The sequence below is a fragment of the Streptomyces sp. CRN 30 genome (genome assembly GCF_034105845.1).
This window is the reverse complement of record NZ_JAVRHI010000521.1, coordinates 1-51,455: the sequence shown is the minus strand read 5'-3', so window position 1 is coordinate 51,455 and position 51,455 is coordinate 1. Positions and strand designations below refer to the sequence as shown.

The 51,455-nt window shown below is 71.9% G+C and carries 78 protein-coding genes, 1 tRNA gene and 1 pseudogene (1 of these 80 running past the window's edge); 7 read left to right on the top strand and 73 right to left on the bottom strand.

The genetic code is table 11. The annotated features are described in order from the left end of the window. The 43 genes from UW392_RS61345 to UW392_RS61135 all read right to left on the bottom strand — a co-directional run. Positions 1–509 carry the 5' portion of an N-acetylmuramoyl-L-alanine amidase gene (locus UW392_RS61345; protein ID WP_320784208.1) on the bottom strand. 265 nt of this gene lie to the left of the window's left edge, so only the first 509 of its 774 coding nucleotides appear in the window; the start codon lies at positions 507–509; its stop codon lies off the left edge, out of view. A gap of 68 nt (positions 510–577) precedes the next feature. Further along, positions 578–829: a hypothetical protein gene (locus tag UW392_RS61340; protein ID WP_320784207.1), complete on the bottom strand. Its 252-nt coding sequence runs from the start codon at positions 827–829 to the stop codon at positions 578–580. 23 nt (positions 830–852) lie between these two features. Then, entirely contained in the window at positions 853–3,417 is a 2,565-nt protein-coding gene (locus tag UW392_RS61335) for an SGNH/GDSL hydrolase family protein (RefSeq protein ID WP_320784206.1), read from the bottom strand. Next, positions 3,407–4,348, bottom strand: a complete 942-nt coding sequence (locus UW392_RS61330; RefSeq protein ID WP_320784205.1) for a hypothetical protein — start codon at positions 4,346–4,348, stop codon at positions 3,407–3,409. The genes UW392_RS61335 and UW392_RS61330 overlap by 11 nt, the downstream gene beginning before the upstream one ends. A gap of 106 nt (positions 4,349–4,454) precedes the next feature. After that, the gene (locus tag UW392_RS61325; RefSeq protein ID WP_320784204.1) at positions 4,455–5,630 is read right to left on the bottom strand and encodes a siphovirus ReqiPepy6 Gp37-like family protein; all 1,176 of its coding nucleotides are present in this window, start codon (positions 5,628–5,630) and stop codon (positions 4,455–4,457) included. Beyond that, a complete protein-coding gene (locus UW392_RS61320; RefSeq protein ID WP_320784203.1) occupies positions 5,627–6,583 on the bottom strand; it encodes a phage tail domain-containing protein in 957 nt (318 codons plus the stop codon). The genes UW392_RS61325 and UW392_RS61320 overlap by 4 nt, the downstream gene beginning before the upstream one ends. Further along, positions 6,584–10,579, bottom strand: coding sequence for a hypothetical protein (locus UW392_RS61315; RefSeq protein ID WP_320784202.1), 3,996 nt, complete (start codon positions 10,577–10,579; stop codon positions 6,584–6,586). Positions 10,580–10,728: 149 nt separating this feature from the next. Continuing rightward, positions 10,729–11,169: a hypothetical protein gene (locus UW392_RS61310; protein ID WP_320784201.1), complete on the bottom strand. Its 441-nt coding sequence runs from the start codon at positions 11,167–11,169 to the stop codon at positions 10,729–10,731. Between the two features lie 10 nt (positions 11,170–11,179). After that, a complete protein-coding gene (locus UW392_RS61305; RefSeq protein WP_320784200.1) occupies positions 11,180–11,686 on the bottom strand; it encodes a hypothetical protein in 507 nt (168 codons plus the stop codon). A gap of 3 nt (positions 11,687–11,689) precedes the next feature. Further along, entirely contained in the window at positions 11,690–12,181 is a 492-nt protein-coding gene (locus tag UW392_RS61300) for a hypothetical protein (RefSeq protein ID WP_320784199.1), read from the bottom strand. A 1-nt stretch (position 12,182) separates the two neighbouring features. Beyond that, complete coding sequence (locus tag UW392_RS61295; RefSeq protein WP_320784198.1) at positions 12,183–12,329, bottom strand: hypothetical protein; 147 nt, start codon at positions 12,327–12,329, stop codon at positions 12,183–12,185. Then, complete coding sequence (locus tag UW392_RS61290) at positions 12,310–12,534, bottom strand: hypothetical protein (protein ID WP_320784197.1); 225 nt, start codon at positions 12,532–12,534, stop codon at positions 12,310–12,312. The genes UW392_RS61295 and UW392_RS61290 overlap by 20 nt, the downstream gene beginning before the upstream one ends. A 13-nt stretch (positions 12,535–12,547) precedes the next feature. After that, positions 12,548–13,000 (bottom strand): hypothetical protein, encoded by a 453-nt coding sequence (locus UW392_RS61285; RefSeq protein WP_320784196.1) that lies wholly within the window; start codon positions 12,998–13,000, stop codon positions 12,548–12,550. Then, a complete protein-coding gene (locus UW392_RS61280; RefSeq protein ID WP_320784195.1) occupies positions 13,001–13,819 on the bottom strand; it encodes a hypothetical protein in 819 nt (272 codons plus the stop codon). It abuts the gene before it with no gap. Positions 13,820–13,828: 9 nt separating this feature from the next. Continuing rightward, a complete protein-coding gene (locus UW392_RS61275) occupies positions 13,829–14,479 on the bottom strand; it encodes a hypothetical protein (RefSeq protein ID WP_320784194.1) in 651 nt (216 codons plus the stop codon). Further along, a complete protein-coding gene (locus UW392_RS61270) occupies positions 14,479–14,883 on the bottom strand; it encodes a hypothetical protein (protein WP_320784193.1) in 405 nt (134 codons plus the stop codon). Before UW392_RS61270 ends, UW392_RS61275 begins: the two co-directional genes overlap by 1 nt. Positions 14,884–14,949: 66 nt before the next feature. Continuing rightward, a complete protein-coding gene (locus UW392_RS61265) occupies positions 14,950–16,197 on the bottom strand; it encodes a phage major capsid protein (RefSeq protein WP_320784192.1) in 1,248 nt (415 codons plus the stop codon). A 68-nt stretch (positions 16,198–16,265) separates the two neighbouring features. Then, positions 16,266–17,531, bottom strand: coding sequence for an HK97 family phage prohead protease (locus UW392_RS61260; RefSeq protein WP_320784191.1), 1,266 nt, complete (start codon positions 17,529–17,531; stop codon positions 16,266–16,268). After that, a complete protein-coding gene (locus tag UW392_RS61255; protein WP_320784190.1) occupies positions 17,531–18,856 on the bottom strand; it encodes a phage portal protein in 1,326 nt (441 codons plus the stop codon). The genes UW392_RS61260 and UW392_RS61255 overlap by 1 nt, the downstream gene beginning before the upstream one ends. Beyond that, positions 18,853–19,068 (bottom strand): hypothetical protein, encoded by a 216-nt coding sequence (locus tag UW392_RS61250; RefSeq protein ID WP_320784189.1) that lies wholly within the window; start codon positions 19,066–19,068, stop codon positions 18,853–18,855. Before UW392_RS61250 ends, UW392_RS61255 begins: the two co-directional genes overlap by 4 nt. Next, positions 19,062–20,648: a terminase gene (locus tag UW392_RS61245; protein WP_320784188.1), complete on the bottom strand. Its 1,587-nt coding sequence runs from the start codon at positions 20,646–20,648 to the stop codon at positions 19,062–19,064. Before UW392_RS61245 ends, UW392_RS61250 begins: the two co-directional genes overlap by 7 nt. Next, entirely contained in the window at positions 20,611–20,895 is a 285-nt protein-coding gene (locus UW392_RS61240; protein WP_320784187.1) for a hypothetical protein, read from the bottom strand. Before UW392_RS61240 ends, UW392_RS61245 begins: the two co-directional genes overlap by 38 nt. Positions 20,896–21,195: 300 nt before the next feature. Continuing rightward, the gene (locus UW392_RS61235; protein WP_320784186.1) at positions 21,196–21,636 is read right to left on the bottom strand and encodes a hypothetical protein; all 441 of its coding nucleotides are present in this window, start codon (positions 21,634–21,636) and stop codon (positions 21,196–21,198) included. 6 nt (positions 21,637–21,642) lie between these two features. Beyond that, positions 21,643–22,380, bottom strand: coding sequence for a hypothetical protein (locus tag UW392_RS61230; RefSeq protein ID WP_320784185.1), 738 nt, complete (start codon positions 22,378–22,380; stop codon positions 21,643–21,645). 1 nt (position 22,381) lies between these two features. Beyond that, positions 22,382–22,576, bottom strand: coding sequence for a hypothetical protein (locus UW392_RS61225; RefSeq protein ID WP_320784184.1), 195 nt, complete (start codon positions 22,574–22,576; stop codon positions 22,382–22,384). After that, on the bottom strand, positions 22,570–22,788 hold the full coding sequence (locus tag UW392_RS61220) for a hypothetical protein (RefSeq protein WP_320784183.1): 219 nt from the start codon (positions 22,786–22,788) through the stop codon (positions 22,570–22,572). Before UW392_RS61220 ends, UW392_RS61225 begins: the two co-directional genes overlap by 7 nt. A 2-nt stretch (positions 22,789–22,790) precedes the next feature. Next, positions 22,791–23,045, bottom strand: a complete 255-nt coding sequence (locus tag UW392_RS61215; protein WP_320784182.1) for a hypothetical protein — start codon at positions 23,043–23,045, stop codon at positions 22,791–22,793. Positions 23,046–23,047: 2 nt separating this feature from the next. After that, positions 23,048–23,338: an HNH endonuclease gene (locus UW392_RS61210; RefSeq protein ID WP_320784181.1), complete on the bottom strand. Its 291-nt coding sequence runs from the start codon at positions 23,336–23,338 to the stop codon at positions 23,048–23,050. Between the two features lie 3 nt (positions 23,339–23,341). Further along, positions 23,342–23,743: a hypothetical protein gene (locus UW392_RS61205; protein WP_320784180.1), complete on the bottom strand. Its 402-nt coding sequence runs from the start codon at positions 23,741–23,743 to the stop codon at positions 23,342–23,344. 17 nt (positions 23,744–23,760) lie between these two features. Continuing rightward, positions 23,761–24,015, bottom strand: a complete 255-nt coding sequence (locus UW392_RS61200; protein WP_320784179.1) for a MerR family DNA-binding transcriptional regulator — start codon at positions 24,013–24,015, stop codon at positions 23,761–23,763. A 191-nt stretch (positions 24,016–24,206) separates the two neighbouring features. After that, on the bottom strand, positions 24,207–24,776 hold the full coding sequence (locus tag UW392_RS61195; RefSeq protein ID WP_320784178.1) for a hypothetical protein: 570 nt from the start codon (positions 24,774–24,776) through the stop codon (positions 24,207–24,209). A gap of 39 nt (positions 24,777–24,815) precedes the next feature. Beyond that, complete coding sequence (locus UW392_RS61190; protein WP_320784177.1) at positions 24,816–25,544, bottom strand: DUF4352 domain-containing protein; 729 nt, start codon at positions 25,542–25,544, stop codon at positions 24,816–24,818. A 106-nt stretch (positions 25,545–25,650) separates the two neighbouring features. Next, entirely contained in the window at positions 25,651–25,830 is a 180-nt protein-coding gene (locus UW392_RS61185) for a hypothetical protein (protein WP_320784176.1), read from the bottom strand. A gap of 1 nt (position 25,831) precedes the next feature. Further along, positions 25,832–26,080, bottom strand: coding sequence for a hypothetical protein (locus UW392_RS61180; protein WP_320784175.1), 249 nt, complete (start codon positions 26,078–26,080; stop codon positions 25,832–25,834). Between the two features lie 100 nt (positions 26,081–26,180). After that, on the bottom strand, positions 26,181–26,888 hold the full coding sequence (locus UW392_RS61175; RefSeq protein WP_320784174.1) for a hypothetical protein: 708 nt from the start codon (positions 26,886–26,888) through the stop codon (positions 26,181–26,183). Next, positions 26,888–27,289 carry a hypothetical protein gene (locus tag UW392_RS61170; RefSeq protein WP_320784173.1) on the bottom strand — a complete coding sequence of 134 codons (402 nt, stop codon included), beginning with the start codon at positions 27,287–27,289 and terminating at the stop codon, positions 26,888–26,890. Before UW392_RS61170 ends, UW392_RS61175 begins: the two co-directional genes overlap by 1 nt. After that, on the bottom strand, positions 27,286–27,975 hold the full coding sequence (locus UW392_RS61165; protein ID WP_320784172.1) for a hypothetical protein: 690 nt from the start codon (positions 27,973–27,975) through the stop codon (positions 27,286–27,288). Before UW392_RS61165 ends, UW392_RS61170 begins: the two co-directional genes overlap by 4 nt. Then, complete coding sequence (locus UW392_RS61160; protein WP_320784171.1) at positions 27,972–28,112, bottom strand: hypothetical protein; 141 nt, start codon at positions 28,110–28,112, stop codon at positions 27,972–27,974. The genes UW392_RS61165 and UW392_RS61160 overlap by 4 nt, the downstream gene beginning before the upstream one ends. Continuing rightward, positions 28,109–28,828 carry a nuclease-related domain-containing protein gene (locus tag UW392_RS61155; protein WP_320784170.1) on the bottom strand — a complete coding sequence of 240 codons (720 nt, stop codon included), beginning with the start codon at positions 28,826–28,828 and terminating at the stop codon, positions 28,109–28,111. Before UW392_RS61155 ends, UW392_RS61160 begins: the two co-directional genes overlap by 4 nt. Before the next feature lies 1 nt (position 28,829). Then, positions 28,830–30,452, bottom strand: coding sequence for a hypothetical protein (locus tag UW392_RS61150; protein WP_320784169.1), 1,623 nt, complete (start codon positions 30,450–30,452; stop codon positions 28,830–28,832). Positions 30,453–30,526: 74 nt separating this feature from the next. Beyond that, positions 30,527–30,727: a hypothetical protein gene (locus tag UW392_RS61145; protein ID WP_320784168.1), complete on the bottom strand. Its 201-nt coding sequence runs from the start codon at positions 30,725–30,727 to the stop codon at positions 30,527–30,529. After that, the gene (locus UW392_RS61140; protein WP_320784167.1) at positions 30,727–30,948 is read right to left on the bottom strand and encodes a hypothetical protein; all 222 of its coding nucleotides are present in this window, start codon (positions 30,946–30,948) and stop codon (positions 30,727–30,729) included. The genes UW392_RS61145 and UW392_RS61140 overlap by 1 nt, the downstream gene beginning before the upstream one ends. Then, entirely contained in the window at positions 30,945–31,235 is a 291-nt protein-coding gene (locus UW392_RS61135) for a hypothetical protein (protein ID WP_320784166.1), read from the bottom strand. The genes UW392_RS61140 and UW392_RS61135 overlap by 4 nt, the downstream gene beginning before the upstream one ends. Before the next feature lie 184 nt (positions 31,236–31,419). On the opposite strand from UW392_RS61135, the gene UW392_RS61130 reads away from it, so the two are divergent. From UW392_RS61130 to UW392_RS61115, 4 genes are all read left to right on the top strand, one after another. Next, entirely contained in the window at positions 31,420–31,719 is a 300-nt protein-coding gene (locus UW392_RS61130; protein ID WP_320784165.1) for a helix-turn-helix domain-containing protein, read from the top strand. Next, positions 31,712–32,164 (top strand): DUF6221 family protein, encoded by a 453-nt coding sequence (locus UW392_RS61125; protein WP_320784164.1) that lies wholly within the window; start codon positions 31,712–31,714, stop codon positions 32,162–32,164. Before UW392_RS61130 ends, UW392_RS61125 begins: the two co-directional genes overlap by 8 nt. Before the next feature lie 99 nt (positions 32,165–32,263). Then, positions 32,264–32,446: a hypothetical protein gene (locus UW392_RS61120; protein WP_320784163.1), complete on the top strand. Its 183-nt coding sequence runs from the start codon at positions 32,264–32,266 to the stop codon at positions 32,444–32,446. Between the two features lie 77 nt (positions 32,447–32,523). Next, positions 32,524–32,760 (top strand): hypothetical protein, encoded by a 237-nt coding sequence (locus tag UW392_RS61115; protein ID WP_320784162.1) that lies wholly within the window; start codon positions 32,524–32,526, stop codon positions 32,758–32,760. 2 nt (positions 32,761–32,762) lie between these two features. Here UW392_RS61115 and UW392_RS61110 read toward each other — a convergent pair whose 3' ends face one another. The 27 genes and pseudogenes from UW392_RS61110 to UW392_RS67225 all read right to left on the bottom strand — a co-directional run. After that, positions 32,763–32,918: a hypothetical protein gene (locus UW392_RS61110; protein WP_320784161.1), complete on the bottom strand. Its 156-nt coding sequence runs from the start codon at positions 32,916–32,918 to the stop codon at positions 32,763–32,765. Then, entirely contained in the window at positions 32,915–33,754 is an 840-nt protein-coding gene (locus UW392_RS61105) for a hypothetical protein (protein WP_320784160.1), read from the bottom strand. The genes UW392_RS61110 and UW392_RS61105 overlap by 4 nt, the downstream gene beginning before the upstream one ends. Continuing rightward, positions 33,751–33,993, bottom strand: coding sequence for a hypothetical protein (locus UW392_RS61100; protein WP_320784159.1), 243 nt, complete (start codon positions 33,991–33,993; stop codon positions 33,751–33,753). Before UW392_RS61100 ends, UW392_RS61105 begins: the two co-directional genes overlap by 4 nt. Then, positions 33,990–34,529, bottom strand: a complete 540-nt coding sequence (locus UW392_RS61095) for a hypothetical protein (protein ID WP_320784158.1) — start codon at positions 34,527–34,529, stop codon at positions 33,990–33,992. Before UW392_RS61095 ends, UW392_RS61100 begins: the two co-directional genes overlap by 4 nt. After that, positions 34,516–34,890: a hypothetical protein gene (locus UW392_RS61090; RefSeq protein WP_320784157.1), complete on the bottom strand. Its 375-nt coding sequence runs from the start codon at positions 34,888–34,890 to the stop codon at positions 34,516–34,518. The genes UW392_RS61095 and UW392_RS61090 overlap by 14 nt, the downstream gene beginning before the upstream one ends. Further along, positions 34,887–35,246 carry a hypothetical protein gene (locus UW392_RS61085; RefSeq protein WP_320784156.1) on the bottom strand — a complete coding sequence of 120 codons (360 nt, stop codon included), beginning with the start codon at positions 35,244–35,246 and terminating at the stop codon, positions 34,887–34,889. The genes UW392_RS61090 and UW392_RS61085 overlap by 4 nt, the downstream gene beginning before the upstream one ends. Before the next feature lie 2 nt (positions 35,247–35,248). Further along, entirely contained in the window at positions 35,249–35,485 is a 237-nt protein-coding gene (locus tag UW392_RS61080; protein ID WP_320784155.1) for a hypothetical protein, read from the bottom strand. Then, positions 35,482–35,892: a hypothetical protein gene (locus tag UW392_RS61075; RefSeq protein ID WP_320784154.1), complete on the bottom strand. Its 411-nt coding sequence runs from the start codon at positions 35,890–35,892 to the stop codon at positions 35,482–35,484. Before UW392_RS61075 ends, UW392_RS61080 begins: the two co-directional genes overlap by 4 nt. Beyond that, positions 35,889–36,101: a DUF6011 domain-containing protein gene (locus UW392_RS61070; RefSeq protein ID WP_320784153.1), complete on the bottom strand. Its 213-nt coding sequence runs from the start codon at positions 36,099–36,101 to the stop codon at positions 35,889–35,891. Before UW392_RS61070 ends, UW392_RS61075 begins: the two co-directional genes overlap by 4 nt. Continuing rightward, the gene (locus tag UW392_RS61065) at positions 36,098–36,889 is read right to left on the bottom strand and encodes a WhiB family transcriptional regulator (RefSeq protein ID WP_320784152.1); all 792 of its coding nucleotides are present in this window, start codon (positions 36,887–36,889) and stop codon (positions 36,098–36,100) included. The genes UW392_RS61070 and UW392_RS61065 overlap by 4 nt, the downstream gene beginning before the upstream one ends. Next, complete coding sequence (locus UW392_RS61060) at positions 36,886–37,110, bottom strand: hypothetical protein (RefSeq protein ID WP_320784151.1); 225 nt, start codon at positions 37,108–37,110, stop codon at positions 36,886–36,888. The genes UW392_RS61065 and UW392_RS61060 overlap by 4 nt, the downstream gene beginning before the upstream one ends. After that, positions 37,107–37,424: a hypothetical protein gene (locus tag UW392_RS61055; protein ID WP_320784150.1), complete on the bottom strand. Its 318-nt coding sequence runs from the start codon at positions 37,422–37,424 to the stop codon at positions 37,107–37,109. Before UW392_RS61055 ends, UW392_RS61060 begins: the two co-directional genes overlap by 4 nt. Then, positions 37,414–39,201, bottom strand: coding sequence for a hypothetical protein (locus tag UW392_RS61050; protein ID WP_320784149.1), 1,788 nt, complete (start codon positions 39,199–39,201; stop codon positions 37,414–37,416). Before UW392_RS61050 ends, UW392_RS61055 begins: the two co-directional genes overlap by 11 nt. A 38-nt stretch (positions 39,202–39,239) precedes the next feature. Further along, positions 39,240–39,392 carry a hypothetical protein gene (locus tag UW392_RS61045; RefSeq protein ID WP_320784148.1) on the bottom strand — a complete coding sequence of 51 codons (153 nt, stop codon included), beginning with the start codon at positions 39,390–39,392 and terminating at the stop codon, positions 39,240–39,242. A gap of 23 nt (positions 39,393–39,415) precedes the next feature. After that, on the bottom strand, positions 39,416–39,709 hold the full coding sequence (locus UW392_RS61040; protein ID WP_320784147.1) for a hypothetical protein: 294 nt from the start codon (positions 39,707–39,709) through the stop codon (positions 39,416–39,418). After that, positions 39,706–40,410, bottom strand: a complete 705-nt coding sequence (locus tag UW392_RS61035; RefSeq protein ID WP_320784146.1) for a VWA domain-containing protein — start codon at positions 40,408–40,410, stop codon at positions 39,706–39,708. The genes UW392_RS61040 and UW392_RS61035 overlap by 4 nt, the downstream gene beginning before the upstream one ends. 82 nt (positions 40,411–40,492) lie before the next feature. Next, a complete protein-coding gene (locus UW392_RS61030) occupies positions 40,493–41,014 on the bottom strand; it encodes a hypothetical protein (RefSeq protein ID WP_320784145.1) in 522 nt (173 codons plus the stop codon). A 238-nt stretch (positions 41,015–41,252) separates the two neighbouring features. After that, on the bottom strand, positions 41,253–41,894 hold the full coding sequence (locus UW392_RS61025; protein WP_320784144.1) for a hypothetical protein: 642 nt from the start codon (positions 41,892–41,894) through the stop codon (positions 41,253–41,255). Continuing rightward, complete coding sequence (locus UW392_RS61020) at positions 41,891–42,418, bottom strand: hypothetical protein (RefSeq protein ID WP_320784143.1); 528 nt, start codon at positions 42,416–42,418, stop codon at positions 41,891–41,893. Before UW392_RS61020 ends, UW392_RS61025 begins: the two co-directional genes overlap by 4 nt. Continuing rightward, the gene (locus tag UW392_RS61015) at positions 42,418–43,329 is read right to left on the bottom strand and encodes a hypothetical protein (RefSeq protein WP_320784142.1); all 912 of its coding nucleotides are present in this window, start codon (positions 43,327–43,329) and stop codon (positions 42,418–42,420) included. Before UW392_RS61015 ends, UW392_RS61020 begins: the two co-directional genes overlap by 1 nt. Continuing rightward, entirely contained in the window at positions 43,329–43,682 is a 354-nt protein-coding gene (locus UW392_RS61010; protein WP_320784141.1) for a hypothetical protein, read from the bottom strand. Before UW392_RS61010 ends, UW392_RS61015 begins: the two co-directional genes overlap by 1 nt. Beyond that, positions 43,682–44,290 (bottom strand): hypothetical protein, encoded by a 609-nt coding sequence (locus UW392_RS61005; protein ID WP_320784140.1) that lies wholly within the window; start codon positions 44,288–44,290, stop codon positions 43,682–43,684. The genes UW392_RS61010 and UW392_RS61005 overlap by 1 nt, the downstream gene beginning before the upstream one ends. Further along, positions 44,290–44,571 (bottom strand): hypothetical protein, encoded by a 282-nt coding sequence (locus UW392_RS61000; RefSeq protein WP_320784139.1) that lies wholly within the window; start codon positions 44,569–44,571, stop codon positions 44,290–44,292. Before UW392_RS61000 ends, UW392_RS61005 begins: the two co-directional genes overlap by 1 nt. Continuing rightward, entirely contained in the window at positions 44,568–45,167 is a 600-nt protein-coding gene (locus UW392_RS60995; protein WP_320784138.1) for a hypothetical protein, read from the bottom strand. The genes UW392_RS61000 and UW392_RS60995 overlap by 4 nt, the downstream gene beginning before the upstream one ends. Next, on the bottom strand, positions 45,164–45,682 hold the full coding sequence (locus UW392_RS60990; protein WP_320784137.1) for a hypothetical protein: 519 nt from the start codon (positions 45,680–45,682) through the stop codon (positions 45,164–45,166). The genes UW392_RS60995 and UW392_RS60990 overlap by 4 nt, the downstream gene beginning before the upstream one ends. 91 nt (positions 45,683–45,773) lie before the next feature. After that, complete coding sequence (locus UW392_RS60985) at positions 45,774–46,043, bottom strand: hypothetical protein (protein WP_320784136.1); 270 nt, start codon at positions 46,041–46,043, stop codon at positions 45,774–45,776. A 30-nt stretch (positions 46,044–46,073) separates the two neighbouring features. Further along, positions 46,074–46,253 (bottom strand): annotated as a pseudogene (locus UW392_RS67225) (helix-turn-helix domain-containing protein); the annotation flags it as partial. Between the two features lie 192 nt (positions 46,254–46,445). Between UW392_RS67225 and UW392_RS60980 the strand changes: the two are divergent. Beyond that, entirely contained in the window at positions 46,446–46,934 is a 489-nt protein-coding gene (locus UW392_RS60980) for a helix-turn-helix transcriptional regulator (protein ID WP_320784135.1), read from the top strand. A gap of 321 nt (positions 46,935–47,255) precedes the next feature. Then, positions 47,256–48,839: a LacI family DNA-binding transcriptional regulator gene (locus UW392_RS60975; protein WP_320784134.1), complete on the top strand. Its 1,584-nt coding sequence runs from the start codon at positions 47,256–47,258 to the stop codon at positions 48,837–48,839. 76 nt (positions 48,840–48,915) lie between these two features. Here the strand turns inward: UW392_RS60975 and UW392_RS60970 are convergent. The 3 genes from UW392_RS60970 to UW392_RS60960 form a co-directional block, all read right to left on the bottom strand. Beyond that, positions 48,916–48,989, bottom strand: a tRNA-Pro gene (locus UW392_RS60970). A 67-nt stretch (positions 48,990–49,056) separates the two neighbouring features. Next, a complete protein-coding gene (locus tag UW392_RS60965) occupies positions 49,057–49,803 on the bottom strand; it encodes a Pr6Pr family membrane protein (protein WP_320784133.1) in 747 nt (248 codons plus the stop codon). 54 nt (positions 49,804–49,857) lie between these two features. Then, a complete protein-coding gene (locus UW392_RS60960; RefSeq protein WP_320784132.1) occupies positions 49,858–50,784 on the bottom strand; it encodes a metallophosphoesterase in 927 nt (308 codons plus the stop codon). A 140-nt stretch (positions 50,785–50,924) separates the two neighbouring features. On the opposite strand from UW392_RS60960, the gene UW392_RS60955 reads away from it, so the two are divergent. After that, on the top strand, positions 50,925–51,392 hold the full coding sequence (locus UW392_RS60955; protein WP_320784131.1) for a GatB/YqeY domain-containing protein: 468 nt from the start codon (positions 50,925–50,927) through the stop codon (positions 51,390–51,392). Positions 51,393–51,455: the final 63 nt, after the last annotated feature.

Below are 51,455 nucleotides of genomic sequence, written 5' to 3'. Positions count from 1 at the left end.
TTGTGGCCGATCACGCTGCGCTCGTTCCACCCGTGGTGCCGGCACAGCGCGGCCGCCGCCCGCACCATCGCCTCAACCTGGACATCGGGCCAGGGGTCCTCGCCGTCGCCGAGGTTCTCGCACTCGAAGCCGTAGAACCGGGCGTTGCCGTCGGTGTTCGTCTCGTTCGGGGCGGGGAGCGCGCGCTCGGCGACGACTGCGGCCAGGACGTCGTTGTCGCCGCTGCCGGCGTGGTTGGTGCGGCCGTAGCCGACGAGGTGGACTCTGCCGTCCTTGGTGATGACGCCGTGGCACAGCGGCCCGGGCAGCCCCTCGTAGCCGGTCCGGCAGATCTTGACCGTGTTGGCGCTGCCCTTGGTGACGGTGTGGTGGATCATCACGCCGTTGACGGGGCCCCAGGCGCCCTTGCTGTTGCGGTTGTGGGTACGCCAGCCGTCGGTCTCGACGACGGTGAGGCCCTCGGCCTTCAACGCCTTGAGGAAGGTGGCGGCGGACGGGGGTGTAGCCATGAGGACTCCAGGAAAGGAAAAAGGCCCCGGCCAGCGCGGCTCGGGGACAGAGGGGTCGGGGGACTGCGTCAGCCGCCGTAGAGGAGGCTGGCCTCGTGGCGCTGGCGTTGGATGCGCTTCACGGATACGACCCACCCGTTGGCGACGGCGGGTGCGAGCAGTTCCTCGATCGCGGCGGCCGGGTCCGTTCCGGCGGGTGGTATGACGTTGCCGGTGAGGGTGATTAGGGCGTCGCCTCCGGTGGACTTGTGGGCCTCCAGCTCGTAGGTGTAGGCGGTGTCGGGGTCCAGGGGAATGGGGTCGGACCAGTGCCAGGTCATGTGTGCTCCGCTCTGTGAGGTGATCAGCCCAGGAGGATGGGCAGGACGGTGTCGGCCATGTACTGGAAGCCGGCGTCGGACAGGTGCACCGTGTCGGTGCCGGTCGCCCCGGTGCCGGCGCTGGTGCCCCAGTAGCCCTTGGCGTTCCAGTTCTCCCAGGAGTTCAGGCCCAGCCCCCACCAGTTGATGAACGCGGCCCCGTACACGTCGCACAGGCCGCGGGCTGCCCGCATGTAGTCCTGGTACTTGAAGTTGGTGCCTTCGTGCCGTCCGAAGTGTGGGATCGCGAACAGCAGATCCACATCCCCGGTCGCGGGGCTGTTGTCGCGGATCGCGCGGATCCAGCGGGCGACGTTCGCCGACCACACGTCGGCGGTGTTGTTGGCGGTGGCGTCGTTGGGCGCGGCGGACCAGATGCACAGGTCGGCGGGGAAGTCGACGCCGCCGTTGTAGGTGGCGTTGAGTCCGGTGGACAGGTAGCTGGTGCCGTACCGGGCCGACGTCGCCCCGGCGACCGCGAGGTTGTGCACGAGGACGCCGGACGTTTTCTCGCCGCTGACCCCGCACACGGAGAGGTACTGGCCGGTGGAAGCGGTACCGGCCTTGACGACGACTGTGTGTTCCGCGTTGGACAGGCCGGTGACCGTGGTGACCTGGATGGCGTTGGTGCCGGTCGGCTGGGCCACCGTGACGTCGGCCCCGCCGTCGATCGAGTACAGCATGCTCGGCCGGGTCGTCCCGCCGACCACCGTGTAGATCCGCACCGTCGTGCCCCTGGCCTTGAAGGTCAGGGTGTTGCCGGTGACGTCGGTGTACAGGTAGTGCCCCGACGGCCCGAAGAAGGACCCGCCCTGCACCCAGGTGCCGGTCTGCCCCACCACGGCGCCCGCTACCTGCCACGCGGCCAGCGCTGTGGCGTCGGAGCCGGACAGGATCGCCGGGGACATCGCGGTCGACTGGAACCCGGAGCCGCCGTCCCCGTACATGCCTTGCAGTTTCGAGGCGAGCAGGCCCGGCCAGGACTTCGTGCGCGGGTTGGAGGCGTAGAAGCCGGCCGTCGCCGACCCGCCGACGGTGACAATCCGCGCCAGGGCGCTGCCCGCACCATCGCGGGCGGCGAACCAGCGCTTGCCCCACCCGGGTGGGACGTAGACGAACGGCTCCTGCGGGGAGCGCACTGTGGTGTTGCCCAGGATCGTGCGCCTGATCGTGGTGCCCGCTGGGTTGATGCTGCCGGTGACAGTGGCGCCCTCGCTGTAGGCCCGCAGGTTTGAGATGCGGTTCGGGGACGCCGGCTCGATCGTGTTGGCGTCCGAGTAGAGCTTGCAGTCGTCGGTGACGTACAGCAGGCCGGTGCTGAGCACGGCGTTGTTGAAGGCGTTCGCGCCGAAGACCAGGGCGGTCAGGCCGCTCGCGCCGGTGCGCAGGCCGACGTGGTTGAGGCGGAAGGTGTTGCTGCTGCCGTACTCGACGTGGACCAGGCGGTCGAACTGCTCGAGGTTCACGCCGCGCCAGTGGGTGTGGCTGGTGCCCCAGCCGCCGGTGCCGGCGAGGTGGATGCCGGTGCAGCCGGTGCCCGAGGCGATGGCCTCGCACATCTCGAACTCGATCTGGTTCATCACGCCGTCGGCGGTGGTGGACTCGATCTTGTAGGCGGTGCCGTTGTCGCCGACCAGCTCGACGAAGCAGCGTTCGACGGTCGTGTCGCCCGGGTTGAAGTCGGCGTGCTCGCTGTGGAAGCGGAGGCCGTTGCCGACGCCTCCGATCTCGATGTTCTCGAACACCGACCGGAACGGCGAGCCCATGTTGATCGCCCAGCCGCTGTGGCTGCCGTCCCAGGGGCCGTTGATCTGCAGGTTCTTGAAGCTGCTGTTCCAGAAGGACCGGTGCCCGCTCGCCGCGCCGTTGGTGGTGGACGAGGTGATGCCGTCCGTGGTGCCGCCGACCGTGATCCCCAGGTCGCACAGCTGTACCCGGACGACCTTGGTCAGGTGCAGTGCGGACGCCATGCCGCTGGTGGTGTTGAGCATGGTGGCCCGGGCGCCCTGGCCGCGGACGATGATGCCGATCTCCACGTCGACGTCGTCGGTGCCCTCGACACGCAGCTGCTCGGTGAGGTTGTAGTCGCCGACGGTCAGCTGGATCTCGCCGCCGCCGTGGTCGCGGGCGTCGTCGAAGGCCTGCTGGATCTGGACCTGGTCGGCGATGCCGTCGCACACGTACTGCGCGGCCGCGCGGACGTCGGCCGGTGCGGTTGAGGAGGCGACGATCCGGGTGACGGAGGTGTAGCCGCCGCTGCCCTCGCCAGTCACCAGGCCGCGGGCCTCGGTATAGGCCCGGGACGGGCCGCCGGATTCCACCCACATCCCGACGACCTCGTCGGGCCCCTGGAAGGCCGGGACGAAGCCGCGCTCGTCAGCGACGATCTCGGTGACGGGCAGGCCCGCGGCGTCGAGGAGGTCGGTGTACTGGGTGCCCTCGGTGGCGGCGGACCAGAAGGTGAGGGCGGCGCCGCCGGCCACCGTCCAGATGCCGTCGGAGGGCCGGACCACGTAGTCCGCCATGCCGGCGCCGAAGTCATGCCGCATCCCGCACCGCCCAGCTCGTACCGGACTGGGGCAGCACGAACTCCCCAGTGGATATCCGTGGTTTGTTGACGAGGAGTACCTGGCCAGGAGTGTCCGAGGCCGCTGAGCTCACGATGAGCCGGCCGACGTAGAAGCCGGTGACGTAGCACATGACGAACTGGTCGCGGGTCCGGTGCTGGTAGGCGGACGGGATCTGCACCGGCAGCCGGCTTTGGATGTCTGCGGCCAGCGTTCCGCCGGACCGCTGGAACGATCCCAGCCGCAGGCAGGCGATGCCGGATCGGATCTCGAGCACCGACGACGTCGACCAGGTCCACGCGGACAGGGTCTGGTCGACGACGATGTCCCCGCTGGACGAGTAGACGACGGCCCAGCTGGCGCCGTTCCAGACGCGCACGCTGCCGGTGTCTGTCTCGACGCACCCGTCGCCGATCCGGGGGTTGGGGTCGCGGGTGGTGGACGTGCAGGGGCGGTACCGGCCGCCGACGTACAGCTCGGCGCGGGTGACGCTGACCGTGGCCGCGTTGGTCAGCACGACCAGCGTGGCGAGGGACACCTCGTAGATGCCGGTGTCCCCGGTCTGCTGGGTGAGCGCCGGGGGCAGGGTGCTGCCCTGGACGACGACGGCGCGCACGGTCCAGGTGGCGCGGTCCAGGCGGAGCACGACCCGGTCGCGGCGGGTGCCGCCGGTGTTCGGGGCGACGGGCAGCGTGATGGGGGTCGTGCCGGAGGTCCAGGCGTGGCCGCGTACGGACGCGTACACGCCGGCGCGGATGTTGACGGTCAGGCCGGGGCCGGCCGTGACCACCGCGGTGTCGGTGGGGTCGCCGTAGACGCCGTCGTCGGAGAACCGGGCGGCGATCTTTTCGTACTCCACGTCGGTGACGATGCGGTCGTTGTAGGCGGGCGAGGGCCAGGAGTTCTGGGCCATCGGTCACCTCGTTTCGGTTCGGCTCAGCCGGGGCTGAGACTGCGGATGGCCGTACGGGCTGCGGAGCGGAAGGGGTGTAGGCGCCCCATACCGGGGGCGGCCGCGGCTATCCCCGGGCCTCGATCCGCCCCAGGCGGCGGGCCAGGTCGCGCACGGCGCGGACCGTTGCCGTGGTGGTGGTCTTGTCGGAGTCGCCGACGACCGTGGTCACCAGCTCGCCCTCGTCGGGTGTGGCCTCCAGGCGGATGGTCTGCACAACGTCAACGACTTCCAGGCCGGTGGGCAGTACCACGGTCACGCGGTCACCGAGGTCGTAGTCCCGGCCGGCCTGGAGGTCCTCGGTGTCCACGGTCACTGTGGCCAGTGACGCCTGCGGGTTGTCGTCGCCGAGGGCGAGCTGCCCGGCCTGCGTCAGCTCCCCGCCGACGTCGTCCAGGGTGCCGGTCTTGTCGACGAGCTTCTCCACGCGGTACCAGTCGGCCTGGGCGCCGGAGGCGACCTCGACGTACACGCGGACGTTGGGCGGGGTGGCGGTGGTGTCCGGGTCGCCGCCGCCCTGCACCAGTTCGGACGTGGCGGTCGGGGCGCCCAGCGTGAACCGGACGGAGCGCAGGTTGCCCAGGCCGGCGGAGAACCGGGCGCTGCCCGTCAGGTCCCGCGGCGCGTACACCCCGAACCGGATCTGGTCGCCGACCTGGCGGGTGCGGATGCCGAGCGCGTCGGTGGTGGCCGCCGTGCGGCAGGCCTCCAGCAGCGGCTCGAAGCGGGTGCTGAGCGTGATGGTGCTGCCGACGCCGGCGACGTCGTCGAGGACCAGGTGCTCGATCCGGCGGGCCGTCAGCGCGGCGGGCCCGCAGTTCTCGTTCACCAGCTGCCGGATGACGGTCTCGGCATTCTGCCCGGTGAAGGTGCGCTGGCGGTCCATGACCGTGTCCTGGGCGGTGAACGCCTTGGTCGGCTCGGGGTAGGTGAGGTAGCCCGCGATCCTCGCCAGGTCGTCGCTGAAGCGGACGGTGACCGTGCCGGGTCCGGCGTTCTGCGTCAGGTCCCACGCGTAGTCCTGCGGCTCTTCCAGCGGGCCTGCGCACCACACGGCCCGGTCCCGCAGGACGATCAGCCGGTTGCCGGGCTGCAGTTGCTTCATCACCTCCGGCAGCGCGGGCAGCGTGACCGTGCCGGCTGCGGGCGCGTTGCGGTTGCGGTCGACGGTGAGCGAGGTCCATGACGCGATCGGGTCCCCGACCACGGACAGGTTCCGGTCGGTGACCAGCAGCTGGATCATGCGGTCTCGTACCTCGGGTAGAACGTGAGGTCGACGGCGGAGCCGGTGCCGGCGCCGTCGAGCTGGAACGTCACCGGCGTCTCGCCCGGGGGCAGTGCCCACAGCACGGCCGTGGGCCAGTCCAGCCCGTCGACCAGGTTCTCCCCGGTGCCCGAGCGCACGCGCGGCGGGTCCGTGCTCACCGTGACGGTCTCACCGGCCAGCAGCGGCCCGTGGGAGGTGTCCGCCATGGTGAGGGTGAAGGCCTCGCCGCTGTCCTCCTGGGTGAAAGTGATCGCCGAGGCCGGTCCGGTGATCACCCAGGTGGGCCACATGCTCACGTCGCCTGGGTTCATCACCCGGGTGGCGCCCAGGACCTGCGAGGAGCTGACCGTCGGGTAGGGCTCCAGGTAGTCCTGCCCGGTGCCCTGCTCGCGGTGCACGGTCTGCGCCACCACGTCCAGCCAGTAGGGGTCCTCGCACCACAGGGTCAGGGCCGCGGAGTCCCAGGTGATGCCGGTGGCGGCCTGCCCCCGGCCGTCGTAGCCGCCGTCGTAGTAGACGGCCAGGCGGCGGGCGGTGCCGTCCGGGCGGGCCACCTCCAGCCAGCCTGGCCCCTCCCGCAGCGTCCGCGTGAACGCCCGCGCGAGTGCCCGCCAGTTCGCCGTGAACGCCACGTGATCGGCGCCCTTCACCAGCAGGGGCCACACGATGGTGCGGTCCTGCGGCTGGACGTGCCGCAGTCGGGCGCCGCCACGGGGGTGCGGGTCGGAGGTCCGCGTGTAGGTCGCGGCCCCCAGCCCGGACACCCCGTCGGCGAGCGTGTACCAGTCGGCGTTCAGGTCGGTCATCGGCCACCGTCTCCCGGTGGGGTCGACGTAGGTCACCGACGCGTAGCCGACCTCCGGGATGTCCACCGGCGGCGGCGTCTCCGGGACCTCCGGTGTCACGGCCGGTGCTGTGATCAGGGGCATCTACCCGGGCCTCCCCACGCGCTGGCGCGCCTCCTCCTGCCGCTGCAGCAGCCGCAGGTCCTCGATACTGATCACTGATTTGCGGGGATAGACGTTGTACGTCACGGCCGGCTGCTGGCGGACGGCCGCCGCGGTGGCGGCCTGGGCGGCGGGCAGGCCCGGCGCGGCCGCGGTCCGGCCGGGCGCCAGCGTCTTGGCGTTCAGCGCGTCGAAGAGCTGCTTGCCGTAGTAGTCGACGGACGCCGCCCGGATCATGTACTCGCCGTTCGACCCCCACAGCGGGATGCTGTCCGAGGTGCCGGTGCCAGCCCCCACCAGCAGACCGCCGCCGGCCAGCTTGATCCCGCGTTCCTTCATGTCCGTGACGAACTTGCCGGTGCCGGGGATCGCCTTGATCTGCTTGGCGTACAGCGGGGCGAGGTAGGCGAGCATCGGCCAGCTCACCCCGGCCGCCACCACGTCCGCGACGGTCGCGTTCTTCTTCGCCGACAGCGCGCCCATCATCTGCGCGGCCGCGGTCAGTTCCTCCGTCGACAGCAGCTTGTCGTTGTTCTTGACGGCCGTGTTGGCCTTCTTCGCCGCCGAGGGCGACTTGACCGCGGCGGCCGCGATCGCCATGGCGTCCGCGTCGCCCTGCCCCGCCAGCTGCATTGCCAGGTCCCCGTACCCGCTGGCGGCGAGCTTGAGGAGGTCGGCCTGGAACTTCTTGCTGCTGGAGGTGGAGGTGCTGAGCTGCTTGGTGTAGTCGGCGAGTGTCGCGGCCGCCGTGGGCCCCAGCTTCCGTAGGTTGTCGACGATCGAGTTGAACTCCTTGTTGCTGGCCTTGGCCAGCGCGGCGACCAGGGACCGCCCCGACTCGCCCATGCCCCGCAGCGTCTCCTCGATGTCCGCCCCGGCCCGGTTGCCGATCTTCTGGAGGTTCTTCTCCCAGGAGTTCGACGCCTTGACCGCGTCCTCCAAGTTCTTCGCGTAACCGGTCAGGCTGAACCCGGAGACCTTGCTGCCGGACTTCAGGCCCAGTGCCTTGTCGGCCGCGTTGACGGCGGCCCGGGCATCGGCCACCGCCGCGCGGGTCGCTTTCGTCGAGTGCTTCGCCTGGTCGCGCAGTGCCTGGTTGAGCTCGGTCCAGGCGTCCTTCAGCCGCTGGACGTCCTGGTCGTACCAGGTGGAGACGGTCGACAGGGAGATCTGCGCGCGGGACGCCGAGTAGGTCTCGCCGCCGCCGGCGAACCCGCCGCCGGCGAAACGCTCGGCGTTGAGCGCGTCGAACAGGGCGATCCCGTACCGGTCGACCGCGGCGGCCTTGATGACGTACTCGCCGTGGGACAGCCACGCCGGGATGCTGTCGGAGGTGCCGGTGCCGGGGCCGAACACGGCGCCCCCGAAGGGGATGAGCTGCACAATGTCGCCGCCGTCGGCGTAGTGCCCGACCGGCCCGCCCTGCGCGAACCCAGCCAGCTTGGCGGCGTTCCTGGCAGCGGTGCCCTCGATGCCGATCGTCCGGTACCTGGCGGTGATTGTGACTTGCTTCGAGCGGACCTTGTCGATCGCGGCCTGGACAGCCCGGGCAGTGGAGCTGGCTCGGTCCTTACCCGAGACGGTGACCGTCTTCCCGCGCAGCGAGTTGATCGCAGCCCGCACATCGGCGACGGCGCCGAGGGACTGCCCGTTCTTGGTGAACACCTCGGTGCGACCGTCGGGGAGTTGCTTGGTTTTCAGGCCGACGGCTTCCAGCGCGGCGATCGCCGACGCGTTCAGCGTCGACACCTTCACCGACTTCGCGTCGGGTGTCTGGTTGATCTCGGCCTGTACCTCTTGGAGGCCGGTGATCGCCTGCTCGCGTTCCAGCTTCACCGCGGTCTTGATGTCACCGGGCACCCCGAGCAGCGTGTTGACGTACTCGCGCGCCTCGGAGTCGCTCATGCCCGTGGCCTCGGCCAGCCGCAGCATCTCGGCCCGTAGCGCGTCGGACTTCTTCGTCATCGACCCCAGGGACTCGCCGGCCGCCAGCCCGCTCGCGATCATCTCGTCGTGAGCCTTGGCGGCCGCCGACATGGCCTGGCCGTTCGCCCGGCCGGCCTCCGTGGTCAGGTTGAGTGTCGCCCCGTTCTTCTCGAAGCTCTCGCTCAGTGCGTCGATGCTCGCCTCGAACTGAATCTGCGAGTCGTACGCGCTGCGGTTCGCGTCGTTGAGCGCGATGATCGACTGCCGCAAGCCCTCGGCGCTCTGCTTTTGCGCGTCGAGTTGCTGCTGCACCACGATGGCCTGGTCGCCGAAGATCCCCATCGACTCTGCGGCGAGCTGCTGCTCGAGGGCCTGGGCGGCGAGGGCGTCCTTGTAGTCGCCGAGCTGGGCACGGACGTCCTTCGCGGAGTGGCCCTGCCGCTCCATCTGAGTGATGACCATGTCCAGGGCGGCGGCCGCCTGGTCGGCGTTGCCCGCGGACACCATGCTGGCCAGGGCCTCGTCGATCCCGTCGAACGCCTCCTTGGCGTTCTTCACCGGGGTGGAGTCCATGCCGATCAGGCCGGTCAGGAACTGCTGCGTCTTGTCCAGGCCGCTCGGGTCGGCCAGGGTGTCCAGGGCGTCGGAGAGGCCGCCGAGGTCGGCGCCGTACACCCGCAGCGCCTCGCCGCTCACCTTGCCCGAGCGCCCCAGCTCGGTCAGTGACGTGGTGAGTTTGTCGACGTCGGGCCGCGGCTTCTGGCTCTTGCTGGACAGCGCGTCCAGGGTGATCAGCAGCAAGCCGATGCCGGTGCCGGCCATGGCGACTTTCGCGGTGCGCGACAGGCCGCCGATCGCGGCCGTGGTCCCGGCGAGCGCGCCAGGCGCGCCCGCCGCGGCGGTGCGCATGGAGGCGATCTGCAGGCCGAACGCGGCGATACCGGCCTGTGCCGCGCTGGCCCCGGCCGCCGCCAGCTTCGTGGCCTTGATGGCGATGGCCAGCTGCAGGAGCGTGGCGATCGCGTCCGGCGGGACTGAGGACACGATCGCGGACAGGACGTTGACGACCTCGAGCATGCCGACGCCCACGCCGGACCCGGCCTCCAGAACGTGCAGCAGGGCCTGGCCGATGTTCTCCAGCGTGTCCCACACCAGCGGGCCCTGGGCTGCCGCGTAGTCCATCCACTGCGAGACGCCGGAGCCGTCGTAGGCCCCGGCGTCCAGCTTGGCCAGGAACACGGTCAGCGAGTCGACCGCGCCGCGCATCGTGTCGTTGGCGAACGTGGTGAACCGGTTGTTCAGGGCGTCGAAGCCGGGGCTCGCGATGCCTCCGGCCACCAGGGTGATCAGCCGGTCGAACTGGCTGCTGGCCCCCTTCACCAGGCCGGTGGTCTGCGGCAGCAGTTCGTTGGCGACGGCGACGCCCTTGGTGAAGGGCGCCATCACGTCACCGGCCAGGGAATCTGACCAGTCGGCGTAGGAGTCCTTCAGCAGGCCGACGGCGACCGCGGCCTCCCGGGTGGCGGGCGGCATTGCAGCGAGTTTTCGCTGGTACTCCTGCTGGGCCTTGATGGCCTCCTGGCTGCCCCGCCCGGAGGCGGCGACGGCCTCCTGGTACTTCTCCTGCGCCTCGGCCGCCTCACCGATCCGGCCGATCTGCGGGCCGAGCGCGAGGGCGTAGGCGCCGGCCGCGACAGCGACCGCGCCGAGCTGCCCGCCGAGCACCGTCGCCGAGGACGCCAGACCCGCCACGGCGGGGATCGCCGCCGGGGCTAGGCTGATCAGGTTCGCCCTCAGGGACTTGCCGACCTCGTCGCCCGCGTCCCGTAGCCGGCGGAACGCGTCCTGGGTGCCGAGGGTCCGGTCGGACAGCCGGGCCTGGGCGTCCGCGACGGACAGGAACCGGCCCTGCAGGTCGCGCAGCTGCCCGTCGCTGTCGGCGGTGATCCCGGACAGCCGCAGGCGTAGCCGGTCCGCGTTGTTCGCCGTGTTGTTCAGGACGCGGGACAGCTCGTCGCGGCCCGTCAGGGTGAAGGTGAGACGCTCAGCCACGTCGGCTCACCTCCTTCTGATCGCCGCCAGGTGCTGATCGATCCAGGCGACCAGGCGCAGGAATCGGCCGACCGACAGGCGGTCGTACTCACTGGGCTGCATGTGCAGGTAGTGCAGGAAGAGCGGCTCGTACTCCTGGAGCAGCCCGGTCAGTCCTGGAGGCGGTGTGCCAGGTGGCCTTTTCCCAGCCCTTCCAGCGCCGCGTCCACGTCGGCCGGGTCGGCGGCGAGGTTGCGTAGGTGCGGCGTCACCATGTCGATCTGCGTGTCCTCGGACTTGCTGCTGATGGCCTGCATCATCAGGTTGTTCAGCGAGTCCTCGATCTCGGCGCGTGTGATGCGGACCGTCAGCCGGCGCTTGAAGCCGGGCACGTCGAAGTCGTCGAACTTCAGGTCCGGGTCATCGCGCCTGCGGAACGCCCACAGGGCGGCCAGCATGGCGGTCGGCTCCTGAAGCTGGAGGAGCGCCTCGACGCGCTGCCACTGCATATCGCCCATCGCCTCCTCGATGGCGGCCGCCTCCCGCGCGGACAGGTCGTCGGTCGACAGCTTCTCCACGGTGCCGTCGTCCTGCGTGTACGAAAGGATCACGGTTCTTCCTCTACTCCAGGTCCCGGCGCACGTCGCCCAGGATCCGTTCCACTTCGACCCGCATGCGGGGCATGCCGCTGTAGACGGTCGACGTCCACCAGCCGGTCGGCCGCGCCCACTGCGTCGCCCACCTGCGCCGGTTGCCGAAGACGGGGTGACGGACGCGGCCGTCGTCGATGACCCACGGCATGTTCTTCAGGTCGGGCGGGAGGCGGCTCTTGTCCATCCACACGCGGGCGCCGGGGCTGGCGCCGGAGCGGACGCTGATCCGGATGCCGCCGGCCAGCGTGGCCCGCAGGGGGCGCGTCGTCGGCGACGGGCCGCCCCGCTTCGTGCGGCCCGCGCCCGGCAGGCTCACCGTGCGGATGGCCTGCTGCAGGTCACGGTGCAGCGGCTCGGCCGCCCGGCGGACGCGCCTGCTGAAGTTGGTCCGCAGGCGGGGGCCGCCGGCCGTCCGCATCCGCCGGGACAGGTCGATGAGCTGGCCCGTGCCGAGGATGCGGACGCTGCTGACCACGGCTCAGCCCCCGGACGCGGCGGGAATGGCGACGTTCTCGGCGGGCTCGGCGGTGATCGCGAACTGCGCCATGATCTGCGCGGCCTGGTCCATTTCCCTGATCTTCGCCTGGGAGGTGACCTGCACCGGGTAGACGTCCATGGTCTGGGTGGGGACGTCGCCCTCGTCCATCCACACCACGAAGCCGCGGGCCTCGCGGACCAGGAGGACCCGGACGTCGTCGGCGTCCTTGGACGCCCAGAACGTCAGGGACGAGTCGGCGGCGGTGATCTCGCCCGGCACGGTCGGCGTGAAGCGGCTGCCGAGCGCGGCGGTGGGCACGGTGCCGGAGGTGGTCTGCCAGCCGGACATCGCGCCGGTCTCGCCCTCCAGCGCGGTACCCGCGTCCAGCTCGGTGCGGGTCGGTGCGTTCTTGTTCGCGATCGTCGGCACCCACAGCACGCGGGTGGTGCCGCGCCGGTAGTACCGGACCGACGGGTTGATCGGGGTCGCCATGTCAGCTTTCTCCCTGGGTCTGACGGCCCTTGGCCGTGCTCAGCTTCTTGTCGTCCACGGCCACCCAGCCGGAACGCTTGTACACCGGCACCGAGATCTCGTGGACCTCGATCTCCTCCTCGATGCCGTCATGCCTCATCCGCACCATCGCGCGGGCTCCTCTCGATCGGGATCTCTGTCCGGACCATCGCGACGGTGCCGTCGACCTGGTACCTGGCTCCGTCGTTGTTCAGGCGGAACTGGCTCACGGTCACGCAGCCCGGTTCGATCTCCACGGACGCGGTGTCGTCGGGGTCGGCGCCGAGCTGCTGGAGGAACGCGGCGACGGCCTGGAACGGGATGGATGTGCGCACAGTCGTGCTCTCCCTACGTGAAGGCGCGGCCGGCCACGGTCAGCAGCAGCCGGGCCTGTGCTCCCTGGTCGGTCTGGTCCTGCACCAGCCGTGTCCCGGCCACGGACGCCTCCAGCGACACCAGCCCCAGGTCCGGGCTCGTACGCAGCCAGGTGCCGACCCGCTCGGCGATCTCGTAGGCGCGGCGTCGGGCGGCCACGATGTCGGTGTCACCGCGGTTGGCGATCGCCGCCACGGTGATCAGGAACTCCTCCTCGCGGCCGGTGGCGAGGTCGGACCAGCCGCCTGCGGTCTGCGCGGCCTCGAAGTCGCCGGAGGGGTCGCCGTCGAAGCCGATGACCAGCCAGTCCGGGACGCTGTCCCCGGTGACCTCCGGGCCGTCGGCCACCCGTACGCCGGCCAGTGCGGGATCGGCCTTGGCGAGGGCCACCAGCGTGTCGATGATCTCGGGTACTCGTGATGCCATCTAGGCCACTCCAGGTGGGAGTCGGTCCTGCTCCAGCAGTTGCAGGGCCCGGTTGGGGATCGCGTAGCCGTAGCCGGGGACGGGCTCGGTGACGCTGAAGTCCTCGCCGCCGCCGGCCAGGCCGCCGCGGCTGGGCCGCTGGGTCCGCCACAGGTGATCGAGGATGATCCGCGCGGCGGCGGTGATGTGCTCGCCGATGACTGTGCGCCCGGCCCGGTAGGTGAAGCGCTGCGGGCCGTGCAGCATGCCGCCGTCCCGGCGGTACACGGCCCCGGTCGAGCCGTCCAGCAGCAGCCCGTCGACCGCGTAGGAGGGGCCGGTGTCGAGCAGCGGGGCGACGGCCAGGAGCTGCAGGGCCGGGACCTTGCGCAGCACCAGCACCGTGGCTCGCCCGAAGTGGTGGTCCTCCGCCACGGTGCGGGGCGTGACCGGGCCGATCAGCGCCTCCACCCCGCGGGTGGCCGTCGCGTTCCAGAACCTCACCTCGGCGTCGTCGTTGGCCGAGGTGAGGTTCAGGTGCGCCTTGGCGTCGGCCAGCGACAGCACCGCGACCGGCTCGGTGTCCTGCACGTCCAGGACGTCGGTGTAGGCGTGGGCCGGGCCGGTGAACACCCAGCGCACCGTGTGCCGTCCCGGGGCGGTGGTGACGTAGTCGGCCTGGTAGCGGCCGGGGGTGACCGTCTCGGAGGCGGCCGGGGTGGCGGTCGTTCCGTCCGGCAGCGTCACCGTGACGGCGGCCGTCGCCGCGGTCGCCGGTGCGCCGCCGGCATCGCGGCAGTCCGCGGTCAGGCGCGCGGTCGCGCCGAGGTCGTACGGCACTGCGCGCCCCTACCAGTCGCGGGTCTCGGGCGCGGGCTCGCCGCCCCCGCCCCGGGAGTAGACCGCGGCCTTCTCCGTACCGGCCGGGCCGTCGCCCGTCGCGGCATCCCGTGCCCGGGCGGCCTCCAGGACCGCCTCGCGGTTCTTGCTGATGCCGGCCCGGCCCTCGCCCTCGGTGGCCTCGGTGTCGAGCACCCGCAGCGCCTCCGTCTCTCCTACCGTGCCGAGGTAGGCCAGGACCTCCTTGTTGGTGTGCTCGCGCGGGTCGAACGGCTGCAGTGCCTCGGGCTGCACTGGCGTCTCCTGGTTCCCGGGGTCCGCCGGGCCCGTCGGCTCCTCGTCCTCGGCGGCGGCCGGTTCGGGCAGGCGGACGGTCACGGACCAGCGCACTGGCCGCGGGCCGTGCGCCACGCCCGCGGTCGGCTCCATCTGTTCGACGGTGGCGGCGAGGACCTCCAGGGGCTGCCCGTGCTCGTCGACCACCAGCGGCTCCTGGTGCACCGCGGCCGGTATCGCGGCGGCCGGGCCGTCGTCGACCAGGACGGCCCGGTACCCGTCGGCCCACACGGCCGCCGCGTCGTCGTCCACATCGACGACGTCGCCGGGCGACCAGGCGAAGTCGGCGCCGGCGATCGCCTCGAGGACGCGGATGCGCGGCATCAGGCGTGCACCACCGGCGCGTTGCGCGGGCTGGCCAGGACCACCAGGGCGCCGTACACGCCGCCGGTCGTGGCGCCCGACGCGGTGACCGCGACCCGCAGGTACCGCTTGCTGCCCTTGTAGCCGATGACGAAGGTCTTGTCGTCGTCGGCCGCGACGATGGACGGCTCGCTGCCCTGCAGCTCGGAGGCGGCCACCGACGTCCAGGTGCTGTTGTCGTCGGACTCCTGCACGTCCACGGCGTGGGACCCGTCGGTGATCGTGCCGGTGTGCACGACGACCGCCGCGTCCTGGAACATCGCGCCGCCGCCGTAGCGGTCCACGCTGCTGCCGTTCGCCGAGGCAGCTCGGGTGGCGATTGCCAGGCTGGCCCGGACGGTGACGTTTGCGTACGCGTCCCTCACGACGCGCTCCTTCCTGTAAGTGCCGGCGGGCCCCGGCCGCGACCGGGGCCCGCATCAGGGCGGTGGTCAGCTGGCGGAGTGCTGGTACAGGCGGATCGCCGACGGGTCGTTGATCATGCCGTCCATGCGGGCGAAGCCCAGGAACGCCACCTGCAGGTACTCGGCGTAGCGCTCGACCAGGCGCAGGGTCTGCACGTCGAGGACCTGGCGGATGAGGTAGCCGGCCTTGAAGTCGCCGAAGGCCAGGCTCTTGGCGCCGGCGGCGGGCACGGGCATCGAGTTGTCGATGTTGTACGTGAACCCGTTGATCGTGGCCGGGAAGCCGGGGGCGGGGATCGGCTGCCACAGCGGCCGGCCCTGCTGGTCCTTCAGCTTCCGGATCACCTTCAGCGTCAGGTCGTGCATGAGGTACTGGGCGTTGGCGCGGTAGGCGCTGTCGACGGAGTGCTCGAGGTCGACCAGGTCGTCGTAGATGACCGACGTGGTCTGGCCGTTGGCGCCGGTCTTGCCGACGACGGCGCCGGTGGTCAGGCCCTCGGGCTGGTCGACGCCGGTGCCGGTGGTCCAGGCCCGCGCCGAGCGCCGGCCGATCCGCTCGCCCAGCTTCTTCGGCACCCAGGTCTCCAGGCTGAACGCGGAGTCCTGCAGCAGGTTCAGGGACAGCCGCACCTGCTTGGAGCTGAACGTGTAGGCCTTCAGTTCCTTCCCGCCCAGCTGCAGGTCCTGCTCCCCGGTGGGCTGGTTCTCGCCGAGGATCTCGCCCTCGTTGGAGGTGTCGTCGTTGGTGGGCCAGTTCAGGTTCGCCCCGGTGGAGGTGGTGATGACCTCGGCCAGACCGAACAGGCCCCCGAAGGCCTTCATGGTCTCGGTCATGATGTTGCGGAACTCCTCCGGCACGGTGAAGCCGCCGCCGGCGTCGGTGTTCGTGCCCATGGCCCGCAGGCTGACCTGCTGGTCCATCATCAGGTTCCGCTGGTCGGGGGTGAGGCGGTCCATGCCGCCGCGCAGGTAGACGGAGAACGCCTCGGTGTACTGCCGGGTCCGCTCCTCGCCGTCGCCCTCGCCGCGGCGGTTCTCGGGCTCGCCGGTCGTCACCGCGATCTGGCTGCGGTCGACCTTGTCCAGGGCGGCCATCTTGTTCAGGCGCTCGATGTCGCCGGACACCTCGGTCAGCCGCTTCTCGGCCGCGTCCCAGTTGGCGCGCTCCTCGGCGGTCCAGTCCCGGCCCTCGCGCTCGGCGAGGGACTGGATGTCCTGCATCCGCTGCCAGGTGGTGTTCTGCTCTTCGATCAGCCGCTCGAGCTGTGCGGGCATGTCGCATTCCCTTCAGGGCATGGCGAAGGCCCCGGCGCACGGCCAGGGCCTCGGGGTGAGTACGGGGGTTACGAGGGGATCAGCGGCAGGCCGTAGCGTGCGGCCAGTCCCCTCATGCGCAGGATGCGGCTGTCGCTGTCGGCCCGAGTGGTCACGGCCGGCTCGGTGCCGTCGGCGGCAGCGGGTGCGTCCTGCGGTGTGCTGGTCTCGCGAGTGGTCTCACCCGGCTCGCCTGCGACCTGCTTGAGTTCCGGTGCCTTCAGCCCGGCGTCCTTCAGATGCCGGGCCAGGTGCTTGTAGACCGTCTGGCGGTCCTCCTCGGGGATCGCCGTCCCGCCGCGGGCGCCGTTGAGGACGCCGATCGCCGTGGTGCACGCGACGGTGGAGGCGGCGCCGACGTCGCCGTCCACGCCGACGAAGTGGTGGATGAACCGGTACGAGGACTTGGCGGCGGCGTCCCCGTCGGGGTCCACCCAGGCGTGCGCCTGGCGCAGCGCCGTCTCCTCGGCCGGCAGGTCGCTGGAGTTGCCCGGCCCGTCCCACGCCGCGTCGGAGGTGTCGGTGGAGTGTGCCGCCAGGGCGCCGCGCTGCTCGGCGGCCGCCGCCTGCCGCACGGCAGCCCCGGCCCCGTCGGTGTCGCCGTCGCTGTCGTCGGCCGGGCCGGAGCCGACCAGCTGCAGCAGGTCCCGCAGCTCCGGCCGGTACCGGGCGCGCCGCTCGATCGCGGCCTGGTCGCCGCGCCGCACCAGGGCGCTGGCCACGCTGGCGAGCTCGGCCTCGGTGTCCTCGTACTGCGGGAACGTCACCGCGGAGACCTCCAGCAGCCGCACCTCCAGGATCCGCCGCACCTCCACCTCGGCGGTCTGCCCGTCGGAGGTCTCCACCTTCTCCAGGGTCCAGTCGTCCTTGACCACCCAGAACCCGAAGCTCATGCCGGTGATGTTCTTGTTGCGGACGTTGGCCTTGAGGTCGTTGACGTACGACAGGGCCGGGTCCAGGGCCGAGTCGACCGGCAGGCCGTGCGCGTCCTCGGCCAGCTGCAGCGTGCCCGCCGACACCCGGGAGACCACGTAGTACGAGTCGTGGTCGATCAGCATCCGGGCGTCGCCCTCCTGCAGGGTCTTGGTGAACGCGCCCGGCGCGATCTCCTCGTAGAACCCCCAGCGCAGCGGATTGCCGATCGCGGTGCGGCTGTTGAACTTCGCGGCGTAGCCGATGAACCGCTCACCGCCGTCGGCCGCGCTGTCGCCGTCCACCGCCCGGATGACGACCTCTGCCGTGGACAGCGGCAGGTGTCGGCGCTCCTCGGCCGTCGTCCTCGTCAGGGTCCTCATCAGCTGCTCTCCTCGTCCTCGTCGGGGGTCTGCATCAGCCGATGCGCCTCCGCCATCAGCGCGGCCGCCCGGGCCCGGTTCGATCCCGCGCCCGCCGGCTGCTCGCCGTCCGGGGCCAGCGGGTTGGAGCCCAGCGGCGCCATGTACATCGGCTGCAGGTAGACGTCGCCGCCCTTCCCCTCGGGCAGCGGCGGCAGCTCCTCCAGCGCCCGCACGTCGTCCGCGCTGTAGGCGCCGACGTCGCGCATCGCCCGGTAGTACGTCGCCCGGGCCGCCGAGTCGCCGCGCAGCAGCCCGCCCATGTTGTAGTTCGCGTACTGATCCCGCGGCAGCAGCTCCTTGGTGATGCGCTGCTCGGTCGGCGTCAGCCAGGTCGGGTTGAGGTCGAACGTCACCCAGCCCTGCGCCTGCTGCTCCAGCCCCGTCCCCCACGACGTGGACTTCTCCGTGGACATCAGCAGGAACGGCGGCACGCCGAACATCCGGCCGATCTCCGTGACCTGGAACATCCGCGACTCGAGGAACTGCGCGTCGTTGTTGGGCATCGCCACCGGCTTGTACGAGGCGCCGCTGTCCAGCACGGCGATCTCGTGCGAGTTGTGCACGCCGGCCAGCTTGGCCTTCCACCGCTCCTTCAGCCGCGCCGCCTGGTCGGGGTCCAGGCGCTGCTCGGTCTGCAGCACACCGCCGACCATGTTGCCGTTGCCGAACAGCCGCGCCGCGCTCTTCTCCGCGGCCTGCGCCAGACCGATGCCCTGGATCGCCAGCCGTACCGGAGAACAGCCGGTCAGCCCGTCGTAGCCCAGGCCCGGGATGTGCAGCATCTCCTTCGGCGTCCACACGTGGTGCACGCCCCAGTCGTCGACGACGTCGAACAGCTTCCCCGACGGGTTGGCCTCGCTGGGCCGGTCCCGGGAGACGCGCACCCGGTCCGCGGAGACCGGCCACAGCTCCTTGACCTGCCCGGCCCCGTTGCGGACCTTCTGAATGTAGGTGTTGCCCCACAGCACCCGGTAGGTGTACGCGAACCGCCACAGCTCCACCGGCGTCAGATCCGGATGCGGCTTCTTCAGCAGCTCCGACGGCTGCTTCTCCCGCGTACCGTCCAAGAACACCGGCAGCGGCAGCGCCGCCGACACCCCCGCGATCAGCGCCACCGCCCGCCACACCGGCGAGGCCCGCAGCGCCGTCGTCTCCGACACCGCCACCCCGGCGTCCGACTGCGCCCCGCCCAGGAACGTCGCCAGCGCATCGGAGGTCAGCGGCTGCGCCGGCGACTCCAGCCCCCGCCGCGACCACCCGCCGTACAGGCCAAACAGACTCACCGCCGCTCACCCCCCGCCCCGGTCCCGGCACGCCGCACCTCGGCCGAGGCCCGCTCGCACGCCACCACCCCCAGCACCCCGCCCACCACCAGCGCAGCCGCCACGCTCCACAGCCCCAGACCCGCGACGAGGACCAGCACGAACAGCGTCTCCAGCACCACCAGCCACCGCACCCGGCGACGGTCCCGCACCGCCTCGCTCTTCGTCACCACAGGTTCGGCGCCCCTTCCGGCTCGTCGTCGTGGTGCTGCTCCCAGCCCCACAGCGCGTACGTGCACGACACCAGCGGACACACATCCACCCCGTCCCCGCGGCGCGACCACAGCCACGCGTCGCCCACCTCACGCTTGGTCGCCCCGCCCAGCGCCGTCGCCAGCGGCGCCTCGTCCAGGTGCTGCAGGCTCTGGTCCTGCACCCGGTCGTAGAACTGCCCGCACGCCTGCGTCAGCTCGCGGACCTTCGGCGCCACCACCAGGTGCTCCCGGTTCCGGGGCTTGAGCCGGTTCCGCAGCGCCGCGGCCAGCGAACCGGCCGGCCCGCCCTCGTCGATCACCCATGCGCACGGTGACCACTTCTCGTCCAGCTCCGCGGCACGCTGCACCACCCAGTCCGTCCCCGGCTGGTGGCTGACCACCTCGACGTGCCGCCCCTCCTCGCCCGCCCGGCCGGCCACGCTGATCGCCGACCAGGTCCGCTCCGGGTTGGTGTCGATGGCGAACGCCACCGGATCCGCCAGCTGCGACCGGGCCACCCGCAGCGAGCGCCACGCCTCCTCCTCGATGACCTGCCAGGTCTCCTCGGACTGCACCGGGTACTCGCCGATACCGAGCCGCTCACGGTCGAACAGGTCGGGCCGCATCGTCGCCATCTCACGCCGTACCGCCTGCACCCGGATACGGATGCCCAGGGCGGGATTCACCCGCTGCCACGTCCGCACGTCCGCACGGTCGTCGTGGTCGGCACACACAATCCGCCCGTCCTCGTCCCGCGGGCACTCCCGCGTGTGCAGTACGGCCGACCACTCCAGGTACGTCAGCGAGTCGTCCGGCTCCGGCGTGCTGGCCAGCGCCCGCGCCCGCAGCAGCGCCAGCTGCTCGCTCTCCGCACCGATGCCGGCGCTGCACGCGTACAGGATCTGCGGGTTGCGACGCGCGGACATGACCGGCAGCAGCGCCCCGATCGGCGCTGCCCGCAGCGCCATCGCCTCGTCCATCACCAGCAGGTCGCTGGAGAACCCGCGCCCGGAGCCGCCCGTGCGGGCCAGGAACAGGATCCGGGCGCCGTTGTGGAACTCGAAGCCCTCCTCGCCGTGGCTGCGCAGGACGCGCTTGACGCGGCGGCTCAGCGCGTACGAGCCCTCGATCATCTGGTCCAGGCGGCGGAAGGACTCCCGCGCCGTCTTGAACTCGTGCGCGGTGTGGATGACCAGCTTGTCACCGAAGAGCATCACCCCGGCTATCTGCCGGGCCTCGAGGACACCGCCCTTGCCGTTCTGCCGGGTGACGTTCTGCACGACCTCGAACGACGTCCAGCGGCCTTCATGGTCCTCGGCGAGGCTGTGGTGCAGCTCCAGCTGCTGCCAGGGATCGAGCAGCAGGCCCGAGTCCGCGGCGAGTTCGATGGCCTCCTGCCCGGCCGGGGAGCGGAAGGCGAGCGCGGCCTGGTCCTCGACGCCGCTCCACGGCCCGGTCTCGATGCGCCGGTAGTGCGGGGTGGAGATGATCCGCGGGGTCTGGCAGCCGAGGGGATCGCCGCTACGCGGTGTTGCGGGGGCGGCGAGCAGCGAGCTCATCGATCTTGTCCCCCCTGTCCTTCGGGACGGCGAGCCCTCGCGCTGTGTTCATGGCCTGCCGCAGCTCGCGCGCGGCGGCCGCCACCTCCTTGGGATCGGTGCGCGAGTCCATGATCTTGGCGAGCCGCATGGCGGCGGCGGCCGCGGCGTTGCCGTCGGGTGATACACCCAGGTCATCGAGTTCGGCCTTGGTCGCCTTGGCAACGGCGCCCGCGCGCACGGCGCGGCGCTTCGGCTCGTCGGACATCGCTCACCCCCGACGATCTTCGTCACGCTCAGTCATATCCAATGATCATTACGGACAGTGACGGGCGGATGGTGTTGATCATGGTCGCTAATGGGGCCCAACTCGGTTCGCGGTGGTTAGCGATCGGCTCGGGGAGAGAACCGGGCGACAAGGGCTTTTGGGTCGCCCACCTCCGCGCTGAAGATCGGACCCACTCTCCCCCCGCCGGCAACGCCAGCGATCACCGCCGGGCGCCGCGCGACCGACCAAGCGGAACGCTGCGTGACTGAGCGCGGCTGGCCGGCCGAGGGCGGGGAAGCGTCACCAGTCCCGGGACGCCTGAGCGGCCACGGGCTGGGAGCGGCCCCCGCGGTAGTGCCGGTACCAGCGCGTGACCACGCGGTCCATCGCGCTCGAACGCATTGCGCGAACGCGGTCGCGGACCACTTGCTCGCCCGGGTCGACGGTGACGATCTCGGCCTCCAGGCGCCGGTAGCGGGCCAGCCAGGTGGCGCTGGGCATGGTGTGGATGAGGTAGACGTCCACGTCGTCCAGGTGCTTGACCGCCTCGTCGATGGCGGCATAGCGCGCCCGGAGCCCGACCTTGGAGGCGATCGGGTCGTGGTCCCACTGCGACGCGCCCGGGCCGGTGAGGGCGCGGGTGATGCGGTCCAGGTCGATGACCAGGTCCCGGGGCTTGGCCCGGGCCTCGATCCAGCTCGACTTGCCCGCGGCCGGCGGGCCGGTGACGACGTACAGCACGGAGAATCAGCCCTGTCCGCGGTACCGCACTGCGAACCCGGGCAGGCCGAGCCCGAAGTCCGGGTCGGCGCTCGCGGGACGCAGCGGGGCGCATAGCTCGGTCTCGTCCACGCTGCACGTCGGATGGGCCGGGGAGACGCCGGCGGGGACTCCCGTCCAGCGGAAGGGTTCGTCGCAGGCGCGGCAGTTCACCTTGATGTCGGCGGCGTAGCCGGTCACGGTCGGGTCGCTGTCGCTGGCTGTGATCCGGTTGACGGCCACGTAGGCGTCGAAGTCTTCGTGCGGGCAGGGTGTGTCCGGATCGGCGTGGCCGCTGCGAGGCTGGATGGTGTCGAGGTCGATGACGATGTTGCTGTGTGCCCAGCGCGGTGATCCGCCGTTGGTGACCTTGTGCCAGCCGGAGTCGTCTTCGTCGTCGAGGTAGGAGGTCTCGCCGTTGTACACGACCTCGACGATGTTCCGACGGGTGCCGACGAGGTGGCGTGCCCAGTACTGGGGGAAGTCGCTGGTGTCGGCGACGACGGCGGTGATGCGGCGGGCCTGGCAGGGTTCGCCGTTCCATCGGGTCTTCGGCATGGGCACCTCTTCGTTCGGTCCGGCTGGGGTGCACTCCTCGTTGTGCATGGCGACGTGCCGTGCGGCCAGGCGGTGTCCGTACCTGGCGCCTCCGATGCTGCCGTAGGAACCGCAGCCGTCGCAGCGCCAGGTGCGCCCGTCGTCGGCGAAGTAGGCGATGGGCTGCATGTCACCTCTTCCGTGTGCGGCACCAGGCGTGCCCGCAGTCGATCAGGTCCGGGTCGCTGTACGCGTCCGTGAAGCTGGCCGGCGGCTCGCTGGAGTCCATGCCGAGCTGGCGTTCCAGGCGGCTGGTCACGGCGTGTGAGGCGCGGTCGTGGGTCGGGCAGCGCCGGGCGATGCGGCGTAGCAGGGCGGTCACCACGGCTCGCGCCGTTCGATTGTGGCACCGTGCAGCGGGTGTCCGGGCGCGCAGTCGGCGATCAGGGCGTCGAGGCTGACGGCAATGGTGCAGATGGTGGCCTCGTCGGGGTGGTGGACGCAGACGAACCCGCCCGTCCCGTACTCGGCACCGGCCCAGGCGCGGCCGTCGGCGAGGCGCAGAAGGAACGGGGTGGGTGCTGCGGGAAGCGGCATGATCACCATCTCCTCGGGTGGGGTGCGGGCCGGCCGATGCAGGTGGGGTTGTGCCGGCCGAGGAGGCGGCAGGCGATGCGGCGTGGGGCGGTGTACAGGAATTCGCGTGGTTCGTGCCGGGCGTAGCCGATCCACCAGGCCGGGCCGGTGCGGGCCATCCAGGCGGCGCGGCGCGGGGTGATGACGCGCGGTGATTGGGTGGTGAGGGCGTGGCGGAGGCGGGCGCGGGCGGATTCGTAGTCGTCCTCGTAGCTCATGATCACCACCTCCGTGATGCACGCACCGGCTGGCGCTGGTGGTCGGTGCGGTTGCCGCGGGCGCTGTTGCAGCGGCGGTGCGCGCTGCGGGCGTTGGCGGGGTCGAGGAGGTCGCCGCCGCGTGAGAGGGGGACGGCGTGGTCGAGGGTGAAGGCGTCCCGGTGGCGGCCGGCGGTGGGGCCGGTGATGTCGTAGCGGATGGGTTCGCCGCACCACCAGCAGGGCAGGCGCAGGGCGCGCTGCTTGTCGCACAGGCGGCGGTAGGGGCGGCCGTTGCGCGGGTTGCGGGCCACGGGCTACGTGCGCCGGTGCCCGGTGCGGGCGATGGTGTTCGCGGCGGCCTGGTCCATGACTTGCTGGGCGCTGGCGGGGTCCACGGCGACGTGGAGGTCGTACGTGGTGGGCTGGCCGTCGGCAGTCGCGGGTACGGCGAGGGCGGCGGTGAGGCGGGACCAGGTCTCGGCCATTGCTCCGGCCTGCTCGGCGAGGCGTCTTTCGTGCTGTTCCTGTTCCAGTTTCCTGTCTTTGGACTCGCGGGCGGCGTAGGCGTCGATGTTGGCGAGGCGGGCTGCCTCCGCGTGGTGCTCGTCGGCCTGGTCGTAGTGCTGCTGTGCGGCGAGGGCGTGCGCATACGCGTGCTGTTGGGCGGTGCGGAGTGCCGTGACCCGGTCGAAGGGCTCGGGGGCGCTGGTGGGCACCGGTGGTCTCCTGTCGGTCAGGCGGTGCGGCGGCGTGTGGCTGGGTTGTAGCTGCGAGCGGTGCGGTGAGCGGCGGCGATCTGCTGCTGGCTGTAGATGCGTCGGCCGTGCTCGTCGTGCCGGGGGTCGGTGAGGTGTCCGCGGCGTTCCCAGGCGTAGATGGTCTGGGGGCTGCCGCCGATGAACGCGGCGGCCGCGCGGACGGTGAACCACAGGGTGCCGTCGGCGTCTTCGCGGCCGTGGGCTGGCTCGCGGTCCGAGGTGGGGGCCATGGTGATCACCCCCTGAAAATGCCGAAACCCCCGCTCATGGCGGGGGTTGGTGTGTCGTATGGGCACAGCTGTGCTGCTGGCACCGGATTATGCAGTGATGATCGCCTGGCTGTCCAGTAGATCGGCTGCGGGGCCGTGGCGGGGTCTGGGCCACGGCGTGCAGGGCGCTGCTCGGTACGGGAGGCCGGTCGTCAGTACATCTGTTCCGTGACGTCGGTGATCTTCACGGACACCTTCGTGCTCGACGAGGCGGTGCTGATCGACGAGGGCTGGTAGTTCAGGCTGGTCTCGTCGGAGAGTTCGGCCGTCGCGATGACCGGGCCGGACGCGTCGCCCTTGATCTCGTAGGTGATCTCGTACACGGAGTCCGGGTCGATGTCCTCGATGCCGAGGTAGGACAGCTCGGGCTCGACGGTCACGTTGCAGCCGGCCGAACCGAAGCACTGCCGGTCGGTCGTGCGCAACGTGATCTCGAAGCTGTCGGCGTCGAGTTCGGCGTAGGCCGGTTCCACTTCCGGCTCTTCGTCATCGGCGGCCGCGACCGTGTCGTCGGCCGGTGCGCTGGTCGATGTGGTGGCGCGGGGCTCGTCGTGGCCGTCCTGGGCCTGCACGACCCAGATGCCGGTGCCGATGACGGCGGCGATGACGGCGGCCGCGGAGCCGATGACGACCCAGTTGCGGGGCCGCCTCGGGGCCGGCGGTGGTGCGTGCGGCGGGAGCGGCGGAGGGAAGTCCGGCGAAGGCGGTATGGAGCTGGTCATTTGATTCCCCCTGGATCTGTTGTGCGTAGGTCCGGCCGGTCAGGAGACGTCGGCGCGGAGGGAGTCACCGAGCAGGCCGTCGGTGTAGGTGACGTACTTCGGGGTGAAGCCGCCCTGGCCGGTGACGTTGCCGGAGACGTTCTCGCCGGGCGCCAGCTCGACGGTGTCGATCTGCTTCTCGTCGACGCCGAGTTCGGCGGTGTGCTTGGTGCCGTCGGTGTCGGTGATCGTGAAGTAGAGCGGGTTGACGCTGATCGTGTCGTCGCTGGCGTTGGTGACGGTGACCAGGACGCTGGTGTAGTCGCTGTCGGGCGCGATGATCGACTTGGCGAAGTTGGTCTTCTTCGCCGTGACCTTCACCGGCGCTTCCTCGGCGGCCTCTTCCTTGGCCTTCTTCTCCTCGCCGGCCTTCTTGTCATCCTTGGCCTTGGCGTCGTCCTTCTCCTCGGCCGCCGGCTTGTCGTCCTGCTGGGCGACGGCGGGCTTGTCGGTGCTGTCGTCCGAGCCGCCGCCGCTGCTGCCGATCGCGCCGATGATGGCGATGAGCACGACCAGGGCGACGACGCCGAGGCAGCCGAAGCCGATGAACTTTCCGGTGTTGCTCTTCTTCGGCGGCTGCGGGACGGGACCGCCGAAGCCGGGGGCGCCGTAACCGGGCTGCTGCGGGCCGCCCCAGCCGGGCTGCTGCGGCGGGTAGGGCTGGCCGGGCTGCTGCGGCTGGTTGGGCTGGTTGGGCTGGCCGGGCTGCTGCGGGTACTGCTGGTTCATGATGCCCCCGAGGGATCGCTGTGTGATGCAGGTGTATGACAGGTGAAGGTGCTGTGTGGTTGCGGCAGATGGGGCAGATTCACCCGATCGTTATGCCGTCTATTGATCATTTCGGCGGGTCGGTCCCGGCGCGCTGCCGTTCCTCCTCCGCCTCGAGCTCCTCCCACGTCCCGCCGAGCTCCCTGGCCCGCTGCATCGCGGCCTCCTGGTCGGGGTCGGGTTCGAGCGAGCTCGGGTTGGTGAGCCGCATCCGGGCGGCGAGCGCTATGGCCTGCTCCTTGTCCATGTCAGCGGCCCCAGCAGTTGGCCAGGACGAGGGCCAGGAGGACGAGGGCGGCGAGGCAGCTGTGCCGGGGCAGCAGGCCGTCGCCGCGGGCGTCGTCGTGGACGCGGCGGATGCCGTCGCCGTCGAGGGGGGCGTGGCCGCCGTGGGCGGCGTCGCGGTGCTCCTGCTGGTCGGTCTCCGCGTCCTCGCAAGTGGTGCGCGGTCTGGGGGCGCGGGTGCGGCACTGGCGGCAGGTGTACAGGTAGGGCATGGGGTCTCCAGCAGGAGGGGCTACGACGGGGTGCTACGGCGTTGCTACGGGCGTAGCTGTGGTTGCTACATCGCAGGTCACGGCGGGTGCTACGGCGGGGCTACGGCGTCTTGGTGGGGGTGTGGGGCGGGGCGGGGAAGAGGGGTTGGAGGTCGTCTCGGTGGACCCCTCGGTTGGTGCGTCGGCGGCCCTCGGAATCGCGGGCTCCGACGGCCCGGCGGAGGGGGATGCGGAGGGCGCCGAGAGCGGCCTCGACGTCGGCCTGGGTGGGGGCCGGCCGGTGGGCCTTGCGGGCGGCTTCAGCGAGGTGCTCGGTGACGGTCTTCAGGTGCACTCCGGGGGCCGTACCGATCAGCTGCCACAGCAGTCCGGGCAGGGGGTCGACGGGGGCGTTCTCGGTGTCGTCCTGCGGGGGCCCGCCGGCGGGCCTGGTGCGCCGTTTGTCGAGGGCGTCGAGGCGGGCGAGGAGCCGGTCGGTGCCGTCCTTGGGGAGGAACAGGCCGACGGCCAGCAGGAAGACGGTCACGATCGCCAGGGCGGTCCAGCCGCCGTAGTAGAACGTGGCCCAGGTGGCGACGAGGTGCAGGGTGTAGGTGCCGCGGGCGCCGATGCGGGAGCTGGACCAGGCCCACCAGCTGCTGACGCCGGCGGCGAGCCAGCCGAGGACGCCGGTGGTGGCCTGCTCCCCTGCCCCCTCGGCGTCGTCCTGCTCCTGCTCCTGGTTGTTCTGGTCTTCGAGGACCTCGTCGACGTGCTCCTCGCCGGGGGCCGGGATGGACGACTTCTTGCGGACGCTGATGAAGGCCATCACTGCATTCCCACGCGGGCGTTCTCGATGGCGTCGGCGATGTAGGTCCAGTTCCCTCCGGCACCGGTGGCGACGTAGAAGAAGACCAGGGCGACGTAGCCGACCTGCCGGGTGGTGAGCTTCTTGTACAGCATGAAGATCAGCAAGCTCAGGGCGATGGCGGGCATGGTCAGGCCCTTGAAAAAGCCCTGGGCGAAGCCGATCAGACTGCCGACCAGATCCGGGACGACGCCGAAGGGGCCGCCGGCTGCCTTGTAGGCGCTGCCCGCGAGCATTGCGACGAGGACGGTGGTCCACCAGCCGAGCGGCTTGAGCTGGCCGCCTCCAGGGACCCCCCAAATCAGCAGGGCGGTCAGCGCTACCGCCAGCCCGACCGGGCCCAGATTGCCGAAGACGTTCACAAGATCTCCAGAGTGTTCCAGGCGGTGCCGTAGAGGGCGATGCCGGTGACGACGGATGCGATGGGGACGGCGGCCGCCCAGCGCACGGGCAGGGCGTAGTGGGAGAAGCGGCGGCGCAGCAGCTCGCAGCCGACCGCGATGGCGCACATGACGATCGAGCTGATGTTGAGCAGGCCGTGGGTGTCGATCCAGGCCGTGGTGCTGGTGGCGAGGTCGACCCAGCCGAGGCGGTATCCGGCTGCGGCTGCGGTGCCGTGCAGGACGAGCCAGCGGATGCGCGGCGGGATGTCCTGGTAGGCGTCGATCAGGGAGCGGCGCGGCTGCGCGTCGAGCGGCGAGTACGGCGTGCCGGGGCTGCGGCTGCGCTTACGGCGGCTGCGGCTGCGGCTGCGCGGCTTGGCGGATGCCGTGGGCTGCGGCTCGTCGTCCTCGTCCGGCTCGTCGTCTTCGTCGTCCAGGTCCTCGTCGTCGAGGTCCTCGTCGTCCGGGGTCGGCTCGTCCTCGTCGGGGTCGGTGTCCTGGGCGGACTTCCACAGCGGCAGGCGCAGCCGGATGGTGCGCCTGCCGGGCTGCGGCTGCACAGGAGCGGGTGCAGCCGGGGACGGCTGCGGCTGCGCGTGGTTGAGGACGGTGGTGAGGAAGTAGCGGATGCGCATCTCGTCCGCGCCGGGGGCGTTGTGGCTCACCACTGGTCCCACATGACCATCAGCGCCAGGCCGTACCCGGCGGCGAGCAGCCCGGCGTTGTAGCGGATGCGCGGGCTCGGGTGGAACAGAGCGACGGCGGCCAGGGCGGCGGCTGTTCCAAGGAGAGTGAGGATCATCGGCGGTGTCCTTGGTGGTAGGGCGGGAAGAGGCTGGCGGCCAGGGCGGCGAGGGCCGGGCCGTCCCTGGGGGGAGCTGGGGTGAGGCGCGCGAGGGCCCGCAGGTGGTGGCAGGCGTCCTCGGCCGGGACGATGGCGATGCCGTTCAGCCGGAGCGGGCCGTCGGGCAGCGGCGCGCCGTCGACCAGGGCGACGGGGATCACGCGGGTGCCGAGGAGCTCGGCGACGCGCGCGGCCTCGTAGCGCAGGCCGTTCAGCCGGCCGGTGACGTCGAGGTCGCCGTGGAACAGGCGGCCGCCGGTCTCGGTGACCGGCCAGCGCGCGGACCAGCGCTTGGTGTCGGGCAGGACGACGACACCGTGCGGGCTGATCGCGAGGTGGTCCAGGTTGGCGGGGCTGCCGGGCAGCGCACGGTCGTGCAGGATCGTCCAGCCCGCGCGGGTGAGCGGGGCCAGGCGTACGGCGGTACGCCGCTCCCCTTCCGCGCCGGCCGCCCACCGCGCGGCCTGGCGGCCGCGGCGGGTGGGGATGCCGAGGTGCTCGGCGAGGCGGACGGTGGGGGTGCGTAGCTGGCGGGCGCGGGCGGCTGCGGATGCGCCCGCGCCACCGTGACGGCTGCGGCTGCGGATGCGCCGGGCGAGGGCGCGCAGCCGGTCGCGGCCGACAGTGAAGTACAGACCGGCGGCCGCGACGAGCAGCAGGGCGGTGAAGCTCATCTCAGGCCTCCTTCGCGGACGGCTGCGGCTGCGGCTGCGTGTCCTCGAATGCGGCGGTGAGCGTGTCGGGCAGCAGCGCCTGGATGCGCTGGGCGCGGCGCTGGCCGATGCCGAGTTCGGACTGCAGCCGCCGGAGCGACGCCTTCTTCCCGTCCTCGCCGAGCGAGTGCAGGTTGATGGGCTTGGCCCGTTTGAGGAGCTGCGCATCCTCGTCCGGGCTGCGCAGCTCGGACACCGGGCGCCGCTGCCTGGCCGGGCGCGTACGGGGCGTGGCCTGCGACGGTTGCGGCTGCGGCTGCGCATCCGGCTGGGCGGCTGCGGGGATGTACGGCTGGCCCTGCCGTACCTCGGGCTGCGGCGGCGACATCGGCGCCAGCTCCAGCACCAGGACGTTCCCGGGCTCGGGATGCGCAGCCGCATCCGCGTCCGGGGATGCGGCTGCGTCGGCGGGCTGGTGGTCCGCATCCGGCTGCGTCAGGGCGAGTGCGGATGCGGCCGTGTCCTCGAAGTCGCTCTCCTCCGCCTCCGGCTGGGCGGCCGGTCCGAGCGCGGGTACGGGCTGCGGCTGCGGGGCGAGGATTGGCTGCGGCTGCGCATCCTTGGGTGCGTCGGGCTGCGCAGCCTTCGGGTGCAGCGCGATGCGCACCAGGCCCTCGGTGACCGGCACGCCGTACTCGGTCGTCAGCGCGGCCAGCTCTGCGGGCGTCGCCGTCCCGTGCGCTTCGTGGACGGCCTGGATGGCGTCCATGGGGTGCATCCGGCGCAGCGCGGCACCGGCGACACCGAGGGGCGTCGCCGGGTGCGGCTCCTCCTCGGGGGCGAGCACCCACGGGGAGGGCACGTCCATCGTGCGGAGTTCCCCGGCGGTGCGACGTCCGGCGAGGTCCTGCAGGAGACGGTGCCGGCGGGTGCCGTCGGCCGTGGCGCGGGAGCGGGCGACCGCGGCGGCGAGCCGGGCCCTGCCCCACGGGCCGATCCAGCGGCGGGAGGCCAGGCGTACGGCGCGGGCGTGCGCGCGGTCGCGGCTGATCTCCTCGGCGGTCCGGTTGCGGGTGGCGAGACCGAGGTGGGACAGCAGCCGCTCGCGGAGCTCGTGGCCGATCTGCGCGGGCAGGCCGGAGCTGAGGGCCTCGGGCCGGGTGACGCGGATGTCCAGGCCCATGGCGAGGTGCCACAGCGTGGCGGACATGACCGGGCCGAACACGGCACGGACGAGGCCGCCGACGAGGCCGGACTCGACGAACGCGGGGATCACCTGGACGACGGCGATGCACCAGACCAGGACGCCGGGCACGCCGGGGGTGCCGGCGCTGTCGGCGGTGGCGGTGGCCCGCTTGTTGGCGCGGGCCATCACGGCGCAGACGATCAGCACGATCTCACCGGCGGCGAAGAGCCAGGCGCGCTCGGTGGTGTCCATGTTCAGTTCGTGGCCGGCGAACCGCCAGGAGGTGTCGGCGGAGAAGCCGGTGCACACCAGGGCGCCGATCCCGGCGGCGAGGACGGGTCCGCTGGTGCGGTGGGCGATGTAGGCGGCGAGGCCGGTGAGGACAGCAAGAAGGACGCCCGCGACGGCGAGGACGGGCCAGTGGGCGGCCGTCCATGCGGTGGGCTGGTCCAGGAACACGGTTCTCCTCTGGCTGATACGGGTGGTGCCGTGCCCCGGGCCGGGGCGGCGCGGGGCACGGCGGTCTCGGTGGGTCAGCGGGAGCGGCGGGAGCGGCGGAACGTGGCGCCGGTGCGGAAGCGGGCGCGGTCCTGGTCCTCCCAGGCCTCGGCGGCGGCGCCGGCCTTGCGGGCGCCGGTCGTCTTGGAGCGACGGAACCGGCCGGCGTCACCGGCGACGGCCACGCCGGCGGCGGGGTAGTCCCGAGTGGACTGGGCGCGGCGGAAGAACCCCATCAGGCGGCCACCGCCCAGGTGATGCCCTGCGGGTGCGGGCGGCGCGGCCTGATCGGCAGCGGCTCCTTCGCGCGCCCGTGCTCGGGCTCCGGCTCGGCGGAGACCGTCGAGTTCGAGGTGCCCGTGATTCCGGGGTCGGAGCTGCCCTGGCACTTGCGGCAGTACCAACCGCCCGTCCCGTCCGGCTGCATGGTCCGCCCGCAGCAGGTCGGCGCGCTCATGCGTCACCTGCGATCTGCCGGAGCTGGGCGGCGTAGTCGCGGCGGACAACCGCCCCGTCGATCTCGGGGGCGAGGGCCCGCAGGGCGCGCAGGAGGGGCGGGTCCATGGTGGTGGCCTGCAGCAGGGCGTGGCGGCCGATGGTGGTGATCGTCTCGCCGGGGCGGATCGACTCAAGCTTGTCGGCCATCTCGCGCATCAGGCCCTTGGCCAGGTCGCTGACGGAGAGGGTGTACGGCTCGGTGCGCGGCCTGTGCTGCCGGTTGGGCGGGTGGATACGATCTGGCACGTCGTTTCTCCTGGTCGCTCAGGGGATTCGGCACCCCGGCCCATATGGAGCGGCAACTCCGGGCCGGGGCTTTGTTGTTGTGCGGCGCGGGCTCCGAACCTGCGCTGTATGGTGACCGTACACCAGATGTGCGGTCACCATACAGCTCTCTGGGGAAAGGCCCGCCGAACTGAGAGGTGCGGGCGTGGCAGACGACGAGGAGGTGCAGCGAGTGTTCGACGCCCTCGACGACGTAGAGCGCATCGCCGACCCGGAGGCGCGGTCGCGCGCTCAGGTGCAGATCACGGCAGCGACCAGGGAGCGAGCTGCCCGCTGGACGCAGGAGCGCTCCGTGCTGGCTCACCAGATGCAGGCGGAGGGGGAATCGGTGCGGGGGATCGCGAAGCGTCTCGGAGTGAAGCCGAGTACGGTGCAGGATTTGCTGCGCGGCTACAGGGGGTCAGGCCAGAACCGGCCCCGCTCTGGGGAGGCGTCGGATGGATGAGCTGGTGCGGTGGCTCGGCGAGCAGTTCGACGAGGACGAGCGGAGTACCCGGGCGGCGACGCCCGGCCCGTGGAGACGAAGCGGCTTCGGTAATTACGGGCCGGCCGTCACCTTCGGGCGCACCTACACCGGTATCGAGACCGAGGACAGTGAGCAGGGCCGCGCGGATGCCGACCACATCGCGGAGCATGATCCGGTGCGAGTGCTGCGCGAGATCGACGCCAAGCGGCAGATACTCAGCCTGTATGTGACCGCCGCGAACGACCGGGAGACGTTGCGAGTCCGGATGCGCGAGGTGGTCAACACCAATCACGAGGAGTTCGGCCGGCTGCATCAGCAGGAGAGCGAGCTGATCGAGACGGCCCGTCGCCTGAAGCCTGTCGTACACCTGCTCGGCGTGCCGTACGCGGACCGGCCCGGCTACCGCGAGGAGTGGCGGCCGTAGGCATCAGGTTTGGCCAGCTTCTGTCCAGTAGGCGCCACCAGTGCCCAGTAGTTGCCACGGCCCGTCACCATCAGGGCTACCCGACCAAGGGAGATCGCCATGACCTACGACAACGCCACCACCTTCGAGGGTGACGAGGAGCCAGACGCGGAGCGTGACACGCTGCTCGGCCAGCGCTTCGCCGGACTCAGTGAGGAGTCGGCCGACTCCGTACGCCGCGAGATGGCCCGCCGGGAGGCCGCCGGACTGCCCGCCGTGCCCGAGATGAGCTGGGAGGACTAGCCTCCTCACACCGTTCAGCCCCCTGTCCGCGTGCCGGGCCGGGGGCCGCTTCATGCCCGAACGTAAGATCACCCGTCGTGGAGATTCCCGATGATCTGATCGCCCTGGAGCGTGCCGCCGAGGAGGCGCGCGCCCGCCTGGCCGGCCTCGACGGTGACGCCTTTGACCAGCAGCGCGCCGTCTGGCGGGAGGCTGCGGCGAAGGTGCAGGCCGCGATCGTCACCCACGCTGGCGAAAAGGGCGTGTCGCGCTACGAGCTGGAGATGGCCGTGAAGCGCGCGGTGAGGTCGCAGGAGGAAGACCCGGCCGAGTAGTCCTACCGGCGCCGCCACGGCGTCAGGTATGAGGCGAGCCACTCCCAGACGAGGAGCGGCCAGCGGGCCGCCGGGCTGTTGGGCTGCCCTCCTACGGCCGCGGCACCCACGCCGCACAGCACGGCCATGGCCAAGACGGGGAACACGATGGTGTTCAACGCTGCTCTCCTTCGCCTTCGTTGGGCGGGCAGTAGTGGATGCGAGTGACGGAGTGACCGGTCGGGACCTCGTAGGTTGCGCCCGCGCAGTCCTTCGTGAGGCACACCCGGCTGCCCCTGTCGACGCTGAGACGCGCGGCCACGGCGAGTTCGTCGCGGGTGTACAGGGCCTGGCAGTTCTCGTCGGAGCACTCAACGTACAGCTGGTGGTCGGTCTCGACGAGGGTGAGGCTGTCGCAGCGCGGGCAGGGCTGCGGGACCGCGCGGCGCCGCGGGCTGATCCGGGTGGTGGCGCGGATGGTGCGCATCATCGAGTCCAGCTCGTCGTGGAGGTCGCCGGCCCAGGGGCGGCGGGCGGCCCAGCCGAGGATGGCGGGGCGGGCGAGCCATGCGGCGAGGGCCAGGGGGCTGGTGCTGGTGGGCGGGTTCCAGTGGCGTTCGTCGTCGCAGATGACGCGGGCCCAGGCGGTGAGGGTGCCGGCGATGGGCACGGCACCGTGCTGGTCCTCGCGGGCCTCGCCGTAGGGGTCGCGGACGGTGTCGTCCCAGGCTGCGGGGCCGAGGAGGTTGAGGATGTCCGCGCGGCCGGGCAGGGGCGCGGTGGGGTGGACGGTGCGGCCGCCGGCGGACACGCCGGTGGTCTCCCGCTCGCGGGATGCTTCGAGGACGGTGATCTGCCGAGGGAGCTCGGCGGTCAGCCAGACGCCGATGAGGTGGACGCACGGGCCGCACAGCAGCTGCTGGGCGGCGAGTTCGTGGTCGCGGAGACTGCGGCGGCAGGTGGCGGCGGCGCAGGCCGGGGCCGGGCCAGCGGCCTGGTGGAGCGGTGTGGTCACCGGGTGTCTCCTTGCTGTGCTGGTGGTGCGGTGTGCTGTGCGGCGGGCGGCGGCCACTCGATGCGGCCGCCGCCGTAGCCGCGGACCAGGTCCTCGGCGCTGGGCGCCGCGGCGGTCAGTCCGTACTCCTCGTCCTCGATGGCGACCGCCCGCCCGCCGGCCGTGACCCAGCCGTCCAGCACCAGGCCGTGGCGCAGGTGCAGGCGGAGGGTCCGGCCGACGCGCGGCTGGTCGGTCACGGGCGGCGGGGCGGGGGTTGGACGGGCGGGCGTACGGGCTGGGGAACGGTGAGCCGGCCGTACCCGTCGGTGATGCCGTGCACCTCGAGGACCTGCTGTACCGCGGCGAAGTCGCGGCGGACGCAGGGCTCCCACTGGCCGAGGTCGTCGGCCAGGCGGCGCAGGCGCCGGTCCAGGTGTGCGCGGTGGCCGGCGAGCAGCGTGTCGAACAGGGCGCGCATGCTGCCGGTGAGGGGGACGTCGATGCTGGCGGTGAGCGCGGCGGCGGTTTTGCCGTGCCCGTACGGCCAGGCGATGACGGTGGTCTCGGCCGGGTCCGGGGCGCCGTGGTCGATGCCGCTGACGGGGCCGGTGATGCAGCCTTCGGGCAGGGCCCACAGCTGCAACGGACCGGGGGCGTGTTGGTGAGCGTCGTAGTACTGGTTCTCGATTGCTTCTATGGCCTGGCGGTACGCCTTCCCGGCGCGGGCCGCCTGGACCAAGCCGTCGAGCCAGTGCCTGTCGAACCTGGCGGTGCGGTCCTCAGCCCCGGTCACCGGCCGCTCCCGTCGTCCGCTCGTCGGCCTGTTGCGGGCTGGTGGCCTGCGGGGACTGCTCCTGGTGGACCAGGCCGGGCGAGGGCCGCTCGACGGTGGCCTCGGCCTTACGGGCGAGCGCGGCCGTGGCTCGGGTGCCGGGCAGGATGACGCGCAGTACGGCGTCGGCGTCCCACCCGTAGACGCGCCGGTCGTGATCGTGGGCGTCGGCCCACCGGCAGCCGGGATTGCTGTGCTCGTAGAGCGCTCCGGCGATCAACTCGCGGGCTGCTTCGGGTGCATGGGTCGCTTGGGTCGCTTCCGCGGGGCTGTCGGCCATGGGCTCTTCCTCCAGGGGCGTGGTGGTCAGCGGGCTGGTCATGCGCGGTCCCGGCGGGCGTCGGCCTCGACCTGGTCCAGGAAGCTCGCCAGGGAGTGGTCGGTGTCGGTGCACTTGTGGTCGTGCGCTTCCCCTCCGCTGTGCTGGGCCAGGAGACAGCAGGGGTTCAGCGGTTCCGGGGTCTCGCCCAGTGCGCGGCGTCTGGTCCAGTCGGCTTCGAGCTGTATGCGGCGCAGGTGGCGGTGTTCGCGGTGGGCGGCCTCGGAGAGGATCAGCGTTCCGAGGGCGAACCCACAGGCCGGGACGTACTGGCGGTGGCAGAGCGCGCCGATGGTGCTGGCGGCCAGGAGGATCGCGCCGGCGGTCGCGGCGTACTGGTAGCGGCGGGCGAAGTGCATGGTCAGGCGGCTTCCTTGTAGGTGGTGCGGCGGCTGTGGCGGTGGGCGGCACGGCGGTCGCGGGCCCAGGCGGGGCGGGTGCGGCCGGGTCGGACTGTGCGGTACACGGCTCGGCCGGCCAGCAGCAGCCCGGCGAGGACGAGGGCTCCGAGGGCGGCGGCGATGGCGCATCCGACGAGGACCCACATCGCGAGCACCTCGCAGAACACCGCGACGGCTTCGGCTGCTTCGGCGATCACGGCTGCTCCGGGGTGTGCGTGGCCTCGACGGTGTACGTGGTGATCTCACGGACCAGGCGGTACGGGTAGCGGCTGCCGTTGCGGCGGACCACGTCGTCGTAGTACTCGCGGGCCTCGGCACGGTCGTCGATGGCCGCGCCGTAGCGCTGCCACTTGCCCGTCCGCCGCTGCACCTCGGTGACCCAGTCGGTCTCGATCGGCCAGGGCGGGCTGGCGAGCGCGGCCGCGTCGGCGGGCAGCACGTGCCGGCCGACGTACACGGCGCACGCCAGGGTGAGGTCGGTGATGAGGTCGGCGGCGCCGCCGGGGCCGAGCCGTACGGGCACACGGTGGACCGTGTCGGCGATGACCGCGAGGAGCGGCTGCAGCTCGGCGAGCAGCTCGGCGTCGGTGGGGCGGTCGGTCACTGGGGCTCCTGCGGGTCGAGGGGGAGCTGGCCGTCGGCGGCGGGGACGGGCTGGGTCAGGGCGCGGCGGACGTCGCCGGGGCTGCGGCGGACCGCGGCGCGCTGCGCGGGGGTGAGCTTGCGCCAGCAGTGGGAGCCGATCTGCCGGGCGCGGGCGGCGGCGGACCGGATCGGCCGGTGGCACAGGGCGCACTCGACGGGCTCGCTCACGACGCGGTGCCCGTGCTGGTGCCGGTGGCCGTACGCCAGGCGTCGACGATGTCCCGCCGGATACGGCCGGTCCGCGGGACCGTGTAGCCGTGGGCCTCGGCCCAGGTCCGGACCTCGGCCACCGGATAGTCGACACCCGGCCCCTTGGGCTTGGCCTTCTTCGCCGGCAGCAACTCGGCCTTGCGGCTGCGGAGCTCGGCGAGCCGCGCGGCCAGCTCTGTCTCCTCCTCCGTGATGGCGTTCAGCTCGCGGTCGGAGGCGTGCCGGGTGCGGAGGCTGGCCATCAGGACACGGGCCCGGGCGGCCTGGTCCTGGACGTCGGGGTCGACGTGGGTGTCGGCCCAGGCGAGGAGCTGCTGCTCCGTCAGCGCCTTGGCCGGGCCGTCGGCCATGGCATTGGAGGTGGTGTCCGGGGCCGGCTGGACGGGCGGGGCAGCGGGCACGGGCACGGGCTGGGACATGGGGTTCCTCTCGGTCGGCAGGGGGTTGGTCTGGTCGTCGCGGGCCAGGAGCTCACGCAGGACGGGCAGGACGTCCTCGGGCGGCTCCGTGTAGGAGGGGAGGGCGCCCCGCTGCGTGCGGGTGAGCCCGGCCCGGATGCCGTACCGGTCACGCGGGGCGCTGGTGGTGAGGTCGTCGTAGAGGCACTCGGCGCGCACAGGGCAGCCGCGGCAGGTGGCCAGCACGACCGCGGACGGCAGGCGCCGGGGGAACCAGGCGTCGAGGTCCTGCCCCCGGCAGGCCGCGGCCTCTTCCCAGTCCTGGCGGAACATGGCGGCCGCGGTCATGGCCGGCCGCCCGGCGGACCGTCCGGCTCCCGGACGGCCGCCTGCATCGGCTGGCCGACGGCGTACCCGTCGATGCCGTCGAGGAGGTCGGCCACGTGCCGGAGCTGCTCCTCCGGCGTCCACGGCCGGATGTACTCGGGCAGCCCAGCGGGCCGGGGGCCGGAGCGCCAGGCGGTACCGGTCGGGTGGTCCTCGTCCGGGACCGGGGTGTCGGTGGTCACCGGTTCCACCGCCAGGCGCCGGGCCGTACGGCGGCGCGCCGGCCGGGCCTGCTCGCGGTGCGCGGTGCCCGCGGCCGCGGGCGGCTGCAGGTCGCGATGTGGGGCATGGCCCGCCACTCGGCGTGCTCCAGCGTCGGACGCTCGGCACTCAGCACCCTCACCTTGAGGGTGCCGGTGCCGTCGGTGTGGGCGGCCAAATTGCCGGCCTCGTCGGGGTCGGCGTTCACGGCCTGGCGGCGGCCGTTCACGGTGATCGCCCACCGGATCCGGCCGCGGCAGTCGCGGCAGTGGTCGATGTCGTGGTCACTGGGCATGATGCGTCCTCCGGTCGTGGCCGGGCTGGTCGGGATGGTGGAGGCCGCGCAATAGCGGGAGCACCCGCAGGTGGCCGTAGAGGTGAAGCGCGACGGCCTGGCCGTGGGCAGCGACGGCGGCGAGGACCTCTTCGTCCGACGCCGCATCGCGCTCGCGGTAGCTCTTCTTCGGCGGCAGGACCATGGCCGGGCCGAGCTCCGGCTCCGGCGCGGGCGGCCCGTGGACCGCGGCCGCCGGGAGCGTTCCGTCGCCGAGGTCCTGCAGCAGCTGCGCCCGGGCGCGGCCGGCGGCCCGGCGCTCACGCCGCGCCTCGGCGTCGGCCCGCTGCTCGGCGTTCTGCTGGCGGATCTCCTGCAGGCGGGCGTCGAGGCGGCGGGCCTCCCGCCACCAGGCCTGCTCCTGCGCGCGGCGGGTGCCGCAGGCCCGGCAGTCGCCGAGGTGCGGCCACAGCGTGCCCTCCTCGCACTCGGGGACCGTGCAGTCCCCGCGGCGCGGGATGCCGACGGCCAGGAGCCAGGCGCCCATGTCGCGGATGGCGGCGCGCTCTACGGCGCGGTAGCGGCGGCCGATGCGGGCGGCCATCCGTTCGGGGGTGACGCCGGTGTCGAGCTGGGCGCCGATCTCGCGGGCGAGACGCCGCAGCACGAACGGTCGGATGCTGGCGAGTTCGTGGCGGACGGGGGCGAGGGCCTCGTGGATGCGTCGGGTCCAGCGCAGTTGCGGCCCGGTGTAGCCGCTGGGCTCCTGGCTGTTGCTGTTGCTGTTGGAGGTGGGGGCGGCGATGGGGCGGTTGCCGAGCGGAGCGCGAGAGGCGCTGGACCGGAACGTGTCCGGCAGCGTGGCGTTATCCACAGGTGCGGCGACCCACTTACGGTCACCTCGCCTACGGCGGTCAACCCCCACGGGGTTCGTCTCGTCGGGTCGGTCAGTCGGGTGGTCTTCCTTAGACGCGAGGGATCCGTCAAGATCGTCCGGACCCGATCCGTCATGAATGACCGGTGCCCCGTCCTCGGCCTCGGCCCACAGCGTGAGCTGCTCGCCGTCCTGGTCCGCGCCGGTCTCGCCGTCCGCCGGCGCCTCGGTCTCCGGCGGGGCCGGGACGGAGTGCAGGGGATGGCGGTGGATCTCGTAGGCGTGGCGGCCGCGAACGCCCTCGCGCCGGTGCACGGTGATCCAGCCCGTTGCCTCGAGCTCGTCGACCAGGCGGCGGACCGTCCGCTCGTCGAGCGACTCGCCTGCCTGCGTGCCGCTGTCGTGGCGGAGCATCTCGGCCAGCTCGGCCATCGTGACCGGGATGGTGCGGGCGACGGCGTAGGTGAGGAGCGCGTACAGGCGCAGCAGTCGCGGGCTGAGGGCCTCGGCGGCGCGCACGGGGATGCGGACCCAGAGTTCGCCTTCGGCGAGGGGGCGGGTGACGCGGTGCGCGGACTCGCCGGTGCCGCCGCGCGCCGTACGGCGGACGGTGGGGATCTCGATCAGGCCGTCGACCGGGTCGGGCTTGGTGAGCGGGCGCAGGCCTCGCTCCACCGAGCTCTTGGACACGCCGAGGTAGGCGGCGAGGGTGGCGACGCGGGCGGTGCAGCCCTCCGGGCGGAGGGCCAGGGCTGCGACCTTGACGTAGGTGCTCAGGGCCCTGTCGGGGTACTGAGCACCTACGACCAGGCGCAGGGGGGCCTTGATGGTGAGTCCGCCGGCGCGCGGGTGCACGGCCGCGGCCGCGCGGGGCGGCTGGGCGTGCGGTGCAGCCTCGGTGGCTGCGAGCGCGGCGGCGGACATCGGGTTCCTTCGGAGCTGGGGGGGCTGGGCGGGGAGGGTCAGATCAGGTCGTCGAGGACTAACTCGCAGAACCAGATCAGGACCGCGACGGTGAGGCCGATGACGACGGTCCAGCCGGGGCTGTGGGTCGCGGCCCAGGCGATGACGGAGCCGGCGGCGCCCATGCCGAGGCCGAGGAGGAAGCGACGCATGTGGGGTAAGGCCCTTCGGGTGGTCAGCGGTTGATGCAGGAGGGGTAGGCGGAGCCGCGGCGACAGGAGTCGTAGACGCCGGAGGGCACCTCGAACTCGTGCTCCTGGCCGTCGCGGTCGCGGGTGGTGAGCTCGTACTCCCAGTGGCAGTCGCGGGTTTTCTTCCGGGAGCCGGTCGTGGCCTTGCGGCACTCCTGGTCGCGGTCCTTGGCGACGACCTGGCCGGCCGGGCCCTGCTCGAACCCGTCGTCGCAGGCGGTCAGGACCAGCGCCACGGCGGTCAGGCCGGTGCCGAGCAGGGCGAGGGTGCGCCTCACCGGAGGATTCCGGCGGCGCGGGCGGCGGGGAGCCAGGCGGCGAACTCGCCGGTGATGCCGTCGTAGAGGACGTCGTCGGGGACCGCCTGCGGGCGGGCTCCGGTGTGGAAGTAGGAGGCGTTGTCGACGACGCGGCCGCCGAGGGTGTCGAGCTGCTGCAGGAACGGCACGGGCTGCGGGCCGAAGCCGACGAACGCCCAGAACACGGGCAGCTTCGAGACGCGGGCGAGGTAGTCGGCCGTCGCCCGGACGTCCTGTGGTACGCCGTCCGTCTGGAAGATCACCAGCGCCGGGTCGGCGGTGGCCAGGCTGCGGTAGTTGTCGACGACGGCGGCCATGGCGGGCTGGTAGTTCGTGCCGCCCATCGTCCGGTCCCCGCCGAACAGGGCGTGTTGGCCGGCGACGGCGCCCTCGTGCCTGCCGAGGTGGATGTCCACGATGGGATAGGGCCGGGTGTCGAACATCATCAGCGGGACGACGCCGTCGTCGTCGAGGTTCACGGACAGGCCGAGGGCCTGGTCGGCGAGGTGCTGCACGCTGCCGTCGGCGTAGTAGCCGCGCATCGAGTAGGACCGGTCGATGACGAGGTAGACGGCCGCGCGCTGTCCGGCCAAGCCGTGCTTGGTCAGGCTGACGGACGCGGTCTTGGCGAGGGACACCAGGCCGGGCGCCTGTTGTTCGACCTTGCTCAGCGAGATCACTGTGTTCTCCGGTGGGGTGGTGGGGTTGGGTGCCGGGCGGGCGCGGGTGGTCAGCGCCCGCCCGGCGTCGGTGGGGTAGTGGTCAGCGGGCGTGGTCCATGGGGTCGCTGCTACGGCGGGAGCGGAGCTCGGCGAGGACGACGGCGGGGACGGCCAGCCCCCAGCCGTCGCGGCCGGCGCGGGGGCCCTCGGTGATACGGCGGGAGACGAGCCAGCCGCGGGAGCGCAGGTTCGCCAGCGCCACGTCGATCTGCCTGGCGTCCAGACCGGTGTGGTCCGCGAGCATCTCGACGCTGGGCTGTCGGCTCGGGGCGATCGCACCGGCGTTGGTCGCTCGCCACAGCAGGTCATGGCCGACCAGCCGCGAGTGCGGGTGCATCCGGGAGATGCGCAGCCCGTAGAGGAAGAACTTTTTGAACTGTTCCCTGCGGACGAGCTTGCCGGGCGAGACGGCGTCCACGGCCGCCACCGGCACCGGCGTCGTGGCCGGGGCGGTGGACGGGCGGTGAGTAGCGGCCGCCGGACGCGGTGGGGTGGGCTTCGGGGGCCGGCGGCGGGCGAGGTCACCGGGGCTCGGGGTACGGGGTGTGGCCGGTGCGGTCATGAGCGTTGCTCCTGGTCGTGCTCGGTGCTGGTGGGGGCAGCGGCCTCGGGATCGGTGCCATGTGGGGGCTGGCGGTGGGCGGGCCAGCCCGGCCCCTGCGGGGGTTCGGGCAGGCCGCGTTGGGCGGCGGGGGTGTGGTGGGCGCACCACCAGCCGGACGGGTACAGCTGGGCGTAGGTCCAGGCGTGCCGTCCGGGTCCGCGCCAGTCGCACGGGCCCGGACGGCGTCGGCGTCTGGTCACTCGTCGGCGGGGCGGGTGTTGATCGCGTAGTGCAGGGCTCCCTCTGCGGCCACGCCGTAGGCGTAGGCGGCGTCCGGGAGTCCGGCGGCGATGTCGAGGGCCTGGTGCAGCTGGCCGGCCTCGTGATCCGGGACGTACGCCTGGGCGTCGATCTCCTCGGCGGTGTCCCCGGCGTCCAGGCACCGCTCGTACCGCGCGCGGGCGGCCCCGACGGCGGCGGCGCCGGCGTAGCGGTCCAGCTGCAGCGGGGCGACGGTCGCAGGGAAGAGGTAGTGTCCGTCGTCACCGACGGCCAGGACGACGTGCTCGGGCCGCTGCCCGGCCTGCACCTGCCGGACCGCCCAGGTGGTCCCGTGGGCGTAGGCGCGGGCCGCCTCGGTGTACAGGTCCTTCAGCCGGAACATGTGGTTCAGCTGCAGGTCGTTGATGCGGCTCAGCGCGCCGAGGTGCGGCTCATGGCCGGTGGATCCGGCGTCGCGGCGCAGGACCCGGCCGTCGAGGAGACGCAGGCGGTCCAGGTCGACGTGGTCCGCCGCGATGACGGCGGCCTGGTAGGCGCGCTGGGTCTCGCGGGCGGCCGCGCCGAGGGCGAAGACGCTGTCCTGTAGCGAGGCGGTCCAGGAGCGGGTGCGCGTCATGATGCTCCGATCGGAGAAGCGGTGAGTTCAGTGAGTTCGGTGAGGGTGTGGCGCTCCCAGGCCCCGGCGAGCCGGTCGATCGGGGCGTCGGGGCGGAGGATGCCGAGGCGGCGGCCGCACTGGCAGGAGCCGTGGAACTCGCAGTCGCCGTGCTCGACGATCAGGGCGTGGCCGCCCGCGAGGGTCTCCGTGAACTCGTCGGCCGGGGTGGCGTGGGGCTCGCGGAACGCGCGGCCGAGGAGCTCGGCGGCCGCGGGCGCGTTGTAGCCGGCGGACTGCAGGACGGCGAGGATCTCGGCGCGTGCAGTGGACCCGCCCGCCGGCGGCTGGGCGCCGTCGCGGGTGTCCTTCTGCAGCGCCTGGTCGATCGCCGCGGCGAGCAGCTCGGGCGTGGCCTGCCAGGTCGGGGCGGTGGTGCCCGGGGCGAGGAACTGCACGACCGAGCCGCGCAGCTCGTACGCCAGGGGCGTGCGCGTGGGCTGGTCTCTGCGCAGCAGGCGCGCGATGGCGTCGGGCCGGGACATCAGGCGTCACCGCCCTCGGCGACGAGCGCGGCGACTTCGGTCCAGCGGCTGGCGACGTTGCGCAGGAGCGTGCGCTCCCGGTCCATGGCGGTGGTGGCCGTGTCCCACAGATCGATGTCCCGCCAGGACCAGATCTCTTCCTCGATGAGCTGGTCCAGCAGCGTCGGCTCCAGCGCGTCCAGCTCCCAGCTGGAGCGGCCGTGCTCGCGGATGTAGCCGGTGGCCCTGCTGTCGGTGAGCTTGGCCGGGTTAGGGGGCGGCTGGTGCTCTTCGACTTGGTCCATGTTCAGAGCGATCCGCCGGACGTCGACGTCGGCCTCGAACAGGTCCAGGCGCTCGCGGATGTCCCGGGTCATGTCCACCCCGGACGGGTCGTGGTCCCCAAGGTGAATGATTACGGGCTTCTGTCCCGCGCGCTGGTAGCGGATCATCCGCTGGGCGGCACCCCATAGTTCGGACTGGGAGGTGTAGCCGCGGCAGCTGAAGTAGTCCACGTCGTATCGCTGGCAGACGCCTGCGATGACGCCGACGAGGGCGTCCTTCTCGATCCAGACCTCGACGCGGTGCGGCTGGTTCGCCCACCGTTCGGTGCGGTAGCCCGCGGCCGCGGACCGGATGACCTCGTGCGGGCTGTCCCAGTGGGAGAGGCCGCGCAGGTTACGGGTGCGGTCGACGATGTAGTTCCAGTCGAGCAGGCCGGCCAGGCGCGCGTCGTTGACGATGCTGCCGAGTCGCTTGTACTCGGACTGCTTGTTCGGCAGCAGGTCGCGGGCGACGAACTGGTAGTACAGCTGCCTCAGGGTCAAGTCGAAGCCCTGCTCGGCGTACTGCCGACAAATGCGCTCGGCTGTCGCGATCAGGTTGAGGCTGCGCGGGCTGAACTTCTTGGCGATGTAGGCCTCGCGCGGCATCAGCTGTCACCGTCCTCGGCGGCCTGCGCCTGCTCGGCCTCGTACCGGGCGAGCTTGTCCGGGTCGGGGTGCCAGTCGCCGTCTCGGTAAGAGGCGAAGCGGCAGAGCTGCTGCCAGTGGTACTGGCGCGGCTGGTGGTTGTACATCGACGGCGGCGTGTTGCCCAGCCACCGGCGGATGATCTCCCAGCTGATCTTCTGGACCAGTTCGCCGGCCTGCTGGTCGGCGAAGGCGGCGGGGTTGAACTGGGCGACGTGCCACAGCATCGCCAGGTGGTCGTCCGGCACGCGGGGCAGCTGGGCCACGTCGATGTCGATGGCGATCGTCACCTTGGCGTTGGGGCTGAGGTTCATCAGACGGCCACCACCAGCGGGCGCTGCGGGAGGTCGGCGATGGTCGCGGTCCACTCGGCGGCCTCCGCGAGGGTGTCCAGCGCGTTGGAGGCGTGGCGCCAGCGGAGGGTGCTGATCTGGTGGGCACCGGTGTCGTCCGGCTCCACGCCGGCGAGCCAGCGTCGGGTGCCGTCGGCCTGGCGGTAGGCGGTGATGATTCCGTGCAGGGTGGCGCGGGTGAGGGTGGCGGCCTGGCGGGTGACGAGGTACTGGCTGGGGGTGCGGCCCGGGGCGGTGGGGCGGCCGGGCCACAGCCAGACGTCGCCGTACCGGGTGGGGGTCTGGCCCCAGCCGGTCGTCGCCGTGGTGGTGCAGGTCTGGGTGAGGGCCTCGCCGCTGAGGGTGTGGACGGTGCCGCAGCCCCGGCACAGCAGCCGCACCTGCACCCGGGCGAACTGGTCGGCGTGGCCGCAGATGTCGTTGGGGCAGGCGTGCTGTTCGGCGCCGGTGGACAGCGGGCGCACGCCCTCGGTCCGCCGGATCTCGGCCACGTCCCAGGTGGGGTTGGGGCAGTCGACGGTGTGGGTGAGCGGGTCCCACCCGAGGTAGGTCTCGGTGATCAGGTCCATCAGCAGGGTCCCTTGCTGTGACGCGGGCGCTGGACGGTCAGCGGCTGGGTGTCCTCGGCGGCGGGCTGGCCGGCGTGCCGGGCCGTGGGCACCGGGGCCTGCGGCGAGACAGCCGGGGTGGCGGGCTCACGGTCGGGCTCGGCGGCCCGGTCGGGCGTGGCCGCCGCGCGGTGGTCGCTGTCGAGGGCGAGCTTGAGACCGGCCATGACCGTGACGGTGATGGCGCCACCGGTCAGGGTGGCGGCGAGCCACTCGGCGCCCGTGGTGACGTCGGCGCTCACAGGCCGGCCCCCTCACGCAGCGCCTGCGTCGGGGCCAGCAGGCCCATCAGCCGGGCCACGCTCTCGTCGGCGAGCAGGTCGGGCACCCCGTCGCCACAGACGTTGACGACGACCTCGCCTACGGTGCCGACGCCGTGGACCGCGCCGCCCCGCTGGGTCAGGGCCGCGGTGTCGAGCGCGAGTCTGGCGACCCACCAGGCCCAGTCCTGCAGCGACTGCGGCCGTACGGTCAGCCCGAGGTAGGCGGCGGAGGGTACGTCGGTAGCGGTCACGTCCGCCTGCTGGGTCCGGAACGTCGCCGCGAGTAACGCGGCGGGCGCGTCCTCGGCGACGTCCGTACTGACGCGAGTGGTGCACGGCGCGTACGTGGTGGTGCGGATGCCGGTCGTCTCGTCCGTCTCCGTACCGGCGACCACCGCGTAGCGGACGGGCACGGTGGCGGTGTGGCTGTCGGCCTGCTCGGCGAGCATCGCCTTGATGGCGGGGGTGAGCTCGACGGCCAGGTCCTCAAGGTGCTTGCCGGTGAGCGGCAGGTCCAGCATCTCAGTGGCCAGCTGGAGGCGGGTGTGCAGTCGGTGCTGCAGGTCGCGGCTCACGCGGTGGTCTCCGGCGCCGCGGTCTTCATGGCGGCGAGGGCGCGGACGGGGACCAGGGCGGGTATCGCGATGCCGACAGGGGAGGCGGTGGCGGTGGGCGTCGGCTGCGTGGTCGCGGTCGGCTCCTCCGTCGTGTCCGGGTCCTGGGCGGTGGCGGTCCGGGGGAGGAGTTGGTCGGCGTCCTCGGTGTTCGTCAGTGCCCGGCCGATGAGCGCGACGCCGTCGACGGTGGTGCGCGCCTCGATCCAGACGACGTCGCGGGTGTCCTCGCGCAGGACCTCGGTGTCCGTGAGGGTGGCCAGCTGGAGGACGCTGCGGCCGGCGTCGAGACCGGTACCGAAGTGGAGGCGGACGCCGAAGGCGTCGCGGTCGAGGGCCCGGTGGATGTCGATCGCGTTCGGCAGGACCGGCATCTGGCCGACGAGCCGGTCGGCGAGGGCCCGGGCGCGCTGGTAGGAGGCGCGGGCGGTGTCCTGGTCGGGCGTGGTCGTGGTGGGCTGGGTAGCCTGTGCCACGTGAACCTCATTTCAGAGTGAGTGATGTGAGGTGAGCGCTTCTCGGCGGGGTCGCTACGGACATGCAGGTCCGAGCGGCCCCGCTGCGCGACTAGGCGCTGCGGCGCTGGGCGGTCTCGGAGAGCGGGCGGACCGCGGTCATGTCGCTGATCTCGCGGATGTCACGGCCCGTGAACGTGACTCGTTTTCCGCCGTCGTTGTACGGGATCTCGCGGGCATATGCCTTGCGCTTGAGCTGGTTGTGCGACCAGGGCAGAAAGCGCGCAGCCTCTTCGGGCGTGTAGTGGAACAGCTGCCCCTCGGGGGTACCGGGGTACGGCACTTTCCGCTCGGACGGCTGCGTCAGGGGTGCGGTAGACACGGGCGGCTGAACTCCCTTCGTGATGTCGCCGACCGGCACCTCCAGGGCTTTGGCCAGTCGGGCGAGGAGCTCGCCGCCCGGGTCCGCAGCCAGCCCACGCTCTATGCGGGAGACCTGGCTAGCGGAGCATCCAGCTCGCGCGGCCAGCTCCCGCACGCTCAGAGACTGATCGCGGCGTATGGCTCGAAGTGCCGTTCCGTTCGGTGTCACGTTCAGAAACTATACATACGAGGCTACGCATGCAAGGCGTCTGCCGTACGTTTGCCGTCAGAAAGTGAGCATGACGCTCGGTAGTGGTAGCGCAACCCCTGTGCATCTCACGTCTGAAATGCAACGCGTGCGCCCCTAAAGTGCAGGTAGAAGGCACACGCTGTTGCGTACTGATGGGGCATGATGTGCGGCATGGCCAGTAACTTGACTCGGCTCGGCGAGAAACTGAGGGCCGCGCGCATCGCCAAGGGCATCGAGCAGCAGCAGGTTGCTGCGTCGATCGGTGTCGGCCGGGGAGCCATCCGGAACATCGAAAAGGGCGAGGTCGCCAAGATCACGCCGACGATCCGGCACTACGCGCGCATCGTCGGATGGACTGACGACTCCACGGACCTGGTGGCCGCCGGCGGCGAGCCGGTCATGGCCGATGCGGCCGCAGCGCCGACCACTACCGAGTCGACCGGCGGCTCGGACCTGGCAGTGGACGTACAGGAGTCCCTGCGCCGCGGGCCCCTGCTGCAGTCCCGAGTGGTGGAGGTGCCCACGCCGGCGGGAAAGGTTCGGGCCACGATCGTCCTGCGCGGCGAGGAGGGGCTGAGCGCCGAGGAGCTACTGGCCGCGCTGCGCGCCGTCAGCGTGGACGTTTCATCAGAAGCAACCGGTACGCGTTCGAACGAGTAATTCTGCGCTACTTCTGCATAACCCCTGCCGTCATCCGTCGGTATGTGATCACATGACCGGACCGGATGAGGGGGCCACCGAGTTCCGGCAGGGGGATCTATGCCGACGCATATGCAGTCGGTGTCTCGCGCTGTGCGAGTCACAGGTGTACAGCCCACGGTGGTGATGTGGATCGACCATGAGAACGCCCCAGACACGTTGTGCCTGAACGCGGCCCTGATCACCGAGGCTGACCATCACGCCATCAACGCCGCGCTCACGGACGGGAGATGCACGGCGAGGGAGCTGATCAGCGCCCTCGTGCAACAGAGGGGGTAAGCCGTGGCGTATGCCGAGAAGCGGACGGCACGAGGCAAGACGTACTTCCGGGCTTGCTACCAGCGGCCGGACCGCAAAGCACAGGGCGTCGTGGTCGACCAGGACGGTCGTGCCGTCCGGTACCCGACGAAGACGACCGCACAGAAGGCCGCCGAGAAGGCCGAGGTCGACGCCTTCGAGGAGGCGAAGAAGGGGCGGTACGTGCCGCCTGAGCAACGCATAGAAGCTGGGCAGAAGACCTTCGCCCAGTTCGTCGAGGAGTGGATCGAGGGTCAGGACCTCGCCGCTTCCACGATGCAGAACTACCGGCGGAACCTGGCGCACCTGCTCCCCGCCTTCGGTCCGCACCCGGTGCGGGACATCACGGACACCATGATCGTGAAGTGGGAGAGAGCGCAGAAGGCCCGGGGCGCGGCGCTCTCCAGCGTCCGCACGCGTCGGTCACTGCTGCACCTGGTCCTGGCGGACGCGGTGGAGCAGGAGCTGGCGGCGAAGAACGTCGCCGCGCGGCGACGCGGCCGTGGCCGACGGCACGGCAGGAGCCGGAAACGTGGGCCGGAGAAGGCGATCACCTCCATGCTCGGTGCCCTCTTGATCGCCGAGCGCACGTCCCTCCTCTCCGGGCGGGATGACGAGTTCGTCGCCACGATTGTGAAGGCGTACACCGGGATGCGCTGGGGCGAGATTGTCGGCCTTGAGCGGGAGTTCGTCCGGCCGCAGACCCGAACGCTGCGAGTTGAGTGGCAGCTGTACGAGCTGGACTCCGGCGAGCTGCACCGGTGCCCGCCGAAGGACGACAGCTACCGGGACCTCGACCTGCCGGTTTGGCTGCTGGATCTGGTGACCCGCCACCACGCGCGCGTCCCCGGTGACAGCTGTTCGTGCCACGGGCTGCGTTACACCTTCAACGGGCGCGGCCTGGCCGGCCAGAAGCGGGCAGGCCCCACGCTCAAGCAGGTCGCCGAGGCCTGCGGGGTGTCGACCGGCACGGTCTCCAACGTCCTCAACCGTCCGGAGACGGTCGCGGAGGCGACGAGGCAGAAGGTGGAGGCCGCCGTGGCCGAGCTCGGCTACGAGCGGCCGGCGGGCCCGGCGCGCGAGGCTGCGCACTGGCGGAGGTCCGGGCATGCGACATGGATCTTCACTCCGGCAGCCACCGGGTGGTACCCGAAGAAGGCGCCGCAGGAGGCCCACCCCGTACCGGTGACGGCGGGGCCGTGGCCCGGCTTGCCGGTGCGTGGGCGTGGCGCGGCCGGCCGGGCGGAGGCGTGCTGGCTGCCGGTGAAGGACAAGCTGACCCGGCACGGGCTGAGGCATGGGCATCGGACGCTGCTGGAGGAGCTCGGTGTGCCGAAGGTTCTGATCGACGAGCGGATCGGTCATGAGGACGGGTCGGTGAGCGCGCTCTACACGCACATCACGGACTCGATGCGCATTGCCATGGTGGACGGGCTGACGGAGGTGTGGCTGCGGTCGCTGGACGAGCGCCTGGCCCTGGCCCCGCGCTCGGCGGTGCCGGCCCTGGACCTCCTGTTGCAGGAGCGTGCCGCCGTGTTGCACACCGCCGAAAAGATCACACCCAGCTGACACCCAGAGGGTTCCGAACAGCAGTCAGGGCCCTGATTCTCAGTGAGAATCAGGGCCCTGATCTGGTCTTACTCTGTCGGGGTGGCGGGATTTGAACCCACGACCTCTTCGTCCCGAACGAAGCGCGCTGCCAAGCTGCGCCACACCCCGAGTGTCGACCGCTGTCGCGGCGACGTCGTTAACTTTAGCCCACCGCGCGCCGGAGACGAAATCCGATTCAGCAGGGGCGGCGGAGGGCGTTCGGGCGGGCGTGGTCCAGGGCCACGATCAGGACGGCCAGGGCGTACAGGGCGAGGCCCAGCAGGAGCGCGTTGCCGAGCACGCCCCGGTACCCGTGCTGGTCGACGTCGAGGAAGGGGTAAAGGTAGCGGCCGGCGCTGTGGGGGAGGAGGAGTTCGCCGCGGCCGAGGGAGAAGGCCAGGTAGAGGAGGGGGAACAGCATCCAGGCCGCGGCCTGGCGCAGCCGCATGCGGCCGGGGACGGTGAGGAAGAGCCAGTCGGCGGCGGCGGCGAGAGGGACCGCCGTGTCGAGGAGGGCGCCGGACACCGCGTGCCAGCCCGTGGGTGCTTCGGTGAGGGCGAAGGGGCTGGCCGTGTTGGTCAGGAGCAGGTGGTGGACCAGGCTCGCCGTCACGGCGTAGAGCAGTACCGCTCCCGTCAGGGCCGACGGCAGGGGGCGGCGCGCGGTCAGGGCGCGGCGGGCCGAGAGCGCGAGGACCACGGCGAGCAGGATTCCGCTCTGGACCGAGAAGTGGCTCAGGGCCCGGGTGGACGGGCCGGCGAGGAGCAGTTCGATCATGACGCCCGTGGCGGCCAGCGCGGCCGTCAGCAGGCGGTAGACGGCCGCCACGGGGCGGCGTACCGGCGTGACGACGGCCGTCGCCGGGACGGGGGAGGGCAGCAGCGCGGGCGGGCCCGGGACCGCGGGCAGGTCCGGGATGTCCCTGGGTATCGGTGCGGTCATGCCCTCACGGTAGGGAAATGGGGCATAACGGGCACTGCGGGTGGGCCGGGCGGGTTACTCCCGCCCCACCAGCGTCAGCAGCGTCGCCTCCGGCGGGCACGCGAAGCGCACCGGGGTGTAGCGGTTCGTGCCGCAGCCCGCGGAGACGTGGAGATAGGACGTGCGGCCCTCCGACGTGTGCGTGGACAGGCCCTTCACGCGGTCCGTGTCCAGGTCGCAGTTGGTGACCAGGGCGCCGTAGAAGGGGATGCAGAGCTGGCCGCCGTGGGTGTGGCCGGCGAGGACCAAGGGGTACGCGTCGGCGGTGAAGGAGTCCAGGACGCGCAGGTACGGCGCGTGCACCACGCCCATCGAGAAGTCCGCCGCGGACGACGGGCCGCCGGCCACCTCTCCGTACCGGTCCCTCTTGATGTGCGGGTCGTCCAGGCCCGTCAGCTCCACGGAGACGCCCTCGACCTTGAGCGTGCCGCGCGTGTTCGTCAGGTTCAGCCAGCCCGCCGCGTCGAAGCCGTCGCGCAGGTCCTCCCACGGGTTGTGGACGACGCCGACGGCCGGCTCGTTGCCGTTGAGGCCGTGGCGGCCCTGGACCTTCTCGATCAGGTAGCGGGCGGGATTGCGCAGCTTCGGTCCGTAGTAGTCGTTGGAGCCGAAGACGTACGCGCCGGGGTACTCCATCAGGGGGCCGAGCGCGTCCAGGACCTCGGGGACGCCCTCGGGGTCGGAGAGGTTGTCCCCGGTGTTTAGGACGAAGTCGGGGCGCAGGCCGGCCAGCGAGCGCAGCCACCGCTGCTTCTTGCGCTGGTCGCGGACCATGTGGATGTCGGAGACCTGGAGCACGCGCAGGGGTCGCATGCCGGAGGGGAGGACGGGGATCGTCACCCTTCGGAGGCGGAACGAGCGGGCCTCGAAGCCCGCGGCGTAGACCAGACCGGCGGCGCCAGCCGCCGCGATGGACAGGGGCACTCCGTATCGCGCGCGCATACGACCATCGTGTCAGATTCCCGGCTCCCCGGTGCGCGCCGGTGTGCGAGGGTGCGCGACGGTGCGCGGTGGACGGCTTCGGCGTCCGCACCCCGGAAATGACGGGCGTCCATCTCCCCGTACCTGCGACAATCGACGTCATGACCACGCTCAAGGCGAAGTTGCACGACGACCTCAACGCCGCGATCAAGGAGCGCGACGAGCTCCGCTCCTCGACGCTGCGGCTGACGCTGACCGCGATCACCAAGGAGGAGGTCGCGGGCACGGAGAAGCGCACGCTCTCCGACGACGAAGTGCAGAAGGTGATCGCCCGCGAGGCGAAGAAGCGGCGCGAGGCCGCCGAGGCGTTCGCGCAGGGCGGCCGCGCCGAGAGCGCCGAGCGGGAGAAGGCCGAGGGCGAGGTGCTCGCCGCCTACCTGCCCAAGCAGCTCGGCGACGACGAGCTGAACGCGATCGTCGCGCAGGCCGTCGAGGAGGCCAAGGCCGCCGGAGCCGAGGGCCCGAGGGCCATGGGCGCCGTCATGAAGATCGTCAATCCGAAGGTGGCGGGCCTGGCCGAGGGCGGCCGGGTCGCCGCCGCGGTGAAGAAGACGCTCGCCGGCGGCTGAGCCGGCAGCAGAAGGACCAGGTGTACGGACGGGCCTCTCACTCCCCGGGGAGTGAGAGGCCCG

Excerpts from the sequence above, each read along its gene's own strand:
- UW392_RS61340 (WP_320784207.1), bottom strand. The coding sequence starts at position 829 with ATGACCTGGCACTGGTCCGACCCCATTCCCCTGGACCCCGACACCGCC.
- UW392_RS61335 (WP_320784206.1), bottom strand. The coding sequence starts at position 3,417 with ATGCGGCATGACTTCGGCGCCGGCATGGCGGACTACGTGGTCCGGCCC.
- UW392_RS61330 (WP_320784205.1), bottom strand. The coding sequence starts at position 4,348 with ATGGCCCAGAACTCCTGGCCCTCGCCCGCCTACAACGACCGCATCGTC.
- UW392_RS61325 (WP_320784204.1), bottom strand. The coding sequence starts at position 5,630 with ATGATCCAGCTGCTGGTCACCGACCGGAACCTGTCCGTGGTCGGGGAC.
- UW392_RS61320 (WP_320784203.1), bottom strand. The coding sequence starts at position 6,583 with ATGCCCCTGATCACAGCACCGGCCGTGACACCGGAGGTCCCGGAGACG.
- UW392_RS61300 (WP_320784199.1), bottom strand. The coding sequence starts at position 12,181 with ATGGCGACCCCGATCAACCCGTCGGTCCGGTACTACCGGCGCGGCACC.
- UW392_RS61295 (WP_320784198.1), bottom strand. The coding sequence starts at position 12,329 with ATGGTGCGGATGAGGCATGACGGCATCGAGGAGGAGATCGAGGTCCAC.
- UW392_RS61285 (WP_320784196.1), bottom strand. The coding sequence starts at position 13,000 with ATGGCATCACGAGTACCCGAGATCATCGACACGCTGGTGGCCCTCGCC.
- UW392_RS61275 (WP_320784194.1), bottom strand. The coding sequence starts at position 14,479 with ATGCCGCGCATCCGCGTCCTCGAGGCGATCGCCGGCGCCGACTTCGCC.
- UW392_RS61265 (WP_320784192.1), bottom strand. The coding sequence starts at position 16,197 with ATGCCCGCACAGCTCGAGCGGCTGATCGAAGAGCAGAACACCACCTGG.
- UW392_RS61260 (WP_320784191.1), bottom strand. The coding sequence starts at position 17,531 with ATGAGGACCCTGACGAGGACGACGGCCGAGGAGCGCCGACACCTGCCG.
- UW392_RS61245 (WP_320784188.1), bottom strand. The coding sequence starts at position 20,648 with ATGAGCTCGCTGCTCGCCGCCCCCGCAACACCGCGTAGCGGCGATCCC.
- UW392_RS61240 (WP_320784187.1), bottom strand. The coding sequence starts at position 20,895 with ATGTCCGACGAGCCGAAGCGCCGCGCCGTGCGCGCGGGCGCCGTTGCC.
- UW392_RS61230 (WP_320784185.1), bottom strand. The coding sequence starts at position 22,380 with ATGCAGCCCATCGCCTACTTCGCCGACGACGGGCGCACCTGGCGCTGC.
- UW392_RS61220 (WP_320784183.1), bottom strand. The coding sequence starts at position 22,788 with ATGCCGCTTCCCGCAGCACCCACCCCGTTCCTTCTGCGCCTCGCCGAC.
- UW392_RS61215 (WP_320784182.1), bottom strand. The coding sequence starts at position 23,045 with ATGAGCTACGAGGACGACTACGAATCCGCCCGCGCCCGCCTCCGCCAC.
- UW392_RS61200 (WP_320784179.1), bottom strand. The coding sequence starts at position 24,015 with ATGGCCCCCACCTCGGACCGCGAGCCAGCCCACGGCCGCGAAGACGCC.
- UW392_RS61195 (WP_320784178.1), bottom strand. The coding sequence starts at position 24,776 with ATGACCAGCTCCATACCGCCTTCGCCGGACTTCCCTCCGCCGCTCCCG.
- UW392_RS61190 (WP_320784177.1), bottom strand. The coding sequence starts at position 25,544 with ATGAACCAGCAGTACCCGCAGCAGCCCGGCCAGCCCAACCAGCCCAAC.
- UW392_RS61185 (WP_320784176.1), bottom strand. The coding sequence starts at position 25,830 with ATGGACAAGGAGCAGGCCATAGCGCTCGCCGCCCGGATGCGGCTCACC.
- UW392_RS61180 (WP_320784175.1), bottom strand. The coding sequence starts at position 26,080 with ATGCCCTACCTGTACACCTGCCGCCAGTGCCGCACCCGCGCCCCCAGA.
- UW392_RS61175 (WP_320784174.1), bottom strand. The coding sequence starts at position 26,888 with ATGGCCTTCATCAGCGTCCGCAAGAAGTCGTCCATCCCGGCCCCCGGC.
- UW392_RS61160 (WP_320784171.1), bottom strand. The coding sequence starts at position 28,112 with ATGATCCTCACTCTCCTTGGAACAGCCGCCGCCCTGGCCGCCGTCGCT.
- UW392_RS61155 (WP_320784170.1), bottom strand. The coding sequence starts at position 28,828 with ATGAGCTTCACCGCCCTGCTGCTCGTCGCGGCCGCCGGTCTGTACTTC.
- UW392_RS61145 (WP_320784168.1), bottom strand. The coding sequence starts at position 30,727 with ATGGGGTTCTTCCGCCGCGCCCAGTCCACTCGGGACTACCCCGCCGCC.
- UW392_RS61140 (WP_320784167.1), bottom strand. The coding sequence starts at position 30,948 with ATGAGCGCGCCGACCTGCTGCGGGCGGACCATGCAGCCGGACGGGACG.
- UW392_RS61125 (WP_320784164.1), top strand. The coding sequence starts at position 31,712 with ATGGATGAGCTGGTGCGGTGGCTCGGCGAGCAGTTCGACGAGGACGAG.
- UW392_RS61120 (WP_320784163.1), top strand. The coding sequence starts at position 32,264 with ATGACCTACGACAACGCCACCACCTTCGAGGGTGACGAGGAGCCAGAC.
- UW392_RS61090 (WP_320784157.1), bottom strand. The coding sequence starts at position 34,890 with ATGACCAGCCCGCTGACCACCACGCCCCTGGAGGAAGAGCCCATGGCC.
- UW392_RS61085 (WP_320784156.1), bottom strand. The coding sequence starts at position 35,246 with ATGCACTTCGCCCGCCGCTACCAGTACGCCGCGACCGCCGGCGCGATC.
- UW392_RS61065 (WP_320784152.1), bottom strand. The coding sequence starts at position 36,889 with ATGACCGCGGCCGCCATGTTCCGCCAGGACTGGGAAGAGGCCGCGGCC.
- UW392_RS61055 (WP_320784150.1), bottom strand. The coding sequence starts at position 37,424 with ATGCCCAGTGACCACGACATCGACCACTGCCGCGACTGCCGCGGCCGG.
- UW392_RS61050 (WP_320784149.1), bottom strand. The coding sequence starts at position 39,201 with ATGTCCGCCGCCGCGCTCGCAGCCACCGAGGCTGCACCGCACGCCCAG.
- UW392_RS61045 (WP_320784148.1), bottom strand. The coding sequence starts at position 39,392 with ATGCGTCGCTTCCTCCTCGGCCTCGGCATGGGCGCCGCCGGCTCCGTC.
- UW392_RS61030 (WP_320784145.1), bottom strand. The coding sequence starts at position 41,014 with ATGACCGCACCGGCCACACCCCGTACCCCGAGCCCCGGTGACCTCGCC.
- UW392_RS61025 (WP_320784144.1), bottom strand. The coding sequence starts at position 41,894 with ATGACGCGCACCCGCTCCTGGACCGCCTCGCTACAGGACAGCGTCTTC.
- UW392_RS61020 (WP_320784143.1), bottom strand. The coding sequence starts at position 42,418 with ATGTCCCGGCCCGACGCCATCGCGCGCCTGCTGCGCAGAGACCAGCCC.
- UW392_RS61015 (WP_320784142.1), bottom strand. The coding sequence starts at position 43,329 with ATGCCGCGCGAGGCCTACATCGCCAAGAAGTTCAGCCCGCGCAGCCTC.
- UW392_RS61010 (WP_320784141.1), bottom strand. The coding sequence starts at position 43,682 with ATGAACCTCAGCCCCAACGCCAAGGTGACGATCGCCATCGACATCGAC.
- UW392_RS61005 (WP_320784140.1), bottom strand. The coding sequence starts at position 44,290 with ATGGACCTGATCACCGAGACCTACCTCGGGTGGGACCCGCTCACCCAC.
- UW392_RS60980 (WP_320784135.1), top strand. The coding sequence starts at position 46,446 with ATGGCCAGTAACTTGACTCGGCTCGGCGAGAAACTGAGGGCCGCGCGC.
- UW392_RS60965 (WP_320784133.1), bottom strand. The coding sequence starts at position 49,803 with ATGACCGCACCGATACCCAGGGACATCCCGGACCTGCCCGCGGTCCCG.
- UW392_RS60960 (WP_320784132.1), bottom strand. The coding sequence starts at position 50,784 with ATGCGCGCGCGATACGGAGTGCCCCTGTCCATCGCGGCGGCTGGCGCC.
- UW392_RS60955 (WP_320784131.1), top strand. The coding sequence starts at position 50,925 with ATGACCACGCTCAAGGCGAAGTTGCACGACGACCTCAACGCCGCGATC.